The sequence below is a fragment of the Geodermatophilus sp. SYSU D01176 genome, from assembly GCF_054050015.1.
In genome coordinates this window covers 1-55,363 of the sequence record NZ_JBJGYN010000022.1, presented here as the reverse complement: position 1 = coordinate 55,363, position 55,363 = coordinate 1, and the positions used below count along the sequence as shown (strand labels likewise).

Here is a 55,363-nt window from a genome sequence, read left to right as displayed (position 1 = left end):
AAGTCGTAGCGGGACGCGCGGTAGACGTGCCGGCCCAGCTCCACGGGCACCCCCTGGTCGTCGAACGCCGTCCGCTGCATCGTCAGGAGCGCCGAGCGCGGCGGCTCCTCCAGCAGCCGGGCCTCGTCCGCGCGAGCCTGCCGCGCGCCGATCCGCTGGTGGGCGACCCGCAGGTGCACCCCCTGTGCGCGCAGGTACTGGTACAGGCCGCGCTCGGTGAGGTCCTCGACGGTCGGCTCGAACCGGCCCGGCAGGTGGTTGGTCAGCAACGCCAGCGGCTCCCCGTGGGAGCGCCGCAGCCGGCGCACGACGACGATGTCGTCCCCCTCGGCCAGGTCGAGCTCCTCGGCGATGTCGGCCGGCGCCGGCACCCGCTCCAGCGACAGGACCTCGGTGGTCGGCGCCTCGCCGGAGCGCACGAGGTCGTCGTACAGGCTGGTGAGCTCGACCGACCGGCGCACGTGGGGCTGGATCACCTGGGTGCCGACCCCGCGCTTGCGGACCAGCAGCCCCTTGTCCACGAGCTCCTGCACCGCGCGGCGCACGGTCGGCCGCGACAGCCCGTAGCGCTGGGCCAGCAGGACCTCGTTCTCCAGGCGGGAGCCGGCCGGCAGGTCCCCACCGGCGATCGCCCCCTCGATCGCCTGGGCCAGCTGGAAGTACAGCGGCGTGGGGCTCGAGCGGTCGATGTCGAACGTCAGCACAGGGACCTCCTCGGCTGCGGGCGCCGCACGGGCTCGGCCGGGAACTCGGCTCCGCCTGCACATGATCGCACCTCAGTACGTCCTGTCGTCCTCACCTGTGCGGGGGATCGGACGTCGGGGCTCTCTTTGCCTTTATGTCCTGACAAAGTCTTGACACGTCCGTGTGGCCGGGAGCACAGTCCCAGGGGCAGGCCGACGTCGACGGGCGAGGGGACGGAGCACCGTGACAGACACCTTTGAGATGGTGGTGATGGGCCGCAGCGGGGTGGACGTCTACCCCTTGCAGGTGGGCGTCGGTCTGGAGGACGTCGAGAGTTTCGGCAAGTTCCTCGGCGGCAGCGCGGCGAACGTGGCGGTCGCCGCGGCGCGGCTCGGCCACGCCACCGCGCTGGTGACCGGGGTCGGCGACGACCCGTTCGGCCGGTTCGTCCGGCGCGCGCTGCGCGACCTCGGCGTCGACGACCGGCTCGTGGTGGTCGACCCGGCCCACCCCACGCCGGTCACCTTCTGCGAGATCTTCCCGCCGGACGACTTCCCGCTGTACTTCTACCGCCGCCCGACGGCCCCGGACCTGCAGCTGCGGCCGGAGGACCTGGACCTGGCCGCGATCCGGGACGCGGAGCTGTTCTGGGCGACGGTCACGGGGCTGTCCGAGGAGCCCAGCCGGTCGGCGCACCACGCGGCCTGGGAGGCCCGGGGACGGCGCCGGCACACCGTGCTCGACCTGGACTACCGGCCGATGTTCTGGTCATCGCAGGAGGAGGCCACGGCGCAGGTGCGCGCGGCCCTCCCGCACGTGACCGTCGCCGTGGGCAACCGCGAGGAGTGCGAGGTCGCCGTCGGGGAGACCGAGCCGGACCGGGCAGCCGACGCGCTGCTCGAGGCTGGGGTGGAGCTGGCGATCGTGAAGCAGGGTCCCCGCGGTGTCCTCGGCAAGACGCGCACCGAGCGGGTCGTCGTCCCGCCCACGCCGGTGGAGGTCGTCAACGGCCTCGGCGCCGGCGACGCGTTCGGCGGCTCCCTGTGCCACGGCCTGCTGACCGGGCTCCCCCTGGAGCAGCTGCTGCGCAACGCCAACGCCGCCGGCGCGATCGTCGCCTCCCGGCTGGAGTGCTCCACCGCCATGCCCACCGCCGCCGAGATCGAGCAGCACGTCACCGCGTCCCTGGAGGGCTCCCGTGTCTGACACCGTCCTGTCCCCCACCGAGGCCCCCGCCTCCGACGCCCGCGGCTCCCGGCCGGTGTGCAGCACTTACGCCGAGGTGACCGAGCTGCGCAGCCGTGACCCGCAGGCCATCCGCCGGGCGCTGGCCGCACGCCGCCGGCGGCCGGCCCTCCTCCCCGAGGACGGCCGGCTGATGCTGGTCGCCGCCGACCACCCGGCCCGCGGCGCGCTCGCCGCCCAGGGCCGGCCGGCGGCGATGAACAGCCGCACCGACATGCTCGACCGGCTGCGCACCGCGCTGGCCCGCCCGGGCGTGGACGGCCTGCTGGCCACCGCCGACATCGCCGAGGACCTGCTGCTGCTCGGCGCGCTCGAGGACAAGGTCGTGGTCGCCTCGATGAACCGCGGCGGCCTGGCCGGCGCCAGCTTCGAGCTGGACGACCGGATGACCGGCTACGACGTCGCCGGGGTCGTCGAGGCGCGGTTCGACGCCGCCAAGATGCTCAACCGGATCGACCTCGACGACCCCGGCACGGTGCAGATGCTGGAGACCTCCGGGCGCGCGGTGACCGAGCTCGCGCGGGCCGGCGTCGTGGCGATGCTGGAGCCGTTCATGTCCCGGCGGGTCGACGGCCGGGTGACCAACGACCTCAGCCCCGACGCGGTCATCAAGTCCGTGCACATCACCCAGGGCCTGGGCGCCACCTCGGCCTACACCTGGCTGAAGCTCCCGGTGGTCGCCGAGATGGAGCGGGTCATGGACGCCACCACCCTGCCCACGCTGCTGCTCGGCGGGGACCCCTCCCGCCGGCCGGAGGAGACCTATGCGCAGTGGGGCGACGCCCTCGCGCTGCCGGCGGTGCGCGGCCTCGTCGTCGGCCGCACCCTGCTCTACCCGCCGGACGACGACGTCGCCGCCGCGGTGGACACCGCGGTCTCCCTCGTCCACTGAGGACCACCCTTCCCCCCACGTCTCGCAGGATCGGCGCCGGGCCCTCGAGGGTGGCCGTTCCAGATCCTCACCAGGGAGCAGCCGAATGACCGCGACCACCCAGTCGCAGCACCTGCCCGCCGGCAGCGCCGCCGCCGGGCCGTACGCCCTCGAGGTGACGCCCGAGTCCGCCGGCTGGGGACACACCAGCCTGCGGGTGCTCGAGCTCGCACCCGGGGCCGCGCACACGTTCGACACCGGTCCGGACGAGGTCGTCGTCGTCCCGCTGGAGGGGGGACTGACCGTCGAGTGCGACGACGCGGTGCTCACCCTCGCCGGGCGCAGCGGCGTCTTCGCCGGCCCCACCGACTTCGCCTACCTCCCCCTCGGGGCCACGGCGACGCTGACCAGCCGGGACGGCGGGCGCTTCGCCCTCTGCGGTGCCCGCGCACGGCGGCGGCTGCCGGTGCGCTACGGCCCCGCCGCGGACGTGCCCGTCGAGCTGCGCGGCGCGGGCCGGTGCAGCCGCCAGGTGAACAACTTCGCCACGGCCGGGGTCTTCGAGGCCGACGCGGTCATCGCCTGCGAGGTCCTCACCCCCGGCGGCAACTGGTCGTCCTACCCGCCGCACAAGCACGACGAGACCAGTGACGTGGAGAGCGAGCTCGAGGAGATCTACTACTTCGAGATTGCCCCCGGGCCGGAGGGCCAGCCGGGCCTGGCCTACCAGCGGGTCTACGGCACCCCCGACCGCCCCATCGACGTGCTGGCCGAGGTGCGCGACCGCGACGTGGTCCTCATCCCCCACGGCTGGCACGGCCCGTCGATCGCCGCACCGGGCCACGACCTCTACTACCTGAACGTCATGGCCGGCCCCGGCGACGAGCGCGCCTGGCGGATCGTCGACGACCCCGCGCACACCTGGATCCGCGGCACCTGGGCCGACGAGCCGGTCGACCCCCGCCTCCCCCTGCACTCCCCCGCCGGCACCGACGAGAACGGAGCCCCCCTGCCGTGAGCGAGTACCCCCCACCGGCACGGACCGAGACCGTGCGGCTCACCGTGTCCCAGGCCGTCGTCCGCTTCCTGGCCCAGCAGCACACCGAGCGCGACGGGCAGCGGCAGCGGCTGTTCGCCGGCTGCTTCGGCATCTTCGGGCACGGCAACGTCGCCGGGCTCGGCCAGGCGCTGCTGCAGGCCGAGATCGACACCCCCGGCGCGCTGCCCTACGTGCTGGGCCGCAACGAGCAGGCCGTCGTGCACACCGCCGTCGCCTACGCCCGGGCCAGGGACCGGCTGCAGACCTGGGCGGTCTCCACCAGCGTCGGCCCCGGCTCGACCAACCTCCTGACCGGCGCCGCGCTGGCCACCATCAACCGGCTGCCGGTGCTGCTGCTGCCCGCTGACACCTTCGCGACCCGCTCGGCCGGCCCGCTGCTGCAGGAGCTGGAGCGGCCCGACAGCGGCGACGTCACCGTCAACGACGCCTTCCGGCCGGTGTCGCGCTACTTCGACCGCATCTGGCGGCCCGAGCAGCTGCCCGGCGCGCTGCTCGGCGCGATGCGGGTGCTCACCGACCCGGCCGAGACCGGCGCGGTCACCCTCTGCTTCCCGCAGGACGTGCAGGCCGAGGCGTTCGACTGGCCGGTGGAGCTGTTCGCCGAGCGCACCTGGCACGTCGGCCGGCCACTGCCCGAGCCGGCCGCCCTGCAGCGCGCGGTCGAGGTGATCCGCTCGGCCCGGCGGCCGCTGCTCGTCGCCGGCGGCGGGGTCATCTACGCGCAGGCCACCGAGGCCCTCGACGCGTTCGTCCGTGCCACCGGCATCCCGGTCGGGCAGACCCAGGCCGGCAAGGGCGCGCTCCCCTACGACCACCCGCAGTCGGTGGGCGCGATCGGCTCCACCGGGACGACGGCGGCCAACGCCCTGGCCCGCGAGGCCGACGTCGTCATCGGGATCGGCACCCGGTACCAGGACTTCACCACCGCCTCGCACACCGCCTTCAACGACCCCGGCGTGCGGTTCGTCAACGTCAACATCGGCTCGATGGACGCCGTCAAGCACGCCGGGGTGGGCGTGCAGGCCGACGCCCGGGAGACGCTGACCGCGCTGAGCGACGCGCTGGCCGGCTGGTCGGTCGACGACGGCTACCGGGCCCGCACCGCCGAGCTCGCCGCGGCGTGGGAGGCCACCGTCGAGGCCGCCTACCACCCGGAGGTGCCCAGCGCCGGCGAGGGCGGCCGGCTCACCCAGAACGAGGTCATCGGCATCGTCAACGAGGTCTCCGCCCCGCGGGACGTCGTCGTCTGCGCGGCGGGCTCCATGCCCGGCGACCTGCACAAGATGTGGCGGGTCCGCGACCGCAAGGGCTACCACGTCGAGTACGGCTACTCGTGCATGGGCTACGAGATCCCCGGCGGCATCGGCATCCGGATGGCCAGCCCCGACCGCGACGTCTTCGTGATGATCGGCGACGGGTCCTACCTGATGATGCCGACCGAGCTGGTCACCGCCGTCCAGGAGGGCGTCAAGATCGTCGTCGTCCTGGTGCAGAACCACGGCTTCGCCTCCATCGGGGCACTGTCGGAGCAGCTGGGGTCCCAGCGGTTCGGCACCCGCTACCGCTACCGCTCGGCGTCCGGCCGGCTCGACGGCGACGTGCTGCCGGTGGACCTCGCCGCCAACGCCGCGAGCCTCGGCGTCGACGTCCTGGTCGCCCAGGACGGGCCGAGCTTTGAGGCGGCGCTGCGCAAGGCCAAGGCCAGCGACCGGACGACGGTCGTGCACGTCGAGACCGACCCGCTGATCGACGCCCCCTCCAGCGAGTCCTGGTGGGACGTGCCGGTCGGCGAGGTCTCCACGCTGTCCAGCACCCAGGAGGCCCGCGCGGTCTACGAGCGCTGGAAGGCCGTGCAGCGGCCCGCCTACCTCGCGCCGTCCGAGCGCCCCGTCCCCGAGCGCCCCGTCCCCGAGCGCCCCGTCCCCGAGCGCCCCGTCCCCGAGCGCGACGCCCCCCAGTCCTGACCCGCCCGCCCCACGGAGGAGAGAACAGATGACCGCGCAGCACCCCGCGGCCCCCGCCCAGGCCGCTCCCGAGCCGGGCCGGGCCCGGATCCGGGTCGGGTCCGCCCCCGACTCGTGGGGCGTCTGGTTCCCCGACGACCCGGAACAGGTGCCGTACCAGCGGTTCCTCGACGAGGTCAGCGCCTGCGGCTTCGAGTGGATCGAGCTGGGTCCCTACGGCTACCTGCCCACCGACCCGGCGCAGCTGTCCGACGAGCTCGCCGCCCGGGGCCTGCAGGTGTCGGCCGGCACCGTGTTCGAGCACCTGCACCGGCCGGACTCCTGGGACGCGGTGTGGGGCCAGGTCAAGGACGTCGCCGCGCTGACCCAGGCGATGGGCGGCACCCACGTGGTCGTCATCCCCGACACCTTCCGCGACCAGAAGACCGGCGCGGACATCGAGTCCCGCGAGCTCACCGCCGACCAGTGGCAGGCCAAGACCCGGGGCGTGGACCGGCTGGCCCGCGCGATCCGGGACGAGTACGGGCTCACCATCGCCTACCACCCGCACGCCGAGAGCCACGTCGGCTGGCAGCGCGACATCGAGCGGTTCCTCGCCGACACCGACCCGCAGTACGTGCCGCTGTGCCTGGACACCGGGCACGTCAGCTACTACCGCGGCGACAACCTGGAACTGATCAACAAGTACCCCGAGCGGATCGGCTACCTGCACCTCAAGCAGGTCGACCCGGTCCTCATCGACCGGATCCTCGCGGAGGACATCGTCTGGCCCGAGGCGGTGCGGATGGGCGCGATGGTGGAGCCGCCGACCGGGGTCCCGGCCTACCCGCCGCTGTTCGAGGCGATCGAGGCGCACGGGCTCGACGTCTTCGCCATCGTCGAGCAGGACATGTACCCCTGCCCGCCGGACCAGCCGTTCCCCATCGCCCAGCGCACCCACCGGCACATCGCCGGCTGCCGGCTCCCGTCGCTGCAGATCGGCACCCCGAAGGCCGCCAGTGCAGAGGAGGACCGGGCGTGACCACCGCCGAGACCCGTGCCGGGGCGCTCCCGGACCTCGCCGACGTCCCCGCGCGCGACCTGCGGGTCGCCGTCCTCGGCGTCGGGATGATGGGCGCCGACCACGTCGCCCGCCTCTACAGCCGCATCTCCGGCGCCCGGGTCGTGGTGGTCAGCGACGCCTTCGCCGAGAAGGCCGAGCAGGTGGCCGCCACCGTGCCCGGCTGCCGGGTGATCGGCGACCCGCTGGCCGCGATCGCCGACGACGACGTCGACGCCGTCCTGATCGCCACGCCCGGACAGTTCCACGAGGAGCAGGTGCTCGCCTGCATCGAGCGCGGCAAGCCGGTGCTGTGCGAGAAGCCGCTGACCATGGAGGCGGCCAGTTCGCTGGCCGTGGTGCGCGCCGAGGACGAGTACACCGCCCGCACCGGCCGCCAGCTGGTGCAGGTCGGCTTCATGCGCCGCTTCGACCCCGAGTACGCCGAGCTGAAGGCGCTGCTCGACGCGGGCGCTCTCGGCGAGCCGCTGCTGGTGCACTGCGCGCACCGCAACGCCGCCGTCCCGCCGCACTTCACCAGCGAGATGATGGTCAACGACTCGGTGGTGCACGAGGTCGACGTCGCCCGGTTCCTGCTCGACGAGGAGATCGCCGCGGTGACCGTGCTGCGGCCCAAGGCGACCCGGCACGCGGTGCAGGGGCAGTCCGACCCGCTGCTGGTGCTGTTCGAGACGACGAGCGGCCGGATGGTCGACGTCGAGTGCTTCGTCAGCACCGGCGTGGGCTACGAGGTGCGCACCGAGGTGGTCGGCGAGGACGGCAGCGCCATGATCGGCCTCGACGCCGGCCTGGTGCGCACGTCCGGCGGGCCGTCGGGGGCTGCCCGGTCGACCGGCATCGCGCCGGACTTCCGGCAGCGGTTCGGCCGCGCCTACGACATCGAGCTGCAGCGGTGGGTGGACGCCGCCCGCCGCGGCGAGGTCGACGGTCCCGGGGCATGGGACGGCTACGCCGCCCAGGCCGTGTGCGCGGCCGGCGTCGAGGCGCTGCGCAGCGGGCAGCGGACCGAGGTCCGGATGGAGTCTCGGGAGGGCACGCCGTCATGAGGATCGCCCTGGACCCGCAGATGCTGCGGACGACGCCGCTGCTGGAGCTGCCCGACGTCGTGGCCGGGATGGGCTACGAGTGGATCGAGCTCTCCCCCCGCGAGGACTTCATCCCGTTCTTCAAGCACCCGCGGGTGGACACCGCCACGGTGCGCGCCTTCAAGTCCAAGCTGGCCGACGCCGGCGTGGGCGTCACCTCGCTGCTGCCGGTGATGCGCTGGTCGGGGCCGGGCGAGGTGGAGCGGCAGGCCGCCGTCCGCTACTGGAAGCGGGCCATCGAGATCTGCGTCGAGCTCGGCGTGGACACGATGAACTCCGAGTTCAGCGGTCGGCCGGAGGCCCCGGAGCTCGCCGAGGCGATGTTCTGGCGGTCCATGGAGGAGCTGCTGCCCGTCTTCGAGCGGGAGGGCATCAAGCTGGCGATGGAGCCGCACCCGGACGACTTCATCGAGCTCGGCCTCCCGGCCCTCGACATGATCCGCGGCATCGACTCGCCGTGCCTCTCCTTCCTGTACTGCCTGCCGCACACCTTCCACCAGGGCGACGACGCGCCGGGGATCATCGCGAACGCCGGCGAGCTGCTCACCCACGTGCACGTGGCCGACTCGATGGACCACCGGGCCTCCGACGGGCTGCGCTACATCACCAACCCGCCGGGCAACACCACCCGCGTCCACCAGCACATGGAGATCGGCCGGGGGGACGTCGACTTCGACGAGGCCTTCGCCGCGCTGGCGGGGATCGGCTTCGACGGCGTCCTCACCACCTGCGTCTTCGGGTGGGACGAGCAGGCCCGCGAGTCCGGCATCCGCATGCTCGACGCGATCCGCCGGCTGGTCGGCAAGCACTTCCCCGCCGGGACCCTCCCCGACGCCGACGCCTCCGGACCCGCCTCCGGGCCTGAGGCCGACACGTCCCGGTCGAACTTCCCGCAGACCCCGCTCCCCGACGACACCGCTCCCTGACGGCGGACCTACTCCCGAGAGAGGCATCATGCCCACCTCCATCCCGCACTGGATCGGCGGCGAACGGCGCGAGGGCGCCAGCGGCCGCACCGGAGACGTGACCGACTCGGCGACCGGCGAGGTCATCGGCGAGGTCCCGCTCGCCTCGACCGAGGAGGTCGACGCAGCGGTCGCCGCCGCCTCGGCCGCCTTCCCGGGCTGGCGCGACACCTCCCTGGCCAAGCGCACCGCGGTGCTCTTCCGCTTCCGCGAGCTGCTCAACGCCCGCAAGCCCGAGCTGGCCGCGATCATCACCGCCGAGCACGGCAAGGTCCTCGACGACGCGCTCGGCGAGGTCTCCCGCGGCCAGGAGGTCGTGGAGTACGCCTGCGGCGTGCCCTCGCTGGTCCGCGGCGGCTTCACCGAGAACGCCTCGACCAACGTCGACGTGCACTCGGTGCGCCAGCCGCTCGGGCCGGTGGCGATCATCAGCCCGTTCAACTTCCCGGTGATGGTGCCGATGTGGTTCTTCCCCATCGCGATCGCCACCGGCAACACCGTCGTCCTCAAGCCCAGCGAGCAGGACCCCTCGGCGTCGCTGTGGATCGCCGAGCTGTGGAAGGAGGCCGGGCTGCCCGACGGCGTCTTCAACGTCGTCCAGGGCGACAAGGTCGCCGTCGACCGGCTGCTCGAGCACCCCGACATCCAGTCGGTGTCCTTCGTCGGGTCCACCGCGATCGCCCAGTACGTCTACGAGACCGGCACGAAGGCCGGCAAGCGGGTGCAGGCCCTGGGCGGGGCGAAGAACCACATGGTCGTGCTGCCCGACGCCGACCTGGACCTCGCCGCCGACGCCGCGGTGAACTCCGGGTTCGGCTCGGCCGGCGAGCGCTGCATGGCGATCAGCGCGGTGGTCGCCGTCGGCGGGGTGGGCGACGACCTGGTCGCCCGGATCGCCGAGCGGACGAACACGCTGCGCACCGGCGATGGTCGCAAGGGCTGCGACATGGGGCCGCTGATCAGCAAGCGGCACCGCGACCGGGTCGAGTCCTACGTCGAGGCCGGCGAGAAGGAGGGCGCCAAGCTCGTCGTCGACGGCCGCGAGGTGACCCCCGACGGGGGCGAGAACGGGTTCTGGCTCGGCCCGACCCTGGTCGACCACGTCGAGCCGACCATGAGCGTCTACCGGGACGAGATCTTCGGCCCGGTGCTGTCGGTGCTGCGGGTGGACACCTACGAGCACGCCCTCGAGCTGATCAACCGCAACGAGTACGGCAACGGCACCGCCATCTTCACCAACGACGGCGGCGCCGCCCGGCGGTTCCAGCACGAGGTCGAGGTCGGGATGATCGGCATCAACGTGCCGATCCCGGTGCCGATGGCCTACTACTCCTTCGGCGGGTGGAAGAACAGCCTCTTCGGCGACACGCACGCCCACGGCGCCGAGGGCGTGCACTTCTTCACCCGGGGCAAGGTCATCACCAGCCGCTGGCTCGACCCGAGCCACGGCGGCCTGAACCTGGGCTTCCCGCAGAACGCCTGAGGAAACAGACCCCCCTGGCCCCACCCCTCCCGGCGGGGCCAGGGGGCGCCCGCCGGTCGACGCGGTCCGGGCCTGATCGAACACCTCGGGTCGCCGGACACCCGGTCCCCCGTCGCAGCGACCCCTCGGACTGGCCGGCGCCGGCGAGACACGTCTCCGCCGGCGCCGGTCGCACGCCGTTCGGACCTCCTCGGTGACACGTACCCGACGTGCCGCGCAGCCCGGAGTCCCGACCCCGGCGCCTTCAGCGGCTCCGGGTGAGGACGGTCCCCGGCGCGCGGCCGGCCGCCGTCCTGCAGGGTGAGCCCTGCCCGCTGCCCCGCCTCGCCACGTTCGCGACGCCGGTACCGCCGGCCTCACCCGGCCCGGACGACAGGGTCCGGTGCAGCCCCCCGGGCCAGCGGCGCAGACGGACCACTGCGCCGGCACTCCGTCGCCGCGGCGGGCCGCCTGAGACACCGGCGCCCGGTCCCGCAGTCCCCGCCGGTGCGTCCGGTCTCCACTCGACGATCCGCCGCCGGCTGCGCCGTCAGGGGCTCGGGGAACGTGCCCGACCGCGCGGCGGACACCCCTCGCCGGGGGCCAGGGCCGTGCCGTGCTGCTGACCGGGCACCCCGGACGCCGCCGGCCTCGACCACCCCCCGGCTGCCCGGCGCCGGCGACACCGGGGCCGGGCCGGACGACGGGCTGCTGCCCCGGGCGCGGACCGGCTGCACCAGCCGGGCGCAGCGCGGGACGGCGACCGGCGGGCCCCCAGGTGCGCTCCTGACGGCCGGCTCCGGCCGGGTGCCGACCCGGCCCGCCCCGCCCGTGGCCGTCGATCCCGTGCACCTGACGTCGCCCGGAACCGCACCGCGACCGGCTGCAGCGGCCACCACGCGCACCCGGCGTGGCGGATGCGGGGGACCGGCTCCCGGCCGGACGTGCACGCCGACCACCACGACCGCTGACGACGCCTGCGCCGGGCTCCGCCGCACGCGACGGCGCCCGCCACCCCCGGGCAGTCCGGGGGTGGCGGGCGCCGGTGGACGAGGTGCTCAGCCTCCGCGGACGCCGGCTGGTGCCTCGTGCACCAGGTGGGCGGCGTCGTGCGTGCGGAAGTTGTCCTCCAGCTCCTCGAGCGTGCGACCCCGGGTCTCCGGCGCGTACTTCGTCACGAAGAAGATCGACCCGGTGTTGATGAGCGCGAACAGACCGAAGGTCAGGCTCGCCCCCAGCGCGGCCACCAGCGGCGGGAACGCGAAGGAGATCGCCGCGTTCACGGTCCACAGCACGAACACCGCGATGCCCATCGCGAAGCCGCGGATCGTCATCGGGAAGATCTCCGACAGCAGCAGCCACACCAGCGTGCCGATGAACGTCTGCACGAAGAAGACGACCAGCAGCATCGCCGCGAGGATCAGGTAGCTGCGGAGGCCCGACTCGGGTAGCAGGAAGCACAGCGCCAGGACGGCGTGCCCGGCGGCCACCCCGATGAAGCCGGTGATGATCAGCGGCCTGCGGTTGATGAAGCCGAGCAGGATGATGCCGATAACGGTCCCGATGATCGCGACCACGCCCACGGTGATGGTCAGCACCAGGGAGGCGCTGGCCCCCAGGCCGGTGGACTCCAGGATGGTCGGCGCGTAGTAGTTGACGGTGTTGATGCCCGTGGCCTGCTGCACCGTGGCCAGCCCGCACCCGATCCACAGGACCCGGCGCATCCACGGGTAGGCCCGCAGGTCCCGCAGCGCCGCACCCTTGTCCTCGTTGACGTCACGCCGGGCGTGCTCCGCGACGATGTTGTACTCCTCGGCCGCCTCCCCCGGCGGCCGGCTCCTGTTGAGGACCTGCCGGGTCTCGTCCAGCCGGCCCCGGACCGCCAGCCAGCGGGGGGAGTCGGGGAGGAAGAACAGGCCGACGAACAGGGCGATGGCGGGGATAGCGGCGACCGCGAGCATCCAGCGCCACACGTGCGGGTCCTGGATGATGGCGTCGAGGAGCGCGTTCATCGCGAAGGCGAGGAACTGCCCGGTGACGATCATCAGCTCGTTGATCGTCACCATGCGGCCCCGCTTGTGCACCGGAGCCATCTCGGCCAGGTACAGCGGCACCACTGCCGCCGCGGCACCGACGCCGAAGCCCAGCAGGATCCGGCCGGCCACCATGATCGGCACGTTCGGGGCGACGGCGGTGATCAGCGCACCCACGAGGAAGAGCCCGGCGCAGACGAAGAGTGCGCCCCGGCGGCCCAGGGCGTCGGCCATCTTGCCGCCGAGCAGCGCACCGAACGCCGCACCGGGGAAGAGCAGCGAACTGACGACGACGGCCTCGGACAGCGGGGTGAGGTTGAGGTCCTCCCCCATATAGAGGAGTGCACCGGAAATGACCCCGGTGTCGTAGCCGAACAGCAGACCTCCGAGGGTGGAGATCACCGTCAGCTTGACGAGGAAGCGGTTGTGCGCGGGCGAGGCCTTCTCTCCGGTGGACTTGCCGCCGGAGTGGCCGCCGTGTGAGGAATGGATCGCCGACATTGGCGCCTCTTCTCGGGGAACAGGCTGTTCACAGGCCTGGTGTGGAGTGGAGTGGACAGAGCAGTGGCTCCTAGCTGCCGCCCCTCTCAGGACGGGGACGCTAGGCGTGCGAAATGGCAGTTGCAAGTCGCGCTCGTGTTCGGGATCGCACATTCGTGGATCGATTCCGCACATCCCTGGTTCAGGGCGCACGACGACGGAAAAGGACCCGGCGACGGGTGCACGCCGGGCGCCCCGGCTCAGCAGCCGGCGACACCGTGCACCACCCCCGCCCGTGCCAGCGCGGCGTCGAGTCCTGCGGGTGGCCGGCGGTCGCAGACCATCGCCGTCACCCGGTCCAACGGCCCGACGAGGGCCGGCGCGGGAGCCTCGAACGTCTCGTGGGTGACGACGAGGACGACCTCGTCGGCGATCTCCATGAGGCTCCGCTGCACGCTCGCCTCCGCCGGCGACTGCGCGTAGAGGCCACGGGGGTCGACAGCGGCAGGTGACACGAAGAACGTCCGCACCCGAAGCTGGGCGACCGCGGCCTCCGTCGTCGGTCCCACGAAGGCCGAGCGGGCCGGCAGGAACTCGCCGCCCAGGGCGACCACCCGCCCGGCACGCTCCCTGGTGAGCAGCGTCAGCGCCGGCAGCGAGTGGGTGATGACGCACCCGGCGAAGGACGGCGACAGGGCGCGGGCGATCGCCAGGCCGGTCGGGCCCGCGTCGATCGCGACGGTGTCCCGGCAGCCGACCAGTCCGGCGGCGTGCTGCGCGACCCGCTCCTGCTCCTCGGTGCACTGCACCTCGAGGAAGGCGGCCCGCCGCAGCTCGCGCGGGGCGAGGCTGGCCCCGCCGTGCACCAGCCGGACCCGGCTGGTCGCCTGCAGGCTGTGCAGGTCGCGCCGGATGGTCATCTGCGAGACCCGCAGCTGACGTGCCAGGTCGGCGACGGACAGGAAGCCGACGGCACGCAGCGTGGACAGGATCCAGGCCTGCCGGCCCGCCGCGCCGCAGCCCGGCTCCGGGACGGTCACGGTCCAGCCCCCGGACGCGTGCCCGGTGCCGACCTCGCGCGGCGAGCCGGGCGGCCGGGACCCCGCAGACGGGTGAAGATGAGCAGGTGACCGCCTGGCGACAGTGGGTCAGGAGCCACGCCGCCGCGTTGGGCCTGCTGGTCCGCGGGCGAGGCCGCTCGGCCGCCTTCCGCGCGGCCCGCATGACGGGGGCGACCGTCGCGGCGTTCCTCGCAGCAGGGGCCGTGGGGCTCCACACCCCGCCACCCCTGATCGCCGCGCTCACCGCCCTGCTCGTGGTGCAGGCGACGCTCAGCAGCACTCTGCTCAACGGCCTCCAGCGGGTGCTGAGCGTGGTGTCCGGGGTGGCCCTGGCGGTGCTGTTCGCCGCCGTCGTCGGGCTCACGTGGTGGAGCCTCGCGGCGCTGGTCGCCGCCTCGATCCTGGCCGGTCAGCTGCTCCGCCTGGGTCCACACCTGGTGGAGGTCCCCATCAGCGCCATGCTCGTGCTGGGCGCGTCGGGCGCGGAGAGCGTCGGCGCCGGCCGCGTCGTCGAGACGCTCATCGGGGCGGCCGTCGGCGTGCTGGTCAACGTGGTCTTCCCGCCGGCGGTGCAGACCCGGTACGCGACCCAGGCGCTGGGCCGGTTCGCCGACGAGATCGCCTGCCTCCTGCACGACGCGGCGTCGGCCCTGCGCGCCGGTCCCGTGACCGCGGAGCAGTCGACCCGCTGGCTGGAGGACGCTCGTCGGCTCAACCGGCACGCCCCGCGGGTCGACCGCGCCTTGGCCCATGCCGAGGAGAGCCGCCGGCTCAACGTCCGGGCGCTGCGGGTCCCGCCGGTCGGCAGGGGGACGCGGACGGGCCTGGACGCCCTGGAGCACGCCTCGGTGTCGCTGCGCACCCTGTTCCGGGCCATGGACGACGCCACCCGGGAACGCACCGGGGTCGAAGAGGACGCCGGGTACGCCGACGTCGTCCGGCGCACCGTCGCGAGCCTCCTCGAACGCATGGGCACCGTGGTCCGCGAGTTCGGCCGGGTGCTCGTCGACGAGGCCCGGGATGCCGGAGAGGTCGAGCGGCACCGGCTGGCCGGAGCGCTCGAGGCGCTCCGCAGTGGCCGGGCGCTGATGCAGGACCTGCTGATCGGCGACCCGCGCAGCCACTCCGGCCTCTGGGAGCTCAACTCGACCCTGCTCGCGACCATCGACCGGATGCTGGACGAGTTCGGCGCGGTCGACAGCCCCGCGGTGGAGCCGGCCGTCGCCGGCTCCTCCCGGGCACGGCGCGCCGCCCTCACGGCGGGGGAGCGGCTGCGCATCGCCCGCCGGTCGCCGGCCGGACACGGCAGCGGGACCCTGCCCGGGCGCCCGTCCGGGGAGGGCGCCTGACGTCGGCCGTGCGGACATGTGCTCCCTCCGGGGGGCGGGACGGCAAGAGGGGGACGACACCCCCCGCGGCTAGAGGTCGCCCTCGAGGAACTGGGCGCGGCCCAGGCCGAAGGACCAGTCCTCGCGGGTGTTCGAGGCGACCGAGACGATGAGGTCGCTGGGCTGGAGGCCGGCGGCCTCCTCCAGTCGGCGCGCCAGACCGGCGTAGAGGGCCCGCTTCTGCTCCTCCGAGCGCCCTTGCTGGAAGACCTGGAGGACGACGAGGTCGTCGGTGCGCTCGATGCCCAGGCCGGTGTCCTCGCAGATGAGCTGCCCTGGACGGTGCTCGGTGATCACCTGGTACCGGTCCCCCGGCGGTGCGGCGAAGACGTCGAGCATCACCTCCTGGACGGTGTCGGCCAGGAGACGCAGCTCCTCGGGGGTGCGCCGTGCCTCGACGACGTCGATGCGGACGAGCGGCATTGGCGGACCTCCGGGGTCGGCGGCAGAACGACGTGGTTCCGGTCACGCCCACTATGTCAGGACATTAGGACTTAGTCGAGGGCCGTTTCCGGATCCCGCGCACGCCAGAGAGCCCCGCGGTCGTCGACCGCGGGGCTGCTCGGCGTGCTGCTCAGGTGTAGGCGGTGCGGAACCTCCCGAGGGCCTCCGCCGGGTCGCCGGAGGCCCAGCCCTCCAGCGCGACGACGCCGTCGTAGCCGAGCCGGTCCAGCGCGGCGGCGATCGCCGGGTGGGAGATCTCCCCCGTGCCCGGCTCGCAGCGGCCGGGGACGTCGGCCACCTGGATCTCCCCCACCAGCGGCAGGGCCCGCTCCACGAGCTGGACGAGGTTCCCCTCGCCGATCTGCGCGTGGTAGATGTCCAGGTTGAGCCGCAGGTGCGGGCTGCCGACGGCCTCCACCAGCGCGATCGTGTCGGCGGCGCGGGCGAACGGCGTGCCGGGGTGGTCGACGGCGGTGTTGAGGTTCTCGAGGGTGAAGACCCGCCCGGCCCGCTCCCCCAGCGCGGCCAGCCGCTCCAGCGTGCGCGCGGCGGTCAGCCACATCGCCGGGGTCACGACCTCGGCGGGTACCACCGGCAGCCCGCGCCCGTCCAGCCCGGTCCCGTGCACGTTCAGCCGCGGGCAGTCCAGCCGCTCGGCGACGGCGAGGGACCGCTCGGCGGTGCGCAGCAGCTCCGCCGCGCCGTCCGCGTCGGCCAGGGTGCCGGTGACGTACCCGGTCATCGAGGAGAAGGTCGCGCCGGTCGCCGCCAGCGCATCGACGTCCTTGGCCGTCCAGTCCCAGATCTCAACCTCGAAGCCCAGGCCGTGGATCCGGCGCACCCGCTCCTCGAACGGCAGGTCGAGGAAGAGCATCTCGGCCGAGGCGGCCAGCCGATAGAGGACCCCGTCCTCCCCACCCCTCGCAGGCTCGGGGCGGTGCCCTGGACGGGGCCTCACTTCTCGACCCGCACGCGACGGCCGGTGCGCACCGACTCCGCCGCCGCCAGCGCGATCGCCAGCGCCGCGCGGGCGTCCTCCCCGGTCACCGGGGCCCGGGTCCCGGCGCGGACGGCGTCGACGAAGGCCGCCAGCTCGGCGGTGTAGGCGCCGGGGAAGAGCTCCTGGTCGCCGCGGACGGTCTCGACCAGCCGGCCGGCCGGCCCGGAGAAGGCCAGCCCGCTGCGCCGGCCGTCGCCCATGGTGGCCATGCCGCCGGAGCCGAGCACCTCACCGCGGACGTCGTAGCCGTAGGAGGCCTCGAAGCACGCCTCGGCCACCGCCATGGCCCCGTTGTCGAACCGCACCGTGACCACCGCCGTGTCCAGCAGCCCACGGTCCCGCCAGGACGGCTCCACGAGCGCGTCGGCGCTCGCGTACACCTCCACGGCCTCGGCGCCGGGGTTGAGGAAGCGCAGCGTGTCGAAGTCGTGGATCAGCGTCTCGAGGAAGATCGTGTCGGGCAGGACGCGGGCGGGGTCGAAGCCGCCGGGGTCGCGGGTGATCGACCGCAGCAGCCGGGGGGTCCCCAGGGTGCCGGCGTCGAGCAGCGCCCGGGCCCCGCGCCAGTCGGCCGCGAACCGCCGGTTGAACCCCACCTGCAGGACGACGCCGGCGTCGCGGGCGGCGTCGATCGCACGGTCGGCGTCCGGCAGCGTGATCGCCATCGGCTTCTCGCAGAACACGTGCCGCCCGGCCGCCGCGGCGGCCACCACGAGGTCGGCGTGCGACCGGGCCGGTGCGGCGATCACCACGGCGTGGACGGCCGGGTCGCCCCAGGCCTGCGCCACGTCGGTGTACGCGCGGTCCGCGCCCAGCGCCCCGGCCAGCCGCTCGGCCGCACCCGGCGCGGGGTCGACGACGGCGGCCAGCCGCGCCTGCGGCAGGCGCAGGGCCACCGTCTCCGCGTGGAAGGCCCCCATCCGCCCCGACCCGATCACGGCCACGCCCACCGTCTCGTTCGCCATCCCGACTCCTGTGCTAGAACGTTCTAGGTCGGTGTCAGCGTGCCGCCCGTCGCCTCCCTCCGTCAAGGGCCGGGGACTAGAACGTTCTACCTCTTCGGACTACGCTCGCGCAGTGCCCTCGACGAGCCCCGACCGGCGACCCACCCTGGCCGACGTCGCGGCCCGCGCCGGGGTCTCCACGGCCCTGGTCTCGATCGTCATGCGCGACGCCCCGGGGGCGAGCACGGCGACCCGCGAGCGGGTCCGGCGCGCCGCCGACGAGATCGGTTACCGCCCCGACACGCGCGCCCGCCTGCTGCGCAGCTCCCGCAGCCGCCTGATCGGCGTGGTGTTCGGGGTCCAGCACGCCTTCCACGGCGACCTGGTGGCCGGGCTCTACGACGCCGCGGAGCAGGCCGGGTACGAGCTGGCGCTGAGCGCCGTCACACCGGGACGCGGCGAGCAGCGGGCGGTCGACAGCCTGCTGCGGGACCGCTGCGAGGCGCTGGTGCTCCTCGGCCCCTCGGCGCCCACCGCACAGCTCACCGACCTGGCGACCCGCCTCCCCGTGGTGGTCGTCGCCCGGCCCGTGCGGTCCGCCGCGGTGGACGTCGTCCGGACCGCCGACGACGAGGGCGTGCAGCTGGCGGTGGACCACCTGGTGGCGCTCGGCCACCGCGACGTGGTGCACGTCGACGGCGGGCGGGCCCCCGGGGCCGCCGAGCGGCGCCGGGGCTACCGGGACGCGGTGCGCCGGCACGGCCTCGCTCCGCGGGTCGTGCCCGGCGGGCTCACCGAGGACGACGGCGCCGCCGCGGCCCGCACCCTCCTGGCCGGCCCCCTGCCCGGTGCGGTCACGGTCTTCAACGACCGCTGCGCCCTCGGGGTGCTCGACGTCCTGCGCCGGGCCGGCCGGGCCGTGCCCGACGAGGTGAGCGTGGCGGGCTACGACGACAGCCGGATCGCCCGGCTCTCCTCGGTCGACCTCACCTCCGTCGCGCAGGACGTCGCGCAGCTGAGCACGCTGGCCGTGCGGCGGGCTCTCGACCGGCTGGACGGGGTCCCCGTCGAGCAGCGTGAGCTCGTGGTCCCGCCCCGCCTCGTCGTCCGGAGCACCACCGCCCCGCCCCGCTGAGGCGGCGGTTTCCGCGGAAACCGCCGCGGGTGACCGAGCGGCTCCCGCTGCGAGACCTGCGCGGCGCACGCCGTTCTCGCGGTTCCCGGAATCGACGCTGAGCACATGCTCTGGTCCCGCTCGCCGAGCTGCTCACCGTGCCCCTCGGCCTCACACGTCCGGTAGCGCCGTGCGGACCGCCGCGTGGTGGCCGCGCCCGCGCGTCGGCCCGCGGGACCGGAACGGGGGTCATGGGCGTGGTCAACCGCCGGCGGACGTGGGCAGAGTCTCCAGCGCGGATGCGCACTGCCCGGTCCCCCGAGGGGCCCCCAGGGGGACCTCGCCGAGCACCCGTCCCGACGAGATGGAGGAGGTGCCTCGTGTCGGACCGTGACCCCGGCGCGCCCAACGAGTTCGAACCTCGACCCGCAGATGGCGCTCGACGCCGACGAGGTGAGCGCCGAACCCCCTGCACCCGTGGAGGACCCGGAGGACCCGGACCACGTCGACCCGGCGCTCCATGCGGTGCCCGCCCCGGAAGACGCCGGTCAGTGACCATCCAGATCGGCGGCTACCAGGGCGCACGGAGTTGCACCGGGGGTCCCACGCCGGGCGCACGGAACCTGATGTCGTGGTGGCTCGGCGCCTACGGGGACCGGGGCGCGACGAATCTCGGCATCTACAACTGCCGTCCGGTGACCGGCGGATCCGTCTTCAGCCTCCACGCCGAGGGGCGTGCCGCCGACCTGGGGACCCCCGTCGGGAACACCTGGTCCTGGGGGGTGATGGACACCTTCCGGCTCAACTCCCAGGAGCTCGGCCTCCAGTGCGTCATCCACAACCGGAGGATCTGGTCGTCGATCGCGGTTGACTGGCGCCCGTACTCCGGGTCCTCACCACACACCGACCACGGGCACGTCGAGCTGATGTGGTGGGCCGCGAACGGCGGGCTGACCGTGGACCGGCTCAACCAGGTCATGCAGGGCGGCACGCCGCCGCCTCCGCCCCCGCCGGCCATGCCGACGATCCGGCTGGGGAGCACGGGCGACGCGGTGCAGGCTCCAGGAGACGCTGAACCGCTGGTACCCCAGCCTCCCGCCACTCGACGTCGACGGTGACTTCGGTCCGAAGACGGACGCCCGGGTGCGGTACTTCCAGGGGCGTTCCGGACTGGTGGCCGACGGCATCGTCGGGCCTGCCACCTGGCGGGCCCTGGGGTTCTAGACCAGTGAGTCCGAACGCCCGGCTCTGCAGCGAACGCCTGGCGGGCGGCGAGGACCTGGGCCCGGGTCGTCCGATCCGCCGACGCAAACCGTCCCGGCCGGCCGCCCGGTCGCCACCTCGGCCACCGGGCCACCGAGCCATCGGGCCACCGGGCCACCGGGCCACCGCAGCGTGTCCGGACACGCGGCCACCAGCCGTCATCCCGTCCCGGCATCGACCCGCACGAGTGCCGCTGCAGGGTCAGAGGTCGAGGACCAGCCGGTCGCCCCGGGCCCGCGAGACGCAGATCATCATGCAGTCGCCTGCCTGCCGCTCGTCATCGGTGAGGACGGAGTCGCGGTGGTCGGGCACGCCGTCGAGGACGGCGGTCTCGCAGGTGCCGCAGGTCCCCTCGGCGCACGAGGACAGGACGCCGACCCCCGCCTCCTCGACGACCGACAGGATCGACCGGTCCGGCGGGACGGTCAGGGTGAGCTCGCTCTGCCGCAGCACGACCTCGAACGCCTCGGCGCGCGCCGGCTCGCCCTGGGGCCGGGGCGCGAACCGCTCGACGTGCAGCGCGCCGCGCGGCCAGCCGGCGCAGCGCAGCTCGACGGCCGCCAGGAGCGGCTCGGGGCCGCAGCAGTAGACGAGCGTGTCCGGCTCGGGCCTCCCGAGGAGGCCGTCGAGGTCGAGCAGCCCGGTCTCGTCCTGCGGGCGCACCGACACCCGGTCGCCGTACCACGCGAGCTCGTCGAGGAAGGCCATCGACGCCCGCTGCCGGCCGCCGTACACCAGTCGCCAGTCGGCGCCCGCGGCCTCCGCCGCCCGGATCATCGGCAGGAGCGGCGTGATGCCGATGCCGCCGGCGATGAACAGGTACCGGAGGGAGCCGACCAGCGGGAAGTTGTTGCGCGGGCCGCGCACCCGCACCCGATCGCCGACGGCCAGCCGGTCGTGCACGAACCGCGAACTGCCGCGGCCGTCCGGGTCGCGCAGGATGCCCAGGCGGTACTCCGAGTGGCCGGCGGGGTCCCCGCACAGCGAGTACTGCCGGGTGGGCGCCGCGTCGAGCACGAGGTCGACGTGCGCGCCGGGCTCCCAGGCGGGCAGCGGGCGGCCGCCGGTCTCGCGCAGGGTCAGGGCGACGACGCCGTCGGCCACCTCCTCCTTGGCGGCGACCGTCGCCTCGGCCTCGAACTCCGCGGTGGCGAGGGTGACGGTCGTCGTCCGGTGGTGGACGGCCTCGACGTGCGGCCGGCGCGCCGGCGCGCCGAACGTGATCGGGAGGTTCCTCCAGACGTACATGTTCGGCGAGCTCGGGTAGAACGTCGGCGGGCCGGCCGGCTCGTAGTCGCCCAGCACCGGCAGGGCCTCCTCCAGGGCGATCCGCGCCTCCAGGCGGGCCAGCGGCGCGCCCAGGCACCCGTGCACCCCCTCGCCGAAGCCCAGGTGCCGGCCCCGGGGCCGGGTGACGTCGAACCGGTCGGGGTCGGGGAACTGGCGCTCGTCGCGGTTGGCCGCGCCGGGGATCAGGACGACGCGCCCGCCGGCGGGGATGGTGACCCCGTGCAGGGTGACCTCGCGCGAGGTCGTGCGGGCGGTGAGCTGCAGCGGCGTGATGAGGCGCAGGGCCTCCTCGACGGCGGCGGGGATCAGCGACGGGTCGGCCTGCAGCACCGCCCGCTGGTCGGGGTTCTCGGCGAGCAGCGTGAACAGCGTGCCGGTCAGCCCGGCGGTGGACTCCACCCCGCCGAGGAAGAGGATCATCATCAGGCCGCTGACCTCGGACTCCGTCGTGACCCGCTCCCCCACGAACGGCACGCCGTCGATGTCGGCGTTCACGAACTCGGTGACGAGGTCGTCGCGCCCGTGCCTGCGGCGCTCCTCGAGCAGGTCGATGAAGAACTGCTGGACGCCGGCCGTCGCCGCCCGCGCCACCGGGGTCAGGTGCGGGGTGCCGGGCACCCGGTCCTTGAGCTCGTGGGTCCAGTGCTCCAGCTGCTCGCGCCGCGCCCGCTCCAGGGGGTCCCGGTCGTGCCGGCTCGGCAGGCCCATGAGGTGGAAGAAGACGTCGAACGGCATCGGCCAGGCCAGCTCCTGGGCGATGTCCACCGTGCCCCGGCCGCCCGCGCCGCGGTCCCGCCAGGAGGCGACGAGGTCGCGGACCACCGCGCGGATGCCGTCCTCGAGCGCGGCGATCCGGCGCGGCAGGAAGTACGGCTGCACCACCGAGCGGACCTGGTCGTGCCGCGGGTTGTCCATGCTGCCGATGGACCCCGGCGGGACCTGCTCCAGGCGGCTGTCGTCGATGTCCATGCCCTCGAAGCTGCGGAAGGTGTCCGCGTCGAGCGCGGCCGCCCGGACGTCCTCGAACCGGGTCAGGGCGTACCAGCCCCACTGCTCGCTGTAGTAGACCGGCGCCTCGTCGCGCATCCGGCGGTAGGTCCCGAACGGGTCGGACGTGTAGAAGTCCGGGGCGAACGGGTTGTAGTCGATGGCGGCGTCGGCCATGAGGGGTCTCCGCGGGCGTGGGCGACTCGGCTTGAAGCGCTTGAAAGACTCGCCGGTGACCCACACCACTGTCAACCGGTTGTCAGGACAAAGTCCGGCGGCCCGCTCCGGCGAGATCACGCGATCTCGCACGCACACGGCCCGCGGAGCGTGCGAGACCGCGCGACCTCGCCGCGGAGGGGGGTCACTGCTCCCCGGGCGGCGGGCCGGTCGTCCCCCGCACCACGAGGCGCGGGGGGACGACGACCTCGCGCGGCTCGCTGCGGCCGCCGTCGAGCCGCTCGACCACCGCGGCGACCGCGTGCCGCATCTGCTGCCCGGACTCCTGGCTGACGGTGGTCAAGTCGACGTGCGCCAGCCGCGCGAGCGGGCTGTCGTCGTAGCCCACCACCGACACCCGACCCGGGACGTCCACGCCGCTGCGCAGCAGCGCGTCGAGCAGGCCCACCGCCGAGGCGTCGTTGTAGGCGATGACGGCGGTCGGGGGCGCGTCGGACGCGAACAGCGTGCGCGCCGCCCGGGCCCCGGACGCCTCGCCGTGGTCGCCCGCGACGACCTGCACGTGCGACCCGAGCCGGTGCCGGCGCATGGCCCGCTGGTAGCCGCGCCTCCGGCCGGCGGCGATGACCCCGGGCCCGCCGTCGACGTGGGCGATGCGGCGGTGCCCGAGGCCGACGAGGTGGTCGACGGCCTGGGCGACGCCGTCGTCGTCGGCGACCCGGACGACGTCGACCCCGGCCGAGGGCACGGCGCGGCCGACGGCCACCACGGGCAGCTGCCGGTCCAGCGCGCGCAGCCGGGCGGCGGGGGCCTCCGTGCCGAGCAGCACCAGCGCCTCGCAGCGGGAGTCGAGCAGCGTCTCGACCGCCCGCCCCTCGTCCCGGGTGCGGGTCACCGTGCTGAGCACCAGGTCGTACCCGTGCTCCTCGGCCGCCTCGTGGACGTCCTCGACGAGCTGGGCGTGGAAGGTGCTCCGGACGTCCATCAGGACCCCGATCAGCCGGCTGCGCCGGCGGGCCAGCAGGCTCGCCGCGCGGTCGGGCCGGTAGCCCAGCCGGGCCGCGGCGTCGAGGACCCGCTCGCGGGTGGCGCTGCTGGGGCCCGCGACGCCGCGCAGCACGAGCGACGCCGACGCCGGCGAGACCCCGGCCTCGGCCGCGACGTCCTGCAGCCGCGGACGACGCGGGACCTCCTCTGCGCCCACGACGACCCACCGCCTCCCTTGACACGACCGCGGCGCCCTGTTGTGATCGGCGCCATCATTAAAGCGCTTTAACAGTGCCCGGGTCCAGCCGCTCCCCCGCCGGAGCGTGCCACGTCCGCGAGACCGCCGTCCGCACCGCCAGGGCGGGCGTCCACCCCCATGACGAGGAGAGCAGCCATGTCGCAGCGACCACTGTCGGTGGCGGTGATCGGGGCCGGGATGGCCGGCCGCAGCCACGCCGCGGGCTACCGCCAGGTGAACACCGTCTTCGGCGCGGGGCTCCCGCCGGTCCGGCTGGCCGCGATCGCCGACGCCAACGAGCAGCTGGCCCGCGACGCCGCCCGCCGCTACGGCTTCGAGCAGGCCCTGCCCAGCTGGGAGGAGGTCGTCGAGGACCCCTCGATCGACGCGATCAGCATCGTCGTCGGCAACGCCCTGCACCGGCCGATCGCCGAGGCGGCCATCGCCGCCGGCAAGCACGTGCTCTGCGAGAAGCCGCTGGCCGGCTCCCTGGACGACGCCCGGGCGATGGTCGCCGCCGAGCAGTCCGCGGACGTCGTCACCGCGGTCGGCTACACGTACCGCCGGTCACCGGCGATCGCGGCCATCCGCGACCACGTGCAGAACCACGAGCTGGGTGAGCTGACCCTGTTCGACGGCCGCTACTGGTGCGACTACGCCTGCGACCCCCGCGGCCCGCTCAGCTGGCGGTTCCGGGGTGGGCCCGGCTCCGGCGCGCTGGCCGACATCGGCGCGCACGTCATCGACGCCGGCCAGTTCGTCTGCGGGCCGATCGTGTCGGTGGCCGGGGCGGCGCTGTCGACCCAGATCGCCAAGCGCCCGCTGCCGCTCGGCGCCGTGGTCGGCCACAACGCCGCTCCCGTGAGCGAGGAGATGGGCGAGGTCGAGAACGAGGACACCGCCGTGTTCTCGGCCCGGTTCGAGTCCGGGCTCACCGCGTCCTTCTCGGTCTCCCGCACCGCCTTCGGCATGCCGAACGGGCTGGCCTTCGACGTGTACGGGCTGGGCGGGCGCGCCTCCTTCGACTGGCACCGTCCCTCCGAGTACCTGTTCGACGACCCGCAGCCCGAGGCCCGCACCCGCGGCGCCCGGCAGGTCATCGTCGGCCCGCAGATGCCCTACTTCGCCGGCGGGTACCCGATGGAGGCCCCGGGCGTGGGCGGCGGCAACGCCGAGATGTTCGTCTACCAGTGCCGCGCGTTCCTCGACCAGATCGTCGGCACCCCCGACCCGCTGCCGCCGAACGCCACCTTCGCCGACGGGCTGCACACGATGCAGGTCATCCAGGCCGTCGTGCAGTCCGCGCAGTCCGACGGCGCCGCCGTTCCCGTCCCCACCCACTGACCGGAGGCCGATCCCCCATGCCGCTCAAGCTCGGCGCCTACACCGCCTGCCTGCACGACCGCCCCCTGGCCGAGGCCCTCGACGTGCTGCAGGCCAGCGGCCTGACCTCGGTCGAGGTCAACACCGGCGGGTTCATCCCCTCCCCGCACTGCCACGTCGACCTGCTGCTGGCCTCCGAGCAGGCCCGTCGCGACTACCTGGAGACGTTCTCCTCGCGCGGGATGGAGCTGACCGGGCTCAACTGCAACGGCAACCCGCTCAACCCGCTGCCCGGCGTCGGCCCCAAGCACGCCGACGACCTGCGGCGCACCATCGAGCTGGCCGGCCTGCTGGGCGTCAGGAACGTCGTCACGATGTCGGGCACGCCCGGCTCCGACCCCGACGCCCGGTACCCGTCCTGGGTGGTCAACCCGTGGGACGGCGTCTACCTGGACGTCCTGGACTACCAGTGGGGCGTCGCGGCCGCGTTCTGGACGGAGATCGACGCCCTCGCCCGCGCCTCCGACGTCCGGGTGGCCATCGAGATGCACCCGCACAACCTGGTCTTCTCGCCGGTCACGCTGCGCCGGCTGGTCGACACCATCGGCGCCGCCAACATCGGCGCCGAGATGGACCCCTCGCACCTGATGTGGCAGGGCATGGACGTCGTCGCCTGCATCCGCGACCTCGGCCCGCTGGTGTTCCACGCCGCGGCCAAGGACGCGATGATCACCCCCGGGGTCGACATCCGCGGGGTGCTCGACACCTCGTTCGAGCGCGTCCCGGCCGACGCCCCGGGCAAGGTGCCCACCGGCTACGGCTTCTGGTGCACCGCCTGGCCGGAGAACCCCGGCTGGCGGTTCGTGGCCGTGGGCGTCGGGCACGACGTGGACTACTGGACGGAGTTCCTGCGGGCGCTGGCCGAGGTCGACCCGGACATGGCGGTCAACATCGAGCACGAGGACGCCGCCTACGACCGGCTGGAGGGCCTGGCCCTCGCCGCCGAGAACCTGCGCGCCGCGGCCGAGAAGCTGTAGCGCCGGGTCAGGCCCCGGCCCGGTGCAGCTCGATCCCCGCCCGCGGCCGGGGCGGGAGCCCGGCGAGCCGGTAGCACCGGTCGACCAGCGTCATGGTGGCCACCGCGTCGTCGGCGTCGGTGGGGACCGGGGTCCCGGACCGCAGCGCCCGGATCAGCGCCTCCAGCTGGTAGGTGTACGACGTCCGGGTGCCGAGGTGCTCGGTCCGCTCACCGGCCGGGGTGCGGACGAGCACGCGGTCGTCCCGGTTGGGCTCGACGAACGCCGGCGCGGTCGCCCGCCCGCGGGTGCCGACGATGCGCAGCGAGAAGTCCCGGTCGGGGTGCACCATGCTGCAGCGCACGGTGCCGGTGGCGCCGGAGGGGAAGTGCAGGTCGACGTCGAGCCACTCGTCGACGCCCGGGGCGCCCGCCCGCTCCCCCGCCCGCGCGGCGTCCGGAACCGGGTCGCCGCCGGTCCACGGCGCCAGGCTGCGCAGGGCGTGCAGGCCGTAGCAGCCGAGGTCCATGAGCGCCCCGCCGGCCAGCTCGAGCGACCACCGCGGGTCGCCGTCGTCCGGCGGCGGCATGGCGATCGTCGCCTCGACGTGGACGACGTCCCCCAGCTCACCCGCGTCCACCAGACCGAGGAGCCGCCGCACCACCGGGTGGTAGAGGTGGTGGAGGCCCTCCATGACCGTCCCGCCCGCAGCCCGCGCGGCGTCCCGGACCTCGGCGGCCTCCTCCGCGTTCGACGCGAACGGTTTCTCGGACAGCACGTGCTTGCCGGCCGCGACCGCGGCCAGGTTCCACGGACCATGCAGCGCGTTGGGCAGCGGGTTGTAGACCACCTCGACGTCCGGGTCGGCGAGGACGTCGGCGTAGGTGGGCAGCACGCGCTCGACGCCGTGCGCCCGGGCGAACGCCCCGGCCCGCGCCGGGTCCCGGGCGGCGATCGCCACCAGCCGGCTGCCGGTGTCCCGCGCGGGGACGGCGATGCCGCGCTCGGCGATGCGGGCGGCGCCCAGCACCCCGATCCGCAGGGGCTCGGCGCGGTCCCTCACCGGTACAGCTCCGGCCGCGCGGGGAGCTCGACCGCCACCCGGCCGCCGGAGTGCAGCGACTGCAGCGCGGCGTCCGAGACGACCTGCGCGGCGTATCCGTCCCAGGCGCTCGGGCCCTGCGGCGGCCCACCGGCGACGACGGTGTCGACCCACTCGCGCAGCTCGACGTCGTAGGACAGGGCGAACCGCTCCCGCCAGTCGGCCGGGACCAGACCGGCGACGGCGCCCTCGCGGCGCAGGCGCACCGGAGCGGGATCGGCCAGCTCGACGGTGCCGGTCTCCCCCGACACCTCGCAGCGGATCTCGTAGCCGTAGTGGACGTTGACCGACACCTCGACGTCGACGAGGACGCCGTCGGCCATCTCGAAGAGCACCAGCAGCGGGTCCTGCAGCGCTCCCCCGCGGCTGCTCTTCCGCGGGGTGAACACCTGCACGGCGACGATCTCGGTGCCCAGCAGCCAGCGCAGCTCGTCGATCTCGTGGATGGCGGTGTCGGCGATGGACATGTCGCGCGTGTAGTGCGGCGGCACGGAGGCGTTGCGGTGGGCGCAGTGCGCCATCAGCGGGGCGCCGATCGCGCCGCCGTCCACGGCCTGCTTGAGGGCCCGGTGGGCGGGGTCGTAGCGCCGGTTGAAGCCGACCTGGACCAGCCGGCGGCCGGCGGTGACCTCGGCGTCGACGATGCGCCGGCAGGCCTCCTGCGTGGTGGCCAGCGGCTTCTCGCAGAAGACCGGCTTGCCGGCGGCGATGCACGCCAGCACGTACGGCTCGTGCGTCGGCCCCCACGAGGTGACGACGACCGCGTCGACCGCGTCGGAGGCGACCAGCTCCTCGCCGCTGGGCAGGGCCTTGGCGGCCGGCAGCCGCGCGGCGACGGCTGCGGCGCGCTCGGCGTCCGCGTCGGCCACCGCGACCACCCGGCAGCCCCCGGGTCCGCCGTCGAGGCGGCCGATGTGCTCCTGGCCGATCATCCCGACCCCGATGACCCCGACGTCCAGCCCCACGGGCCCCTCCTCGACTCCGTCGCGACCCCGTCGGTGCCGCGCCGGCTCCAGGTTGTGGGTCCGAGCACAGCAGGTCAACGCCGGCGATCCCTCAACAGACCGTCAACGGGCCGCCTCGGGCGGGATGTTGTACGGCGTGACGACCTGGACCCCCGAGTGCCAGGACCGCGGGGCGCCGGAGAGGGCGCCGTGGGCCTGCATCACCACGTGGCAGGCGCGGCGCAGGTCGAGGGCGAGGTCGTGGTGCAGCACCACGGACAGCCGCCCCTCCCGCAGCAGCGCGAGGTTCTCGGCGTCCAGGTCGTGGGCGATGAAGGCACGGCACGTCCGCCCGGCGTCGGCGAAGGCCGCCACGGTCGCGGCGTTGCCGCCGGCGGCGTACATCGAGTAGACCGCGGCGAGGTCCGGGTCCGCCTCGAGCGCCTCTCGGACGAGCCCGCGGAGCACGTCGTCGTCCCCGGTCGCGTCCACCAGGTCGACCTGCCGCCGTCCGGGTCGCGTGCGCCGCAGGGTCGCGCGGAAGCCCATCTCCCGGTCGTCCTCGCCCCGGAAGCTGCCGGTCCCCCGGGTGACGAGGACGGCGGCGTCGTCCGGCAGCCACTGGTCGAGCAGGTGGGCCGCGGTGGCCCCGGCCGCCCGGTTGTCCAGGCCGACGTAGGCGACGCGGCGGCTGGTCGGCAGGTCGGTGACCAGCGTGACGACGGGGATCCCGGCCTCGGCGAGGCGCTCGACCGCCGCGACGACCGACGGGTGGTCGGGGGCCTTGAGGACGACGCCCTGCGACCCGCGGCGGGCGATGCCGTCCAGCGTGGCCACCAGCTCGGGGACCGGCGGCGCCTCGGCGAGGTGGAACCGCGCCCGGAACGTCGCCGGCCGGACCAGCGGCAGCTGCGACTCCAGGGCCGCCCGGACCGCGGAGGAGAACCGGGCGGGCGCGTCGACCACCAGGTCCAGGAAGAACGTGCGCCCGGTCAGCCGCAGCTGCGACCGCTGCCGGTCCAGGTCGGCGACGGCCCGGTGGACCTCGTCCACCGTGCTCTGCCGCACGCCGCCGCGCTGGTTGAGGACGCGGTCGACGGTCGCCTCCGACAGCCCTGCCTGGCGGGCGATCACGCGGATCGGATAGGGGTGCGGCACGGACCCAGTCTGAGGGGTCTGTGAGGGATCCCCGCGGTTGACCGGGCGGGGGACCGCTCAGGAGGCTGACGGGATGACCGCTGTCCCCACCGTCCCGCTGAACAACGGCGTCGCGATCCCGCAGCTCGGCCTCGGCACCGCCCGGCTCCCCGACGAGGGGACCCGGCGGATCGTGCGGGAGGCCCTCGAGGTCGGCTACCGGTTCGTCGACACCGCCGCCAGCTACGAGAACGAGCGCGGCGTCGGGCAGGGCATCGCCGACGCCGGCCTGCCCCGCGAGGAGGTGTTCGTCTCCACCAAGCTCCGCGGCCGGGACCAGGGGTACGACTCGGCGAAGCAGGCGCTGCGGTCGAGCCTGGACCGGCTCGGGCTGGACTTCGTCGACCTCTACCTCATCCACTGGCCGCTCCCCCGGCTCGACCGCTACGTCGAGTCCTGGCGGGCGATGGAGGAGCTGCTGGCCGACGGCCTGACCCGGGCGATCGGCGTGTCCAACTTCCTGCCCGGGCACCTGGACCGGCTGGCCGCCGCCTCCTCGACGGTGCCGGCGGTCAACCAGATCGAGTGCCACCCGCGGGACCCCCAGCTGGAGCAGCGCGCCGACGACGCGCGCCGCGGCATCGTCACCGAGTCCTGGTCACCCCTGGCCAACGGCGGCGAGCTGCTGGGGCAGCCGGTGCTCGCCGAGATCGGCGAGCGGCACGGCCGGACCCCCGCGCAGGTGGTCCTGCGCTGGCACGTGCAGCAGGGCCTGGTCACCTTCCCCAAGGCGTCGTCCCGCGGCCGGCTGGTGGAGAACCTCGACGTCTTCGGCTTCGAGCTCACCGACGAGGACCTGGCGGGCATCGCCACGCTCGCCGACGGAACCCGCGTGAACGGCCAGCACCCCGACGTCTGGGAGGAGTTCTGAGGCCCCTGGGTGATGGGTTCTTGAGGTATCGGCGGCCTTGTGGACCCTGCACCGGCCGGTCAGGCTCGACGGCACGCTCCCCGCACCGGAAGGACGACGCCATGACCGCATCCGTCACCACCCGACGCACCCCCGGCTGGTTCACCGCCGACGACTGCCGCCTGGAGGACTTCCGCGCCGTCGTCGAGACCACCACCGACCTGGCCGAGTACCCCCACGCCGACGAGGTCCGGGAGAACGTCCTCGTCTACGGCTCCCGGCTGCGCGACCACGTCGCCACCCCCGAGGGACGCCGGGACGTGCAGGCCGAGCTGGCCCGCGCGCTGGCCGACGGCCCGGGGATCGTCGTCTTCGCCGGCGCCTTCCCCGACACCGCGGTGGTCGACCGGGCGACGGCGGTGTTCCAGGCGATGATCGACGAGCAGAAGGCGGCCGGCGTCGTCGGCGGGGACCACTTCGCCACGCCCGGCGCCAACGACCGCGTCTGGGGCGCGCTGGACAAGTTCGCCGTCCGCGACCCCGAGGCCTTCGCCGCCTACTACGGCAACGAGGTGATCGCCCTGGTCTCCGAGGCGTGGCTGGGCCGCGGCTACCAGGTCACCAGCCAGGTCAACGTGGTCAACCCGGGCGGGAAGGCGCAGGTCGCCCACCGCGACTACCACCTGGGCTTCATGTCCGAGGCGCAGGCCCTGGCCTACCCGGCCCACGTGCACCGGCTCTCCCCGGTCATGACCCTGCAGGGCGCGGTGGCGCACTGCGACATGCCGGTGGAGACCGGGCCGACGATGTACCTGCCGCACTCGCAGAAGTACGCCCCCGGCTACGTCGCCTTCCACCAGCCGGAGTTCACCGCCTACTTCGACGAGCACTTCGTCCAGCTGCCCCTGCGGACGGGCGACGCCGCGTTCTTCAACCCCGCGCTGTTCCACGGCGCCGGCACCAACCGGTCGGCCGACGTCCGCCGCATGGCCAATCTGCTGCAGGTCTCCTCGGCCTTCGGCCGGGCGATGGAGACCGTCGACCGCACGGCGATGTGCCGCGCGCTCCAGCCGGCGCTGCTGGAGCTGAAGCGCCGCGGCGCCGACGAGCGCACCCTGCGCAACGTCGTCGCCACCTCCGCCGAGGGCTACGCCTTCCCGACCAACCTCGACCGGGACCAGCCGATCGGCGGCCTCGCCCCCGAGACCCAGGCCGAGCTGGTGTGGCGGGCGCTGCAGGAGGAGTGGTCACCCGGGGCGCTGGACGCCGAGCTCACCGCCCAGGCCGAGCGGCACACCAGCGGCCACTGACCCCGCCCGGACGCGACACCGCCGTCCCGGGCCGTGTGGTCGGGGACGGCGGTGTCGGGGCCGGGGCCACCCTTCAGGTCCCGCGCCGAGCGTGGGGAAAGGGCGGTCCGCTCAGCGCTTCAGCTCGTGGGAGAGCTCCGCGAGCTCCTGCCCGCCGGCCATCTCGGCGGTCAGCTCCTCGAGGGTGACCTCCGAGCGCTTCTTGTCCAGCACCCGGCGGCCGAGCTTGAGGATGACGAAGTGGTCACCGACCAGGTAGGCGTGGTGCGGGTTGTGGGTGATGAACACGACCCCGAGACCCGCGTCGCGGGCGGCGGCGGTGTACTTCAGGACCACGCCGGACTGCTTGACCCCGAGCGCCGCGGTCGGCTCGTCCAGGATCAGCACCCGGGCGCCGAAGTAGACCGCGCGGGCGATCGCGACGCACTGCCGCTGCCCACCCGACAGGGTGCCGATCGGCTGGTTGATGTCCTTGACCGTGATGCCCATCTTCTGCAGCTCGGTGTCGGCGATCTCCCGCATGGCCTTGATGTCCAGGGGTGCCAGCGGGTACTTCCCCTTGCGGAGCTCCGAGCCGAGGAAGAAGTTCCGCCACACCTCCATCAGGCCCACGACCGCGAGGTCCTGGTAGACGGTGGCGATGCCGGCGTCCAGGGACTCGCGCGGGGAGCCGAAGTGCCGCTCCTGCCCGTCGACCCGCAGCGTCCCCTCCGAGTGCGGGTGCAGCCCAGAAATGATCTTGATGAGGGTGGACTTGCCGGCCCCGTTGTCCCCGAGGACGCAGGTCACCTCGCCAGCGTTCACCGTCAGGTTGATGTCCTCCAGCGCCCGGATGGCGCCGTAGGCCTTGCCGACCCCCTGCATCTCGACCAGGGGCTCTCCGGCGCGCAGGTCCGCGGCGGCGTGCTCAGCGATGGTGTCGGTCATGTCACTTCCTCCGGGCCGCGTAGTTCTTGACGTACAGGTTCACCAGGACCGCCAGCAGCAACATGACGCCCAGGAAGGTGCGGAACCAGTTGGGGTCCCAGCCGGCGAAGACGATGCCCTGGGTGGTCATGCCGAAGATGAACGCCCCCAGCGCCGACCCGACCGCCGAGCCGTAGCCGCCGGTCAGCAGGGCGCCGCCGACGACGGCGGCGATGATGTAGATGAACTCGTTGCCGACCCCGAGCCCGGACTGCACCGAGCTGAAGTTGAACAGCAGGTGCATGCCCAGGAACCACGCCAGGAACGACACCCCCATGAACAGGCCGATCTTGGTCGCGCGGACGGGCACACCGACCGCGCGGGCGCTGGCCTGGTTGCCGCCGACCGCGGTGATCCAGTTGCCGGTGCGGGTGCGCAGCAGCAGCCAGCTGGCGACCGCGACGAACAGGAACCACCAGAGCACGGTGATCTTCAGCGTGATGAACCCCAGGTCCACGTCCGCGGCGAAGATCGCCCGGGCGGACTCGAACCCGTCCAGGCCGCTGGCGTTGGGCGTGGCGACCGCGCCGGTCACCAGCTTGGTGACGCCGAGGTTGAGGCCTTGGAGGATGAAGAACGTCGAGAGGGTGATGAGGAAGCTCGGGATGCCGGTGCGCATCACCAGCCAGCCGTTGACGAAGCCGATCACCAGCGCGATGAGCAGGCTGACCACGACACCGACCCACATGTTCAAGCTGAACTGGTAGGACAGCATCGCCGCCGCCAGCGCCGAGGTCGCCACCGCGACACCGGAGGAAAGGTCGAACTCGCCGCCGATCATCAGCAGCGCGACACCGACCGCCACGATGCCGATGGTCGAGCTGGCGTAGAGCACGGTCGCGAACGCCGGCAGCGTCCGGAACGGCTCGGCGACCGCGTAGAAGAAGGCGAAGATCGCGATCGCCGCAGCGAGGGCGCCGATCTCGGGCCGGGCCAGCAGGCGCGACAGGAGCGAGCGCTGCGTGCGCACCGGCGGGGCGGCTGCCCTCGGGGCGGACGGCTGGGTCGCCACGGATGAACTCATGACTGCTCCAGGTGGGGGCGGGGTGGTCCGTGGGGAGCCGGGCCACCCCGGCTCCCCACGGCGCGGGTCAGCGGGTGTTGTTCTCGGCGTACGGGAGGATCACGTCGATGTTGGACTCATCGACGATGGACGGCCCGGTGAGCACTGGCTGGCCACCGCCGATGTCGTTGCCGTTGGTCAGGTTCAGGTACAACGCCTGCACGGCCATGTAGCCCTGGACGTAGGGCTGCTGGTCGACCGAGAAGGCGATGTCCCCGGCCTGGATCGCCTGTGCCACCTCGGGGTTGAGGTCGAAGGTGACGATCTCGGCCTGGCTCTGGGTGTCGGTCTTGGCCGCCTGGGCAGCCTGGGCCACCTGGGCGCCCAGCGTGACGATGTGGGTGACCGAAGGGTCGGTCTGCAGGCTGGAGCCGATCGTCTGCTGGACCGACGGGAGGTCGGTGCCCTGCACGTAGAGGATCTCCGTGTTGGGGAAGCCCTCGGTCACGCCCGCACACCGGGTCTCCAGGGCGACGTGCCCCTGCTCCTGGATGACGCAGAGGGCCTTCTGCCCGCCGTCGGCCCCGATCCGCTCACCGACGGTGCGGCCGGCGAGTTGCTCGTTGGAGCCGAAGTACATGGGGATGTCGTAGTTCATGTAGTCGTTGATCCCCGAGTTGAAGGCGACGACCGGGATCCCCTCCTGAACCGCACTCTGGGCGGCCGGGCCCACGGCGTCGACGTAGGCGAGGGTGACCGCGATGCCGTCCACGCCGCTGTCCACCTGGTTCTGCACCAGGGTGGCCTGCTCGCCGGCGGACGGGGCGTTGGAGTAGTTGAGCGTGATGCCGAGGTTGTCGGCGGCCGCGTTGGCACCGGCGCGGATCTTGTCCCAGAACGCGTCTCCCGGCGCCTCGTGGGTGATCATCCCGATGGTGTAGTCGCCGCCGCCGCCCCCGCCGCCGCCTGGCGCGTTCTGCGCACCCCCCTCGCTGCTGCAGGCGGCCACGGCGACGGTCGCGGCAGTGACCGCCACGACCGCTCGTAGCGTCTTCCGGGTGCGGCTCATGCTCGGTCTCCTCGTTGCGACGAGCCACCGTCCTGGTGGCTGGGGGGGCGCCGTCCAGGACATCGCGGTGCGGCGGGACGACCATCCATGCATCGCCATCGCCCGCGACCTCAAATGTCTGGACATAGTGACATGAGGAATGTGGCAGAGCTCACCAGAAGCGTCAAGAGGGCTCAGCCGGTGGGGACCTCGATCCGGCCGCCGCCGGCCCCGGCGGCGGCGAGCGCGTCCAGGACGACCGCGGAGCGCACGGCGTCGGCCAGGCCGGCACCGACGGGCCGGCCGGCCGCGACGGAGGCGAGCAGGTCCCGCAGCTCGACGACCTTGAGGTCGTCGTAGCCCATCGCGATCCCGGCACCGGGCTGGAAGGCGGCGTAGTCCCCGGCGTCCGGCCCCACCAGGAGGGTGGTGACCGCCTGGTCCTGGGCGGCCGGTCCCCGGCTGACCTGGAGCTCGCCCATCCGGCGGAAGTCCCACGCGAGGCGGCCCGCCGTCCCGTGCACCTCGAAGCCGTAGGCGTTCTGCTCCCCCACGGCCACCCGGCTGGCCTCGAGCACCACCCGGGCGCCGGTGGACAGCCGCAGCAGGGCGGACACGTAGTCGTCGTTCTCCACCGGGCCGGGGACCCCGTCGGTCACCTGGGCGTGGCCGGACGTCGCGCCGGTCGGCCGCAGCCGTTCGGCCACGAAGACGGCGGTGTCGGCGAGGACGGAGACGATGTCCCCCTGCAGGACGAACCGGACGAGGTCGACGGCGTGCGAGGCGAGGTCCCCCAGGACGCCGCTGCCGCCCCGCGCCCGCTCGTAGCGCCAGGTGAAGGCGCCTTCGGGGGCGGCGGCGTAGTCGCTGAGGAACGCGAACCGGGCATGGGTGACCCGGCCGATCGCGCCCTCGCCGACCAGCCGGCGGGCGAGGGTCACCGCGGGCGCGTGCCGGTAGTTGAAGCCCACGGCGGCCTGCACGCCGGCCGCGGCGACGGCGTCGGCCACCGCGCGGGCGTCGTCCGCGGTGAGACCGACGGGTTTCTCGATCCACAGGTGCCGGCCGGCCTCCGCGACGGCCACGCCGATCTCCCGGTGCAGCCAGTTGGGGGCGGTGACCGACACGAGCTCGACCCGGGGGTCGGCGAGCAGCGCACGCCAGTCGGTGGTGGCGGAGGCGAACCCGAACTGCCCGGCGGCCTGCTCGGCCCGCCCGGGGACGTCGTCGGCGACCGCGACGAGCTCCGGCACGAGCCCCAGGTCCGGGAAGTGGTGGCGGAGCCGGGCGTGGGCCTGGGCGTGCACGCGGCCCATCCACCCGAACCCGATGACCCCGACCCCGATCGGTCGCGTCGTCCCTGCTGTCGTGTCCGCGGCCACGCCGCCCTCCTCGGCTCGGTGAGGGCGCGAGCGTAGGGCCGCGGGTCCGTGCCGGGCGAGGACGACGACCCATGCCCCGCGCCCGACGGGGTCCCGCCACGGGACGGGCGCGAGGACGCCGCCCGGCCGCCCGCGGCGTGCGGGGCGGAGGTCAGCTCACGGGGCGCACGGTGAGGAGCTGTTCGGCCCGTCCGACCGGGCCGGAGACGTCGTGCAGCACGGTCGTGGTGAGGCCGAGGCCGTCCGGCCCGAACACCACGGTGGTGTCCAGGCCCACCCACGGGCCGGCCGGCTGGCGGTGCAGGTGGACCGTCAGGTCGAGGTTGGGGAACATCCAGGCCTTCGGGGACTGCCGCACGGCGATGCCGTTCGCGGTGTCGACCAGACCGGCGAACCGGGCCAGCGCGCCCACCGGCTCGTCGGCGACCAGGGCGACGGGGGTGGTCAGCCACACGGTGGCCCGCCCCGGCTCGGGCGTGCGCAGCGGCCGCACCTCGAGCGAGGCGATGTAGCCGCCGGGCCACACCGCCGAGAGGGGTGACGACGCGAACCCGTCCGGCGGGGGCAGGGGGTCGGGCTGGCCGCCGGCCACCACGGCGGTGTCGTGCCGCGCCAGGCGCCAGGCGCGGGCGCGCAGGACCGCGCGCCCGCCGGAGACGGCGACGGCCTCCAGCAGCTCGATGGTGCGTCCCGGGCGCACCACGTCGACGTGGACGTCGACCTCGGCGATCGGGACGACGCCGAGGACGTCGAAGGCGATGCGGCCGGTGACCAGCCCGTCGCCGGTCCCCCGCCCGCCCACGAACCGCTCCAGAGCGTGCACGAGCAGACCGTTCAGCGGGCTGATGTGCTGCTCGGTGACCGACCAGGCGCCGCCGGTGTGCTCGGTGGCCCGGAACCGGCCGGGGCCCAGCCGCTCGAAGTAGGCCGGCGGCGCTCCGGTCGGGACGGGGACGGGCACGGTCGGCTCCCGGGGAGCAGGGTGGCAGCGCCACGCGGACGGCGGTGCCCCGAGGATGCCAACGCCGGTCGCCCGGTCCTACCGCGCCCCCGCCCCGGTGCCGGCCGGGGCCGGCGCACCGACCAGGGCGTCGAGCAGGGCGGCGCCCCGGAGCAGGGCGCGCGAGCGCGCGGTGATGCCGGCGTCTCGCGCGGCCAGCGCAGCCGCGACCTCCTCCCCCCGCCGCGCCCGGCGCAGCTCGGGCAGGAGCGCGCGCAGCGGCTCGATGCGGTACCCGGCGCGGCGCAGCTGGGAGACGATCCGCGCGTCGCGGACGTCGCCCGGCGCGTAGCTGCGCGCCCGCCCGCCGGGCGACCGGGAGGGCACCACGAGCCCCTCGGCGTCCCAGTGGCGCAGCGTCGAGGTCCGGACGCCGAGGGCGCCGGCGAGCTCGGAGATGCCCATCGCGTCCGACGGGAGCGGGTCCTCGATCGGCTCGGCGGCGATCGCCGCGGCCGCCTCCTGCGCCAGGGCGACGTCCCGCCGCTCGGTGTGCAGCCGGGCGTGCGCGGCATCGAGGCGGGCCAGCAGCTCCGACGGCGGGCCCGCGTGGGCCGCGCGCACCAGCCGACGGGCCTCGACCGGTCCGGCGCCGGCCGCGAGGGCCCGGTAGGCCAGCGCCGCCTGCACGTGCACCTCCGTCCAGCTGCGGTAGCCGGACGGGGTGCGGGCCACGGGCGGCAGGACGCCCTCCCGCTCGAGGTCCCGGACCAGCTGGACTGAGCAGCCGGCCCGCCGGGCGACGTCGACCGTCCTCAGGCCCGACTGGAGACTTCTCACGCGATCCTCTCGGTCGAGACCGCCGAAGTCTCCACCAGCAGGTCAACGGGACACTCGAGGGCATGAGGATGGACGAGGTCATCGAGTTCATCGAGGGCCTGGGCGGCGTGCTGACGCTCCGGCCGCGGCCCGGCGACGGCTCGCCGGAGATCAGCTGGGGCGACGCCTTCTGCTACTACGCCCCGGACGGCATCGTCCCGAGGACGCAGCCCTTCGCCACCATCGTGACCAAGGACTACCCCGGCGACGCGGGATCGCGACTGGACCGCCCCGGCGCCTTCCGGGTCAACGTCGCCGCCGGGACGGCCGGGTTCCGGCGCTGGACCGGCCGGAATCCGCGGGAGCCGGCCCCCGGAGAGGTCGACGCGAGCACCCCCGACCTGGTGTGCGCGCACCCCGTCTACGGCGGCCTCGGGTGGCTCGCCGTCGTCGACCCCGGACCCCGCACGACGGAGGCGCTCCTCGATCTGCTCCGGACCGCCCATGCGCTGGCCCGCACGAGGTACGAGCGCCGCGCCGGGGCGGTGCCCTGCTGACGGTTCTCCCATGGTGGTCATGCTGGGGATAACGGCGCACCACCGGCGGCGTCGTGGCACGCTGTCCTCCCCCGTCACGACGCCGCCGGGAAGGCCGCGACCATGACGACGCCGGACCGCGACGAGCAGCTGCGCGCGCTCCACCGGGCGTTCAACGCGCGGGACGTCGACTCGGTGCTGTCCGCCATGACCGCCGACGTCGACTGGCCCAACGGCTGGCAGGGCGGCCGGGTCGTGGGGCACGGCGCCGTCCTCGCGGTCGGCGACGTCTGCCACGTGTACGCCTCCACGGGTGACCTCGTGCGCCGCATGGACGTCGAGCAGCACTGACCGGCCGCAGGGACGGCGGCGGCGCCCCCTCATCGGGGACGCCGCCTCCCGTGGTGCGGGTCACCTCCTCCGGTGGCCCCCTGCCGTCGTCAACCGGCCGCCATGGCCTGCGGCGCGGCGGAGGCGACGAGCTGCCGCAGCTCCTCCAGGTCGAACGCGGAGCCCATGGCCAGGAACCCGGCCCGGTTGGGGTGCAGGTGGTCGCCGGGGCCACCCACCGACGTGTTCGTGTCGTAGGCGGGCAGCAGCCGGCTGGGGTCGGCCGGGTCCTCGGTGGCCGCCGCGAAGTCGACCACGGCGTCGAACACCCCGCTGGTGCGGATGAACTCGTTCACCGCCCGCCGCTGCGCGTCCGTCTCGGCCGTGCCGTAGTTCGCCAGGCCGTCCTCGGCGCCGCCCGAGGGCGTCAGCGTCGCCCCGATGATCGGGATCCCGGCGGCGTGCACCCGGTCGGCGATCTCCGCCATGCCGGCGGTGACCTCCGCCGCGGTCGCACCGCCGCCCCCGATGTCGTTGATGCCCTCCAGCAGGACGACGGCGCGCAGACCCGGTTGGCTGAGCACGTCCTCATCGAGCCGGTCGACGGCCGGCGGCCCGTCGCACGGGGTGCAGCCTCCCGGCAGGCGCCCAACCCGGGTCACCATGTTGCCGGCGATGCCCTGGTTGACGACCGAGACGACCTGCTCGTCGTCCTCGGCCAGCAGGCGGCGCTGCAGCACGTCCGGCCAGCGGTCGTTGCCGTTGATGGTGGAGAAGAAGCCGTCGGTGATGGAGTCCCCGAGGGCGACCACCGTTCCGGCGTCCTCCCGCTGGACCTCCAGCCCGGTCAGGAAGAACCAGCTCGTCGTGGAGTGCGGGAAGGCCTCGTCGGTGAGGTCGCCGGTGTGGTCGCCCGCGCCCGGGTCGGTGACGTAGGAGGTGGTGAAGGACGCCGCGTGCCAGGTCATCGGCCCGCTGGCCCCCTGGACGTGCAGGCTGACCGCCACGTTGGACCGCTGAGCCTCGGCGTCGGTGAGCTCCATGCGGATGGCGTCGCTGCGCAGCTCCTCGCCCGGCTGCAGGGTCACCGACTGCCGGCCGTCGAAGGTGAGCTGCTGCTCGGTGCCCGCGACGACGGTGGCGCCGCTCTGCTGCAGGGCGGCGGTCGCGCGACCGAAGGTCACCGGCTGCGTGCCGAACCGGTTGCTGAGCTTGACCCGCCAGTCGTCACCGCCGATGCCCGGGTGCACGACCATGCGCATGGTCTGGTCCTGGGCTTGCTCGTCGGGGAAGGCGTATTCGAGGAGCGGCTGCTCGACGCCGGGCACCAACTCACCCTGCGGCCCCGGCTGCCCCACCGCGTAGCCGAGCGGGTAGACGCCCTGCGGCGCGGTGGTCCACGCCGCCACCCACGGCTCCGCGCCGGGGTCCTGGTACGTCGCCAGCGGCGGCGCCTGGTGCGGGGCGACCGCCAGCGCCGGTGCGGCCAGGACCACGCAGCTGGCCGCCGTGAGGACGGCTGTCGTCAGGGATCGCACTCTCATGCTGTTCCTCCTCGAACCAGCGACCCCGTCTGGGGTCTGGAGCGTGGCGGGAGGCTACGGAGGCCGTCGGAGGTGGTGACAAGGGCGCTCGTCCGACGATGCCGAACCCCCCTGCTCGCACTGCGCGTCGCAGACGGGCCGCCCCCGGACTCAGCCGGCGTCGGCCCAGGAGCGGACGACGGCGACGTCGAGCGGGAAGTCGACGGGGAACCCGCCGAACAGCAGCCGGCCGGCCGTGGCGGCGGCCCGCCGGACCTCCTCCACGACCTCGGCGGCGAGGTGCTCCGGCGTGTGCACGACGACCTCGTCGTGCAGGAAGAAGACCAGGTGCGGCCGCTGCTCCAGCGGCTCCGCGCCGCCGAGGCGCCACAGCCGGTTGCGGAGGTCGGCCAGCCAGCACAGCGCCCACTCGGCCCCGGTGCCCTGGACGACGAAGTTGCGGGTGAACCGCCCCCAGGCGCGGCGGTGCCGGTCGCGGTCCTCCCGGGAGCCCGCTGCCTCGGCCGGCTCGCCGAGTGCGACCGCGCGCTCCGCCCACGCGCCGGTGGGCCGCGGCGAGCCGCGGCCGAGCAGGGTGTGCACGACCTCGCCGCGCTCCCCCGCCCGCGCGGCCTCCTCCACCAGTCCGATGGCGCGGGGGTACCGGCGGGCCAGCCGGGGCAGGATCCGGCCGCTCTCGCCCCGGGTGGCGCCGTACATCGCGCCGAGCAGCGCCAGCTTCGCCTGCGCCCGCGTCTCGACGGTGCCGGCGGCCACCATGCCCTCGTAGAGGTCGGCGGCGCGGGCCGCCTCGGCCATGGCGCCGTCCCCGCTCATGCCGGCGAGCACCCGCGGCTCCAGCTGGGCGACGTCGGCGACGACGAGCCGCCAGCCGTCGTCGGCCACCGCCGCGGGGCGCACCTGCGTCGGCACCGACAGCGCTCCCCCGCCGTTGGACGCCCACCGCCCGGTGACCACGCCACCGGGCACGAACCACGACCGGAACCGGCCGTCGCGCACCCAGGCGTCCAGCCACGCCCAGCCGTTCGCGGTCAGCAGCCGGGAGAGCTTCCTGTGCTCCAGCAGGGGCGGGACGACGGGGTGGTCCAGCTGCTCCAGCGTCCAGGACCGGGTGTCCTCCACGGCCAGGCCCGCGGCCTGCAGCGCCGTCAGCAGCGCGCCGGGCGAGTCGGGGTTCAGCTCCGGCGCCCGCAGCGCGGCGCGGACCTCGCCGGCCAGCGCCTCCAGCACCGCCGGGCGGGAGCCGGGCAGCGGGCGCGGCCCCAGCAGCTCGGTGAGCAGACGCGCGTGCACGTCGGCCCGCCACGGCAGCCCGGCGTGCGTCATCTCGGCGGCCACCAGCGCGCCGGAGGACTCGGCCGCCAGCAGCAGGCCCAGCCGGTGCGGCTGCGCGGAGGCGGCGACGGCGGCCTGCTGGCGCCCGTGCTCGGCCACCGGGTCGAGGGCGTCGGCGGGGTCGTCGAGCGGGAAGAGGCCGGGGTCGGTCGCGGTGACCGGCTGCAGTGCGTCCCAGCCGGCGGTCTCGTCGACCCCCAGCAGGGCCTGCTGGACGAAGGGCGAGCGCCGCAGCAGCGCGTGGGTGAGCCGCAGGTCGGTGCAGCGCTCGACCCGGACCCCGGCGTCCAGCAGCGACGGGTACCAGCGGGTGGTGTCGTCCCACACCCAGCGGACCGGCGTGCGCTCCCGGTCCCGGACGAAGGCCGCGAGCCCACCGGCGGGGAGCCGGGTGACACCGGCCGGCGTCCCGTCGCCGGTGAGCTCGCGCGCCTCCACGGCGCCCTCTGCCCGGCGGACGAGGACGACCCGGTTCACGCCGGCAGTCTCGCCGTCCGGTCCGACAGGTCGCGCGCACCCCCGAGGGGGCGTCGGTCACCCGTCGTCGGAGAACCGGTAGACCACGTCGTCGATCGAGTCCGCCGCGAACGCGTACACGAACCGGAGCACCCCCTCGCCGGTGTTGCGGACACCGTGCTCCGCGTCGCCGGGGATGAACACCGCCGCCCCCGCCGCCACCGGGTGTTCGACCCCGTCCAGGACGACGACCCCGCTGCCCTCGACGAGGTGGTAGACCTCGGCCTGGGTGTGCCGGTGGAGCCCCAGCCAGCCGCCGGGCCCCAGCTCGGCCACCCCGGTGTAGAGGGAGGACGTCGGCGTCCGGTCGGCGCTGAACAGCACCCGGAAGGAGACGTCCCCGCGCACCGGGTCGTCCCACACCTCGGACTCGACCCGGCTGCTGTCGCGGACCTGTGGCTGCACCGCCCCATCCTCGCCGCGCGCCCCCTGCGCCGCAGACGGGACGGGAGCGCCGTCGTCAGGGCACCGAGCCGGCCGGGACGACCCACTCGGTGCCCTGGCCGGTCACGGCGGCCACGGTGTCGAAGTCCCCGTCGTAGTGCAGCACGGTCACCCGGTGCCGCTCGGCGACGGCACCGGTGACCAGGTCGGCCAGCCCGACCGCCCGCCACCGGCCGGCGTCGGCCAGCGCCGCCTGCACCTGGAGCGCGCGCTGCCAGTCCTCGTCCTCGGTGGGCAGGTACTCGTAGGCCAGCCGGCGGTCGGCCCGGACCTCCCGGTATTCCCGCGGCGACCGCGCGCTGTACAGGGCCTCCAGGTCCAGGGCGGCGCAGGTGGCGAGCAGTCCCGCGGACAGCAGGGGGACGACGCGGTCGGCGACCCGCGGGTGCGGCATCCTCGCGGCCGCGCTGGTGTCGAGGAGGTAGCGGGCGACTACCGCCACGCCCGGTCCCGGTCCTCCCCGGCGGCGAGGAGGGCCGAGGACCCGTCGATCAGCCGTTCCACCTCGCGCCGGCGGGCCGCGGCGGCGGCCGCCTCGCGCAGCGCCCGGCCGACCGTCTCCCGGATCGTCGCGGTCGACAGCGCCGCCCGCGCCGCCTCGAGGTCGGCGTCGTCGATCTCCACCAGGCGCTTCGTCACCCGACCAGGATATACCCGACACGGGACGGCGTATATCCGGACCGGGTCGTCCGCCGCGCGCCCTGACCGGCTCCGCCGGGCCGGGGCCGGCCCGCGTCCCACGCCCTAGGGTCCCCCTCGTGCGCCCGACGTCGGGCACCGCCGCTGCCGCCGACCCCGGGAGGTACCCCCGTGTCCGATGCCACCGGAACCGCTGAGCCGATCCGGGTCCGCGTCCTCGGCGGGCCGACCGCGCTCGTCGAGTACGGCGGCCTGCGGTTCCTCACCGACCCGACGTTCGACGCCCCCGGCGACTACCCGCTCGGCGGCGGCCGCTCCCTCACCAAGACCGCACCGTGCGCCGCCGACCCGGCCGACCTGGGTCCCCTCGACGCGGTCCTGCTCTCCCACGACCAGCACCCCGACAACCTCGACACCTCCGGCCGCGCCGTGCTCGCCGAGGTCCCGCTGGTCCTCACCACCCGCAGCGCCGCGGCCCGCCTCGGCGGGACGACGCGGGCGCTGGCCCCCTGGGACGCCGTGGACCTCCCCCGCCCCGACGGCGGCACCGTCACGGTGACCGCGACGCCCGCCCGGCACGGCCCGGAGGGGTGCGAGCCGGTCACCGGCGAGGTCGTCGGCTTCCTGCTGACCGCCGCGGACCTGCCCACGGTGCACGTCAGCGGCGACAACGCGTCGCTGGACGTCGTCCGCCAGATCGCCGGACGGGCCGGGCCGGTGGACACCGCGGTGCTGTTCGCCGGCGCGGCCCGCACCGCGCTGTTCGACGGCGCCCTGCTCACCCTCGACGGGGCCCGGGCCGCCGAGGCCGCGACGATCCTCGGCGCGCGCCGGGTGGTCCCCGCCCACTGCGACAGCTGGGCGCACTTCTCCGAGGGCCGGGACGACGTCGTGGCCGCCTTCACCGCGGCCGGGATCGCCGACCGCCTGGAGCTGGGCTGAACCACGGGGAGGGAGCCCCCGTGCCCGGCGCTCCCTCCGACGTGGACGCGCTGCGCGCCCGCACCCGCGCGGTGTGCGCCGGGTTCCCAAACGCGTACTGGCGCGAGGCCGACCGCGAGCGCCGCTACCCCCAGGAGTTCGTCGACACCCTCACCGCGGCCGGCCTGCTGTCGGTCCTCGTCCCGGCCGGGTACGGCGGCGCCGGGCTGGGCGTGACCGCGGCGTCGGTGGTCCTGGAGGAGATCAACCGCTCCGGCGGGCACTCGGCCGCCTGCCACGCGCAGCTGTACACGATGGGCGCCCTGCTCCGGCACGGCAGCGAGGCCCTCAAGGACGCCTACCTGCCGCTCATCGCCCGCGGCGAGCTGCGGCTGCAGGCCTTCTCGGTCACCGAGGCCGCCGCCGGGTCGGACACCACGGCCATCGCCACCACCGCCACCCGCGACGGCGACGACTTCGTCATCACCGGGCACAAGAACTGGACCAGCCGCATCCTCGAGTCCGACCTGGCGCTCGTCCTCGCCCGGACCAGCGAGCGGACGGCCGACCGGACGCGCGGGCTGACCCTCTTCCTGGTCGACCTGCGGCAGGTGCGCGCCGAGCAGCCGGACACCCTCGAGGTCGTGCCGGTGCGGACGATGGTCAACTACGCCACCAACGAGGTGCACTACCGCGGCATGAGGGTGCCGGCCGACCACGTCGTCGGCGAGGTCGACGCCGGCTTCCGGTACGTCATCGACGGGTGGAACGCCGAGCGCGTCCTGCTCGCCGCCGAGGCCATCGGCGACGGCTACTGGTTCGTCGAACGCGCCGTCGCCTACGCGAACGGGCGGGAGGTGTTCGGCCGCCCCATCGGCGCCCACCAGGGCGTCCAGTTCCCCCTGGCCGACGCCTACATGCAGGTGCGGGCGGCGGACCTCATGCGCTACGAGGCCGCCCGGCTGTTCGACGCCGGGCAGCCCTGCGGTGCCGAGGCCAACATGGCCAAGCACCTGGCCTCCGAGGCGAGCTGGGCCGCGGCGAACACCGCGCTGGACACCCACGGCGGGAACGGCTTCGTCGACCGGTACGACGTCGAGCGCAAGTTCCGCGAGACGCGGCTGTACCGGGTGGCCCCGGTCAGCAACAACATGGTCAAGGCCTTCGTCGCCACCAAGGTGCTGGGCCTGCCGCGGTCCTACTGAGCGGCCGGCCGCTCTCCACCAGCGGGGCGCACGCGATGACGTCGTCCTCCCGGCTACCGGCCGCGGGGTCGACGGCGCCGCCGCAGCTGGGCGTCGTCGGTGGTGCCGCAGCCCTCGCTGGCCGGGACGTCGCCCTGCACCGGCCGGCACGCGGCGCCGTTCGGCGCTGTCCCCCGTCGTCGGGTGAACGCCGCCCGGACCGGGCGCGTACCCCCGGCGGGTGAGGACCGCGGACGTCCTCGTCGTCCGCCCACCCGCACCGGGCGCCGCCGCCGGGGCGCATCCCCCGGCGGTCCCGGTCGCCGACCTGGAGGAGTCGGTCGTCGGTGCCGGCACCGGCCGACGGCGCACGGAGCCGTGCATGGACGACGAGCGCATCACCTGGACCAACTGCCCCCGCTGCGACGAGCAGGCCGCCGTCGGCTGGCGGATCGGCACCGCGCGCGACGGCACGGTCCGGGAGGACCCGGTGTCGTTCGACTGCAGCGCCGGCTGCCGGCTGACCGAGCTGCAGCTCCTCTACTGGTTCGCCGGCCGACGCGGGTGACCCGCCGGACACGCGGTCCGGCCCGTTCCGTCGGACACCCCGGGGTTCGGGCACCGGCCCGGTGGGCACCGGACCGGCGTTCGGGTCCAACAGCCGGCTCGACCCTCGTCCCTGGAGCCTCGTGTCGTGGGCCCGGACACCGGAGGCAGCCGTGGACATCGCCATCCGCTTCGCCGAGGCGCTGGAGGACCGCTCCGACGGTCGGCCCGACCCGGACCTGCTCGCGGTGCGCCTGGCCCGCGCCGCCGCCACCGTGCTGCCCGTCGACGGGGTCGGGCTGAGCGTCCACGGGGAGCGGGACGTGCGCACCCCGCTGGCCGCCAGCAGCGAGGTCGCCGCGACGGCCGAGCGGCTGCAGTTCACCGCAGGCAGCGGGCCGTGCCTGCTGGCCGCCCAGTCCGGCCTGCCGGTCTTCGGCACCGAGCGACAGCTGGCGCTCCGGTGGCCGGTCTTCCACGACCTGCTGGTCACCGCCACGCCGCTGCGCAGCGTCCTCGCCCTGTCCCTCCGCGGACGCCTGCGGGGCCTGGGCGGCATGGACCTCTACTGCGCCGACCCGGACGGGGCCACCGCCATCGACGCCCTCCAGGCCCGGTGCGTCGCCGAGCTCGTCTCCGGCCACCTCGCCGACGCCGCCGACTGGTCGGTCTGGGCACCCACCGAGCAGCCGGCGTGGACCGACACCCCGGACGCGCGCCGGCGCGGCCGGCTGTGGATCGCCGTCGGCATGCTCATGCTCGCCCTGGAGGTCCCCACGGCGGACGCCCTCGCCCTGCTGCGCGGCTACGCCTACGCCGCGGGCCGGACCGCCGACGACGTCGCCGCCGAGCTGGTCGAGCGCCGGCTGCGTCCCGAGCGGCTGCTCGAGGGCGCCGACAGCGACCGCTGACCGCGACCCCCTGCGGGCAGCCGGGACCCCGCTGTGGACCGGCGGCCCGCCGAGCGGTGCCCGTCCTGCCGATGCAGACCCCCGGGGACGGCCGGGAGGACGGGCGGGATGCACGTGCAGCAGCAGGGGACGGCGGACGGCGCCGTCCTCCCGCCGGGCTGACGCAGCGGGAGGCCGAGGCCCGGCGCCGGCGCCGGCGCGGGGAGCGCAACATTGCCGTCTCCGGCTCCTCCCCCAGCTACGCCCGGATCCTGCGCACCGACGTCTTCTCCAACTTCACGGTGCGCGGCGACGTGCTGCACACCCGGCCTGGCGACCAGGTCGTCGTCGACGGCCCGGTGCAGCGCGGCGGCCTGGTGGAGGTCGACGAGTCGCTGCCGACCGGCGAGTCCGAGGCGCTGCGGAGGAAGCCCGGCGAGGACCTGCTGTCGGGCAGCTCCTGCGTCGGCGGGGAGGGCCACCAGCTCGCCCGCGACGTCCGTGCCGCCGGCCACGCCAGCCGGCTCACCGCCGACATACGCCGGGTGTCCACCGACGCGACGCCGCGGCAGCGGCGGATCGACCGGGGACCGGCGCCCCGCGCTGCTCGTCGCCGGCCTCGTCGTGGTCTTCACCGGGATGCTCTTCGTCCCCGCGGTGACGGACCACTTCGGCCTCACCGAGGCCGCCGGCCCGGTGTTCCGGACGGTGATCCCCGCGCTGGTCGTCTGGTTCGCCGTCCTGACGGCGGTCTACCGGTTCCGGCTGCTGGAGCGCGCACTCGGGCTGCCGCCCGCTCCCGCCGCCCGGTCGCGGCCGGACACCGACGGGCACTTACTGCCGCCGGGAGGCCCCGCACCGGCTGCGCGTGCCAGGCTCCCGGCATGGCCTTCGACCTGCACCGCGCCGACGGCGAAGTGATCCGCTACGACGACGACGCCCGCTTCAGCTTCACGGCCACCGGCCACCTCGTCGTGTACGACGCCGCTGGCAACAAGACGCTGTTCAGCCACCACAGCTGGGACCGGTTGGAGGAGCCGGTGCCCCCGCCCGGGGAGTGACGCCGGCGCGGCTCACTCGAAGCGCACGGGCTGCCCGGTCGCCTCGAGCACCGACATCCACAGGTCGCCCAGCGGGTCGACGTGGTTGCGGCGGCTGACCGCCAGCGGCATGGGCATGTGCACGAACCGCCGCCGTCTGCGGGCGACGATGACCTCCGTGCGCCCGGCCATCGCGGCGTGCACGGCGGCGTGGGCGAGGCGGAGGCAGTAGGCGCTGTCGTAGGGGTTGGCCGGGACGCTGCGGATGGCGTAGCTGGGGTCGAAGTAGCGGACGTTGTTCTCCACACCGGCGGCGTCCAGGTGCTCGACGATCCGCTTGCGCAGCAGCCGGCCGATGTCGCCGAAGCGGACGTTGCCCGAGGCGTCCCGGCCCGGCTCCTCCTCCTCGACGTGCTCCTGGCCGGCGCCCTCGGCGACGACCACCACGGCGTGCCCCCGCTCCTGCACCCGGTGCCGCAGGTGCTCCAGGAACCCCCGCTCCCCGTCGAGGGCAAAGGGCACCTCGGGGATGAGGACGTAGTCGGCGTCGTCCTTGGCCAGGGTCGAGTAGCAGGCGATGAAGCCGGAGTGCCGGCCCATGAGCTTGACCAGACCGATCCCCCCGGGCGCGGAGCGGGCCTCGACGTTGGCCGCGTGGATGGACTTCGTCGCCTCCGCCATCGCGGTCTGGAAGCCGAAGCTCTGGTCGATGTAGGGGATGTCGTTGTCGATCGTCTTCGGGATCCCGACCACCGCGACCTTCAGGCCCCGCTCGCCGACCACGCGGACGATCTCCATCGCCCCGCGGATGGTCCCGTCGCCGCCGATGACGAAGAGGATGTTGATGTTGAGCCGTTCGAGGGCGTCGACGACCTCCTCGGGGTCCTGCTCGCCCCGGGAGGTGCCGAGGATCGTGCCGCCCTCGTCGTCGATGTGCATCACGACCTCCGGGGTGAGGTCGACGACGTCCTCCCCGTACCGCGGGACGAACCCGCGGTAGCCGTTGCGGAAACCGACGATGCGCCGGACCCCGTAGTGCCGGGAGAGCTGGAGCACCAGCCCGCGGATGACGTCGTTCAGGCCGGGACACAGGCCGCCGCAGGTGACGATCCCGACCCGGGTCTTGGCCGGGTCGAAGTAGATCCGCTTCCGGGGGCCGCCGGGCTCCAGGCTGGGCAGCTGCTCGACGGGCAGGCCGCGGGCACCGGCCATGGAGATGGTGTCGTCGAAGAGGATCCGGTCCTCCTCCTCGACCGAGTGCTGGGTCGTCTCCCGGCCGCTGAGCCGGGAGGCGAGCGGGGAGTCGATCCGGCAGGGTCCGAGCGTGCGCACGGCGAGGTCCTCGTGTCCGACCATGCCGGGAACGCTGCCACACCCCCGGGCGCCGGCCGCGACCCCCTGCCGGGACGGCGACGGGCGCCCGGGAGCGGGCCGGGGTCAGGGGCGCAGCAGGACCTTGATCGCCCGTCGCTCGTCCATCGCGCGGTAGCCCTCGGCGGCCTGCTCGAGCGGCAGCTCGAGGTCGAACACCCGGCCGGGGTCGATCGCGCGGGCGCAGATCAGGTCGATCAGCTCCGGCAGGAACCGGCGCACCGGAGCCGGGCCGCCGTGCAGGTGGACGTGCGAGCCGAACAGCTCCTCCCCCGGCAGCTCGACGCCGTGGGCGACGCCCACGTAGCCGACGTGCCCGCCGGGGCGGGTGGCGCGGATGGCCTGCATCATCGACTCCTGGGTGCCCACGGCCTCGATGACCGAGTGCGCACCCAGCCCGCCGGTGAGGTCCTTGATCCGGGCGACGCCCTCGTCGCCGCGCTCCTCCACGATGTCGGTCGCGCCGAACTCGCGCGCCAGCTGCTGGCGGGACCCGTGGCGGCTCATCGCGACGACCCGCTCGGCGCCCAGCTGCCGCGCCGCCAGGATCCCGAGCAGGCCCACGGCGCCGTCGCCGACGACCGCGACGGTCCTGCCGGGGCCGGCCTCGGCGGCCACCGCGGCGAACCAGCCGGTGCCCAGCACGTCCGACGCCGCCAGCAGGCCGGGGACCAGGTCGTCGGAGGGCAGGCCGGGGGTGGCGACGAGCGTGCCGTCGGCCAGCGGGACCCGCAGCCGGTCGGCCTGCGCGCCGAGGGCGCCGACCGGCTCCCGGTCGACGCAGGCGGACTGGTAGCCGGCCCGGCAGAGCTCGCAGGTGTTGTCGGAGGCGAAGAACGAGCCGACGACGAACTGCCCGGGCCGGACGGTGGTGACCGCGCTGCCGACGTCCTCGACCACCCCGACGTACTCGTGGCCCATCGGGGACGGCCCGTCCACGGCCGCGATGCCGCGGTAGGGCCACAGGTCCGACCCGCACACGCAGGTGGCGGTCAGCCGGATGACCGCGTCGGTGGGCCGCTCGATCGCCGGGTCGGGGCGGTCCTCGACGCGGACGTCGCCGGGGGCGTGCAGGACTGCTCCTCGCATGACTGCTCCGTCTCTCTGGTCGGGTGGCGCGGGCGACCCGCCGCGCCGGGCCGCGGGGCGTGGACGAGCAGCTCGGTGCTGTCGCCGGCGGCCGGTACCGCCGCCGGGGTGCAGCTGCGCTCCCCGGCGACCGCTGCGGCCCTACCCAGACCTGCCCGGAGCGCACCCCACCGGGGACCCTGCACGTACCGCCCGGCCGGCGACCGGTCGGCCGGGGCGCTCAGGGCGCCGGGAAGGACCGGTCGCCGAAGAGGACGCGGCGGGCCGCGGCCCGCCCGAGCGGCGTGCGCAGCAGCGGGAACGCCGCCGCCGCGACGGCGGGCGTGCGCACCTGGGCCAGCCCGCGGCGCAGCAGCAGCCGGCCTCGGAAGCGGGCGCGCAGCGCGGCTCCGTCGTAGGCGCGCACCGCCTCCGGGTGGCCGGTCCGCAGGGCGTCGTCGAGGACGGCGGCGGCGTGCTCCGACAGCCGCAGGCACGGGTCGAGGCCCCCGGCGGTGAGCGGGGAGACCGCGCCCGCCGCGTCCCCGACGAGCAGCCCGTCGGCGCAGCTGATCCGCCGCAGCAGCCCACCGACGGGGATCGGGCCGCCGCGCCGCTCCACCTCCGCCGGGCGGCCGGCGCGGGGCAGGCCGGGCGCCGAGGCGGCGAACCGGGCCAGGGCCCGGCGCATCCCCTCGGGGAAGCGGTCGGCGTAGCCGGCGACGCCGACGTGGGCGTGCCGCCCGTCGTCGACCACCCAGGCGAGGTAGCCCGGGGCGAGCAACGGGTCGAGGACGCAGTGGAAGGTCGGCGGCTGCCCGCTGCCCGACACCGCGAAGACCTCCTCGGCGCCGACCAGCAGGTGGTCGTTGCGGTCCAGGCCGAGGTCGCGGGCGACCCGCGAGCGGGCTCCGTCGGCGCCGACGACGAACCGCGCCCGCACGCGGAGCGGCCCCTCCGGGCCGGCCAGCAGGCAGGCGCCGTCCCGCCGGCCGGCGTACCGGGTGCCGAGCGTGATCCGCACCCCGGCGTCGGCGGCGGTGCGGGCCGCCGCGGTGTACAGCGCCGCCATGTCTGCCACCCGGTACTCGTCGCGCTCGCTGACCAGCTCGACCGGACGGCCGCGTCCCGGGGGGTGGAGCACCACCCGCCGGACCGGCGGCCCGAGGCACCCGGCCGGCAGCGGGAAGTCGTCGAGCGTCCTGCGGACGAAGATGCCCGTGGTGCGGATCGCGCCGGCGAGCGTGGCCCGCCGCTCGGCGAGCAGCACGTCGTGGCCCTGCCGGGCGAGCAGCGTGGCCGTGTGCAGCCCGGCCAGCCCGGCTCCGACCACCAGGACGTCGACGCTCACCGGCGGGCCTGGCGGGCGACGTCCGGTGCCTCGTGCTCGTCCGGGACCCACTCCAGGAGGTCACCGGGCTGGCAGTCCAGCACCCGGCACATGGCCTCCAGCGTGCTGAACCGGACGGCCTTGGCGCGGCCGTTCTTCAGCACCGCGACGTTCGCCGGCGTGAGCCCGACGCGCTCGGCGAACTCGCCGACGCTCATCTTGCGCCGGGCCAGCTCGACGTCGATGCGGACGACGATCGGCATCAGATGACCGCTTCCATGTCGGTCCGCAGCGTCGTGGCCTGCTGCAGCAGCGCGCGCATCACCACCACGAGCAGACCGACCACGGCCCCGGCCACGAGCAGCAGCAGGAGCACGAGCGGCGGGCCGGGGAGCCCGACGCGGACGACGGACCAGACGAACGTGCCGAGCAGGAGGAGCTCCGCCGCGGCGATCGCGCCCACGATGCCGTCCACCCAGGCCATGGACGCCTCGCTGAAGATGCGGTCGTCCTCGACCAGGGTGAGCAGCTGCCAGGTGCACACGATGACGACCTGGACGCAGCCCAGCCCCAGGACGGCGACTCCGAGCGTCGGCCACCGCAGGTACGCCAGGTCCGGCGAGTCCGCCGCCATCGCCCCCGAGAGCGCCGGCAGGAACACCACCTGGGCCAGCACCAGGGCGGCGAACGCCACCGCGAGCAGGAACCGGAGCGGGCCGACCACCCGACGCGTCGTGACCACGCATCGATCCTCGACAACTGCCTATCGAAAGTCAATCGACAACGCGCGGGGCGCGGTCCGGTGTCCGGAGGTCAGCGCCCTCCCTCGTCGACCACGGCGGCGAGGGCGTCCACGGCCCGGTCGAGGTCCTCGGGCTCGATCACCAGCGGCGGTGACAGCCGGATGGTCTGCCCGTGCGCGTCCTTGACCAGGACCCCGCGCTCGGCCAGCCGCTCGCAGGCGGCGCGCCCGGTCATCAGGGCGGGGTCGACGTCGATCCCGGCCCACAGCCCCCGGGTGCGCACCGCCGTCACCCCGTGCCCGACCAGGCCCTCGAGCCGGTTCCGCAGCTGCACGCCCAACGCGGCCGCCCGCTCCTGGTACTCGCCGGTCTCCAGCAGGCCCACCACGGCGTGCCCGACCGCCGCCGCCAGGGGGTTGCCGCCGAACGTCGACCCGTGGCTGCCCGGCGTGAGGACGCCGAGGACCTCGCGGGTGGACACCACCGCCGACACCGGCACGATGCCGCCGCCGAGGGCCTTGCCCAGCAGGTACACGTCCGGGACGACGCCCTCCAGCTCGCAGGCGAAGGTGGCCCCCGTCCGACCCAGCCCGGACTGCACCTCGTCGGCGATGAACAGCACGCCGGCGTCGGTGCACGCCTGCCGCACCGCGGCGAGGTAGCCCGGCGGCGGCACGACGACGCCGGCCTCGCCCTGCACCGGCTCGAGCAGCACCGCGACCGTCTCGGGCGTGAGCGCCGCCCGCAGCGCGTCGGCGTCGCCGTACGGGACGACGGTGAAGCCCGGGGTGAACGGGCCGAAGCCGTCGCGCGCGGAGTCGTCGGTGGAGAAGCTGACGATCGTGGTGGTGCGGCCGTGGAAGTTGCCCGCCGCGACGACGACCTGCGCCCGGTCGGTGGGTACGCCCTTGACCCGGTAGCCCCAGCGGCGGGCGACCTTGATGCCGGTCTCCACCGCCTCGGCCCCGGTGTTCATCGGGAGCACCAGGTCCATCCCGGCGAGGGCGGCCAGGTCCCGGGCGAAGGGCCCGAGGCGGTCGTTGTGGAAGGCGCGGCTGGTGAGCGTCACCCGCTCCAGCTGCTCGTGGGCCGCCCGGAGCAGGACCGGGTGCCCGTGGCCGAAGTTGAGCGCCGAGTACCCGGCGAGGCAGTCGAGGTAGCGACGGCCGTCGACGTCGGTGACCCACGCGCCGCGCGCCTCGGCCACGACCACCGGCAGGGGCGCGTAGTTCGGCGCCGTCACCGACCCGGTGAGTGCGGCGTGCTCGCTCGAGGACAACCGGTTGTCGGTGTGCTGCAGCGCGACCATGGGGACCCTCCCTGGGCTCGGACGGCGGACCGCGCGCGGGCCGGCCGGGTCCGCGGCGGGACCGGCCGGCGCCCGTGCACCGTCGAGGCTAGGAACGTCGCATGTCGCGATCAATGCGCCTCCGTTGCGTCCTGGACGCCGATCCGTTGCGTCTTCACCGCTACGGTGACCGATGTGTTGCAGAGGACCGCGGACCGCCTGGACCCGCTCGACCGGCAGATCATCGGCTGCCTGACCCGCGACGCCCGCGCCACCTACGCCGTCATCGGCGACGAGGTGGGCCTGTCCGCGCCGGCGGTCAAGCGCCGCGTGGACCGACTGCTCGCCGAGGGGGTGATCCGCGGGTTCACCGCGCTGGTCGACCCGGAGGTCCTCGGCTGGACGACCGAGGCCTACGTGGAGGTCTACTGGGAGGGGACGCCGTCCCCGCTGGAGCTGCGCCGCAGCCTGGAGAAGGTCCCCGAGATCGTCGGCGCGTGGAGCGTCACCGGCTCCGCGGACGCGCTGGTGCACATCCTGGCCGCCGACATCCCGCACCTGGAGGAGGCCATCGAGCGGCTCCGGCAGCAGCCCAACGTCCACCAGACCCGCAGCGAGGTGGTGCTCTCCCGGCTGATCGACCGCGCGGGGCCCTGAGCCCGCCCGGCAGCGGCCGCGCGGTTCCCGGGTTGGTCGGGGGAGCCAACTGGCGAGATCGGCGATCTCGCGCGCTTCGAGGCCGGAACCGTGCGAGACCGCCGATCTCGCCGCTGTGACGGCACGAACCGTCAACCGAATCAGCACACCGCTGTCAGAGGCAGAACGGGCAGCCCGCGCCGCCGGCGGCGACCGTGCGCAGGCACCGCAGCAGCGGACCGAGACGGGCGCCCTTCGGCACCAGGGCTCGCGCTCCGACGGCCTCGGCCTCGGTCCGGAGCTCCGGGCCCTCGCCGGTCAGCAGGATCACCCGGGCCTCGGAGTGCGCGGCACGCAGCGCCGCGGTGGCCGCCAGCCCGTCCATCCCGGCCATGGAGACGTCCATGAAGACGACGTCGGGTGCCAGCCGCGCCGCGGCCTCCACTGCCTGCGATCCGTCGTCGCACTCGCCGACGACGGTGAGGTCGTCCTCGTCGGACAGCGCGTCGGCCAGGGCCCTGCGCACCAGCGGGTGGTCGTCGACGAGGAGCACGCGGATCCCGCCCTGGGAGGCGCCGGCGCAGTTCTCACAGCTCACCCTCCACCTCCCGATCGTGCGACCGGTGGATGGTACGGACCCCGTCGCCGTGGGCGGCGCCACCCGGTCGTGCCGCGTCCGCCGGAGGCGTGCCCGTCAGCGCGCTTTCCCCGCACGGATCTCCGTGGTCACCCGCTCGATCTCCCGGCGCAGCTCCCGGCGGCGGCCGGCCGCGTCGTGGCGCCGGTGCTCCTCGGGGGTCCGGGGCTGCCACGGGGGCACCTCCACGGGACGCCCGTCGGGCCCGATCGCGACCATCGTGAAGTAGCAGCTGTTGGTGTGCCGGACGACCTGGCTGACCAGGTCCTCGGTCGTCACCCGGACGCCGATCTCCATGGAGGTGCGTCCGGTGCGGTTCACGCTGGCCTGGAAGGTCACCAGCTCGCCCACGTGGACCGGTTCCCGGAAGACTACCTGGTCCACCGAGAGCGTGACGGCGTAGGTCCGCGACCAGCGGGTCGCGCAGGTGTAGGCGACCTGGTCCAGGTACTTCAGGAGCAGGCCGCCGTGGACGTTGCCCGCGAAGTTCGACATGTCGGGCGTCATCAGGATCGTCATCGACAGGCGGTGGAGGTCGTCGTCCCTGCCGCCGCGGTCCGCCGGTGGCTCGGTGTTCGTGGACATCTCCGGATCCTCCTGTGCGCGACGTGTCGACGGGTCCGTCGGGGACGTGGAGCGGGCGGGGACCCGAGGTCCCCGCCC

General features: G+C 74.6%; 56 protein-coding genes and 1 pseudogene (1 of these 57 cut by a window edge). 27 read left to right on the top strand and 30 right to left on the bottom strand.

Annotated features, from left to right (window positions below; translation table 11 throughout):
• Positions 1 to 704, bottom strand: the 5' portion of a protein-coding gene (locus ACI78Z_RS13565) for a GntR family transcriptional regulator (RefSeq protein ID WP_457037062.1). The gene continues 25 nt to the left of window position 1, outside the view; 704 of the gene's 729 nt are visible here — the first part of the coding sequence; it begins with the start codon at positions 702 to 704; its stop codon lies beyond the left edge, outside the window.
• Between the two features lie 223 nt (positions 705 to 927).
• On the opposite strand from ACI78Z_RS13565, the gene iolC reads away from it, so the two are divergent.
• From iolC to ACI78Z_RS13525, 8 genes are all read left to right on the top strand, one after another.
• On the top strand, positions 928 to 1,890 hold the full coding sequence (gene iolC, locus ACI78Z_RS13560; protein WP_457037061.1) for a 5-dehydro-2-deoxygluconokinase: 963 nt from the start codon (positions 928 to 930) through the stop codon (positions 1,888 to 1,890).
• Positions 1,883 to 2,821, top strand: coding sequence for a Cgl0159 family (beta/alpha)8-fold protein (locus ACI78Z_RS13555; protein ID WP_457037060.1), 939 nt, complete (start codon positions 1,883 to 1,885; stop codon positions 2,819 to 2,821). Before iolC ends, ACI78Z_RS13555 begins: the two co-directional genes overlap by 8 nt.
• 85 nt (positions 2,822 to 2,906) lie before the next feature.
• Positions 2,907 to 3,818, top strand: coding sequence for a 5-deoxy-glucuronate isomerase (gene iolB / locus ACI78Z_RS13550; protein ID WP_457037059.1), 912 nt, complete (start codon positions 2,907 to 2,909; stop codon positions 3,816 to 3,818).
• Entirely contained in the window at positions 3,815 to 5,824 is a 2,010-nt protein-coding gene (iolD, locus tag ACI78Z_RS13545) for a 3D-(3,5/4)-trihydroxycyclohexane-1,2-dione acylhydrolase (decyclizing) (RefSeq protein ID WP_457037058.1), read from the top strand. Before iolB ends, iolD begins: the two co-directional genes overlap by 4 nt.
• A 28-nt stretch (positions 5,825 to 5,852) precedes the next feature.
• Positions 5,853 to 6,845, top strand: a complete 993-nt coding sequence (locus tag ACI78Z_RS13540; RefSeq protein WP_457037057.1) for a TIM barrel protein — start codon at positions 5,853 to 5,855, stop codon at positions 6,843 to 6,845.
• Complete coding sequence (locus ACI78Z_RS13535; protein ID WP_457037056.1) at positions 6,842 to 7,930, top strand: Gfo/Idh/MocA family protein; 1,089 nt, start codon at positions 6,842 to 6,844, stop codon at positions 7,928 to 7,930. Before ACI78Z_RS13540 ends, ACI78Z_RS13535 begins: the two co-directional genes overlap by 4 nt.
• On the top strand, positions 7,927 to 8,895 hold the full coding sequence (locus ACI78Z_RS13530; RefSeq protein WP_457037055.1) for a sugar phosphate isomerase/epimerase family protein: 969 nt from the start codon (positions 7,927 to 7,929) through the stop codon (positions 8,893 to 8,895). Before ACI78Z_RS13535 ends, ACI78Z_RS13530 begins: the two co-directional genes overlap by 4 nt.
• A gap of 28 nt (positions 8,896 to 8,923) precedes the next feature.
• Positions 8,924 to 10,417, top strand: a complete 1,494-nt coding sequence (locus tag ACI78Z_RS13525; protein ID WP_457037054.1) for a CoA-acylating methylmalonate-semialdehyde dehydrogenase — start codon at positions 8,924 to 8,926, stop codon at positions 10,415 to 10,417.
• Positions 10,418 to 11,454: 1,037 nt separating this feature from the next.
• Here ACI78Z_RS13525 and ACI78Z_RS13520 read toward each other — a convergent pair.
• Together ACI78Z_RS13520 and ACI78Z_RS13515 are read right to left on the bottom strand one after the other, a co-directional pair.
• Positions 11,455 to 12,930: a sugar porter family MFS transporter gene (locus tag ACI78Z_RS13520; RefSeq protein ID WP_457037053.1), complete on the bottom strand. Its 1,476-nt coding sequence runs from the start codon at positions 12,928 to 12,930 to the stop codon at positions 11,455 to 11,457.
• Between the two features lie 239 nt (positions 12,931 to 13,169).
• Positions 13,170 to 13,949, bottom strand: coding sequence for a DeoR/GlpR family DNA-binding transcription regulator (locus ACI78Z_RS13515; protein ID WP_457037052.1), 780 nt, complete (start codon positions 13,947 to 13,949; stop codon positions 13,170 to 13,172).
• Positions 13,950 to 14,035: 86 nt separating this feature from the next.
• On the opposite strand from ACI78Z_RS13515, the gene ACI78Z_RS13510 reads away from it, so the two are divergent.
• The gene (locus tag ACI78Z_RS13510; protein ID WP_457037051.1) at positions 14,036 to 15,319 is read left to right on the top strand and encodes an FUSC family protein; all 1,284 of its coding nucleotides are present in this window, start codon (positions 14,036 to 14,038) and stop codon (positions 15,317 to 15,319) included.
• 69 nt (positions 15,320 to 15,388) lie between these two features.
• Here ACI78Z_RS13510 and ACI78Z_RS13505 read toward each other — a convergent pair whose 3' ends face one another.
• The 3 genes from ACI78Z_RS13505 to ACI78Z_RS13495 all read right to left on the bottom strand — a co-directional run bounded on the left by ACI78Z_RS13505 (position 15,389) and on the right by ACI78Z_RS13495 (position 17,767).
• Positions 15,389 to 15,781, bottom strand: a complete 393-nt coding sequence (locus ACI78Z_RS13505; RefSeq protein WP_457037050.1) for a tautomerase family protein — start codon at positions 15,779 to 15,781, stop codon at positions 15,389 to 15,391.
• Positions 15,782 to 15,932: 151 nt separating this feature from the next.
• The gene (locus ACI78Z_RS13500) at positions 15,933 to 16,676 is read right to left on the bottom strand and encodes a TIM barrel protein (protein ID WP_457037049.1); all 744 of its coding nucleotides are present in this window, start codon (positions 16,674 to 16,676) and stop codon (positions 15,933 to 15,935) included.
• A gap of 80 nt (positions 16,677 to 16,756) precedes the next feature.
• Complete coding sequence (locus ACI78Z_RS13495; RefSeq protein WP_457037048.1) at positions 16,757 to 17,767, bottom strand: Gfo/Idh/MocA family oxidoreductase; 1,011 nt, start codon at positions 17,765 to 17,767, stop codon at positions 16,757 to 16,759.
• A 112-nt stretch (positions 17,768 to 17,879) separates the two neighbouring features.
• Between ACI78Z_RS13495 and ACI78Z_RS13490 the strand changes: the two genes are divergently transcribed.
• From ACI78Z_RS13490 to ACI78Z_RS13475, 4 genes are all read left to right on the top strand, one after another.
• Positions 17,880 to 18,881, top strand: a complete 1,002-nt coding sequence (locus ACI78Z_RS13490; protein WP_457037047.1) for a LacI family DNA-binding transcriptional regulator — start codon at positions 17,880 to 17,882, stop codon at positions 18,879 to 18,881.
• A gap of 369 nt (positions 18,882 to 19,250) precedes the next feature.
• Positions 19,251 to 19,415, top strand: a complete 165-nt coding sequence (locus ACI78Z_RS13485) for a hypothetical protein (RefSeq protein ID WP_457037046.1) — start codon at positions 19,251 to 19,253, stop codon at positions 19,413 to 19,415.
• Entirely contained in the window at positions 19,412 to 19,978 is a 567-nt protein-coding gene (locus ACI78Z_RS13480; RefSeq protein ID WP_457037045.1) for a hypothetical protein, read from the top strand. The genes ACI78Z_RS13485 and ACI78Z_RS13480 overlap by 4 nt, the downstream gene beginning before the upstream one ends.
• Positions 19,932 to 20,084 (top strand): peptidoglycan-binding domain-containing protein, encoded by a 153-nt coding sequence (locus ACI78Z_RS13475; RefSeq protein ID WP_457037090.1) that lies wholly within the window; start codon positions 19,932 to 19,934, stop codon positions 20,082 to 20,084. Before ACI78Z_RS13480 ends, ACI78Z_RS13475 begins: the two co-directional genes overlap by 47 nt.
• Positions 20,085 to 20,324: 240 nt before the next feature.
• On the opposite strand, the gene ACI78Z_RS13470 is transcribed toward ACI78Z_RS13475, so the two are convergent.
• Together ACI78Z_RS13470 and ACI78Z_RS13465 are read right to left on the bottom strand one after the other, a co-directional pair.
• On the bottom strand, positions 20,325 to 22,577 hold the full coding sequence (locus ACI78Z_RS13470; RefSeq protein ID WP_457037044.1) for a cytochrome P450/oxidoreductase: 2,253 nt from the start codon (positions 22,575 to 22,577) through the stop codon (positions 20,325 to 20,327).
• Positions 22,578 to 22,761: 184 nt separating this feature from the next.
• Complete coding sequence (locus ACI78Z_RS13465; RefSeq protein WP_457037043.1) at positions 22,762 to 23,781, bottom strand: LacI family DNA-binding transcriptional regulator; 1,020 nt, start codon at positions 23,779 to 23,781, stop codon at positions 22,762 to 22,764.
• A 177-nt stretch (positions 23,782 to 23,958) separates the two neighbouring features.
• Here ACI78Z_RS13465 and ACI78Z_RS13460 point away from each other — a divergent pair, with 177 nt between their 5' ends.
• Both ACI78Z_RS13460 and ACI78Z_RS13455 read left to right on the top strand, forming a co-directional pair.
• Positions 23,959 to 25,146, top strand: a complete 1,188-nt coding sequence (locus tag ACI78Z_RS13460) for a Gfo/Idh/MocA family protein (protein ID WP_457037042.1) — start codon at positions 23,959 to 23,961, stop codon at positions 25,144 to 25,146.
• Positions 25,147 to 25,163: 17 nt separating this feature from the next.
• Positions 25,164 to 26,162 (top strand): sugar phosphate isomerase/epimerase family protein, encoded by a 999-nt coding sequence (locus ACI78Z_RS13455; protein ID WP_457037041.1) that lies wholly within the window; start codon positions 25,164 to 25,166, stop codon positions 26,160 to 26,162.
• Positions 26,163 to 26,169: 7 nt separating this feature from the next.
• Here the strand turns inward: ACI78Z_RS13455 and ACI78Z_RS13450 are convergent, their stop codons facing one another.
• The 3 genes from ACI78Z_RS13450 to ACI78Z_RS13440 all read right to left on the bottom strand — a co-directional run bounded on the left by ACI78Z_RS13450 (position 26,170) and on the right by ACI78Z_RS13440 (position 29,345).
• Entirely contained in the window at positions 26,170 to 27,204 is a 1,035-nt protein-coding gene (locus ACI78Z_RS13450; protein ID WP_457037040.1) for a Gfo/Idh/MocA family protein, read from the bottom strand.
• Positions 27,201 to 28,208: a Gfo/Idh/MocA family protein gene (locus ACI78Z_RS13445; protein ID WP_457037039.1), complete on the bottom strand. Its 1,008-nt coding sequence runs from the start codon at positions 28,206 to 28,208 to the stop codon at positions 27,201 to 27,203. The genes ACI78Z_RS13450 and ACI78Z_RS13445 overlap by 4 nt, the downstream gene beginning before the upstream one ends.
• 102 nt (positions 28,209 to 28,310) lie before the next feature.
• Positions 28,311 to 29,345 carry a LacI family DNA-binding transcriptional regulator gene (locus ACI78Z_RS13440; RefSeq protein WP_457037038.1) on the bottom strand — a complete coding sequence of 345 codons (1,035 nt, stop codon included), beginning with the start codon at positions 29,343 to 29,345 and terminating at the stop codon, positions 28,311 to 28,313.
• Between the two features lie 73 nt (positions 29,346 to 29,418).
• Between ACI78Z_RS13440 and ACI78Z_RS13435 the strand changes: the two genes are divergently transcribed.
• On the top strand, positions 29,419 to 30,255 hold the full coding sequence (locus ACI78Z_RS13435; RefSeq protein ID WP_457037037.1) for an aldo/keto reductase: 837 nt from the start codon (positions 29,419 to 29,421) through the stop codon (positions 30,253 to 30,255).
• A 101-nt stretch (positions 30,256 to 30,356) separates the two neighbouring features.
• Complete coding sequence (locus ACI78Z_RS13430) at positions 30,357 to 31,544, top strand: phytanoyl-CoA dioxygenase family protein (protein ID WP_457037036.1); 1,188 nt, start codon at positions 30,357 to 30,359, stop codon at positions 31,542 to 31,544.
• 111 nt (positions 31,545 to 31,655) lie between these two features.
• Here the strand turns inward: ACI78Z_RS13430 and ACI78Z_RS13425 are convergent, their stop codons facing one another.
• The 6 genes from ACI78Z_RS13425 to ACI78Z_RS13400 form a co-directional block, all read right to left on the bottom strand.
• Positions 31,656 to 32,471, bottom strand: coding sequence for an ATP-binding cassette domain-containing protein (locus ACI78Z_RS13425; RefSeq protein ID WP_457037035.1), 816 nt, complete (start codon positions 32,469 to 32,471; stop codon positions 31,656 to 31,658).
• A gap of 1 nt (position 32,472) precedes the next feature.
• Positions 32,473 to 33,534 (bottom strand): ABC transporter permease, encoded by a 1,062-nt coding sequence (locus ACI78Z_RS13420; RefSeq protein WP_457037034.1) that lies wholly within the window; start codon positions 33,532 to 33,534, stop codon positions 32,473 to 32,475.
• Positions 33,535 to 33,601: 67 nt separating this feature from the next.
• Positions 33,602 to 34,582 (bottom strand): substrate-binding domain-containing protein, encoded by a 981-nt coding sequence (locus ACI78Z_RS13415; protein ID WP_457037033.1) that lies wholly within the window; start codon positions 34,580 to 34,582, stop codon positions 33,602 to 33,604.
• A gap of 173 nt (positions 34,583 to 34,755) precedes the next feature.
• Positions 34,756 to 35,943: a Gfo/Idh/MocA family protein gene (locus ACI78Z_RS13410; RefSeq protein ID WP_457037032.1), complete on the bottom strand. Its 1,188-nt coding sequence runs from the start codon at positions 35,941 to 35,943 to the stop codon at positions 34,756 to 34,758.
• 151 nt (positions 35,944 to 36,094) lie between these two features.
• Complete coding sequence (locus ACI78Z_RS13405; protein ID WP_457037031.1) at positions 36,095 to 36,904, bottom strand: thioesterase family protein; 810 nt, start codon at positions 36,902 to 36,904, stop codon at positions 36,095 to 36,097.
• Positions 36,905 to 36,982: 78 nt separating this feature from the next.
• Positions 36,983 to 37,723 (bottom strand): MerR family transcriptional regulator, encoded by a 741-nt coding sequence (locus ACI78Z_RS13400; RefSeq protein WP_457037030.1) that lies wholly within the window; start codon positions 37,721 to 37,723, stop codon positions 36,983 to 36,985.
• A 62-nt stretch (positions 37,724 to 37,785) separates the two neighbouring features.
• Here ACI78Z_RS13400 and ACI78Z_RS13395 point away from each other — a divergent pair, with 62 nt between their 5' ends.
• Positions 37,786 to 38,259, top strand: coding sequence for a DUF6194 family protein (locus ACI78Z_RS13395; RefSeq protein ID WP_457037029.1), 474 nt, complete (start codon positions 37,786 to 37,788; stop codon positions 38,257 to 38,259).
• 102 nt (positions 38,260 to 38,361) lie between these two features.
• Complete coding sequence (locus ACI78Z_RS13390; protein WP_457037028.1) at positions 38,362 to 38,589, top strand: hypothetical protein; 228 nt, start codon at positions 38,362 to 38,364, stop codon at positions 38,587 to 38,589.
• Positions 38,590 to 38,678: 89 nt separating this feature from the next.
• Here ACI78Z_RS13390 and ACI78Z_RS13385 read toward each other — a convergent pair whose 3' ends face one another.
• The 5 genes from ACI78Z_RS13385 to ACI78Z_RS13365 all read right to left on the bottom strand — a co-directional run bounded on the left by ACI78Z_RS13385 (position 38,679) and on the right by ACI78Z_RS13365 (position 43,046).
• Complete coding sequence (locus tag ACI78Z_RS13385; RefSeq protein ID WP_457037027.1) at positions 38,679 to 40,112, bottom strand: SGNH/GDSL hydrolase family protein; 1,434 nt, start codon at positions 40,110 to 40,112, stop codon at positions 38,679 to 38,681.
• Between the two features lie 150 nt (positions 40,113 to 40,262).
• Entirely contained in the window at positions 40,263 to 41,924 is a 1,662-nt protein-coding gene (locus ACI78Z_RS13380) for a bifunctional 3'-5' exonuclease/DNA polymerase (RefSeq protein ID WP_457037026.1), read from the bottom strand.
• A 57-nt stretch (positions 41,925 to 41,981) separates the two neighbouring features.
• Complete coding sequence (locus ACI78Z_RS13375; protein WP_457037025.1) at positions 41,982 to 42,368, bottom strand: cupin domain-containing protein; 387 nt, start codon at positions 42,366 to 42,368, stop codon at positions 41,982 to 41,984.
• A 55-nt stretch (positions 42,369 to 42,423) separates the two neighbouring features.
• Positions 42,424 to 42,849: a PIN domain-containing protein gene (locus ACI78Z_RS13370; RefSeq protein WP_457037024.1), complete on the bottom strand. Its 426-nt coding sequence runs from the start codon at positions 42,847 to 42,849 to the stop codon at positions 42,424 to 42,426.
• Positions 42,840 to 43,046 (bottom strand): DUF2191 domain-containing protein, encoded by a 207-nt coding sequence (locus tag ACI78Z_RS13365; RefSeq protein ID WP_457037023.1) that lies wholly within the window; start codon positions 43,044 to 43,046, stop codon positions 42,840 to 42,842. The genes ACI78Z_RS13370 and ACI78Z_RS13365 overlap by 10 nt, the downstream gene beginning before the upstream one ends.
• A gap of 171 nt (positions 43,047 to 43,217) precedes the next feature.
• Between ACI78Z_RS13365 and ACI78Z_RS13360 the strand changes: the two genes are divergently transcribed.
• The 7 genes and pseudogenes from ACI78Z_RS13360 (at position 43,218) to ACI78Z_RS13330 (ending at position 47,648) form a co-directional block, all read left to right on the top strand.
• A complete protein-coding gene (locus tag ACI78Z_RS13360) occupies positions 43,218 to 43,988 on the top strand; it encodes an MBL fold metallo-hydrolase (RefSeq protein WP_457037022.1) in 771 nt (256 codons plus the stop codon).
• A 20-nt stretch (positions 43,989 to 44,008) separates the two neighbouring features.
• Entirely contained in the window at positions 44,009 to 45,172 is a 1,164-nt protein-coding gene (locus ACI78Z_RS13355) for an acyl-CoA dehydrogenase family protein (protein WP_457037021.1), read from the top strand.
• Positions 45,173 to 45,392: 220 nt separating this feature from the next.
• Positions 45,393 to 45,719 (top strand): hypothetical protein, encoded by a 327-nt coding sequence (locus tag ACI78Z_RS13350; RefSeq protein ID WP_457037020.1) that lies wholly within the window; start codon positions 45,393 to 45,395, stop codon positions 45,717 to 45,719.
• A gap of 151 nt (positions 45,720 to 45,870) precedes the next feature.
• The gene (locus ACI78Z_RS13345; RefSeq protein WP_457037019.1) at positions 45,871 to 46,608 is read left to right on the top strand and encodes an ANTAR domain-containing protein; all 738 of its coding nucleotides are present in this window, start codon (positions 45,871 to 45,873) and stop codon (positions 46,606 to 46,608) included.
• Between the two features lie 71 nt (positions 46,609 to 46,679).
• Positions 46,680 to 47,114 (top strand): annotated as a pseudogene (locus ACI78Z_RS13340) (P-type ATPase); the annotation flags it as partial.
• Between the two features lie 97 nt (positions 47,115 to 47,211).
• Positions 47,212 to 47,508, top strand: a complete 297-nt coding sequence (locus tag ACI78Z_RS13335) for a hypothetical protein (RefSeq protein WP_457037091.1) — start codon at positions 47,212 to 47,214, stop codon at positions 47,506 to 47,508.
• Positions 47,472 to 47,648 (top strand): hypothetical protein, encoded by a 177-nt coding sequence (locus tag ACI78Z_RS13330; protein ID WP_457037089.1) that lies wholly within the window; start codon positions 47,472 to 47,474, stop codon positions 47,646 to 47,648. Before ACI78Z_RS13335 ends, ACI78Z_RS13330 begins: the two co-directional genes overlap by 37 nt.
• 12 nt (positions 47,649 to 47,660) lie before the next feature.
• Here the strand turns inward: ACI78Z_RS13330 and ACI78Z_RS13325 are convergent, their stop codons facing one another.
• The 6 genes from ACI78Z_RS13325 to rocD form a co-directional block, all read right to left on the bottom strand.
• Positions 47,661 to 48,983, bottom strand: coding sequence for an ATP-dependent 6-phosphofructokinase (locus ACI78Z_RS13325; RefSeq protein ID WP_457037018.1), 1,323 nt, complete (start codon positions 48,981 to 48,983; stop codon positions 47,661 to 47,663).
• Positions 48,984 to 49,064: 81 nt separating this feature from the next.
• Entirely contained in the window at positions 49,065 to 50,087 is a 1,023-nt protein-coding gene (locus ACI78Z_RS13320; RefSeq protein ID WP_457037017.1) for a zinc-dependent alcohol dehydrogenase family protein, read from the bottom strand.
• 220 nt (positions 50,088 to 50,307) lie between these two features.
• Positions 50,308 to 51,417, bottom strand: a complete 1,110-nt coding sequence (locus tag ACI78Z_RS13315) for an FAD-dependent oxidoreductase (protein ID WP_457037016.1) — start codon at positions 51,415 to 51,417, stop codon at positions 50,308 to 50,310.
• On the bottom strand, positions 51,414 to 51,659 hold the full coding sequence (locus ACI78Z_RS13310; protein WP_457037015.1) for a helix-turn-helix domain-containing protein: 246 nt from the start codon (positions 51,657 to 51,659) through the stop codon (positions 51,414 to 51,416). The genes ACI78Z_RS13315 and ACI78Z_RS13310 overlap by 4 nt, the downstream gene beginning before the upstream one ends.
• Complete coding sequence (locus ACI78Z_RS13305; RefSeq protein ID WP_457037014.1) at positions 51,659 to 52,138, bottom strand: DUF2975 domain-containing protein; 480 nt, start codon at positions 52,136 to 52,138, stop codon at positions 51,659 to 51,661. The genes ACI78Z_RS13310 and ACI78Z_RS13305 overlap by 1 nt, the downstream gene beginning before the upstream one ends.
• Before the next feature lie 71 nt (positions 52,139 to 52,209).
• A complete protein-coding gene (gene rocD, locus ACI78Z_RS13300; RefSeq protein ID WP_457037013.1) occupies positions 52,210 to 53,448 on the bottom strand; it encodes an ornithine--oxo-acid transaminase in 1,239 nt (412 codons plus the stop codon).
• 174 nt (positions 53,449 to 53,622) lie between these two features.
• On the opposite strand from rocD, the gene ACI78Z_RS13295 reads away from it, so the two are divergent.
• Positions 53,623 to 54,084 (top strand): Lrp/AsnC family transcriptional regulator, encoded by a 462-nt coding sequence (locus ACI78Z_RS13295; protein ID WP_457037012.1) that lies wholly within the window; start codon positions 53,623 to 53,625, stop codon positions 54,082 to 54,084.
• 154 nt (positions 54,085 to 54,238) lie between these two features.
• On the opposite strand, the gene ACI78Z_RS13290 is transcribed toward ACI78Z_RS13295, so the two are convergent.
• Positions 54,239 to 54,661 (bottom strand): response regulator, encoded by a 423-nt coding sequence (locus tag ACI78Z_RS13290; protein ID WP_457037011.1) that lies wholly within the window; start codon positions 54,659 to 54,661, stop codon positions 54,239 to 54,241.
• Positions 54,662 to 54,757: 96 nt separating this feature from the next.
• Positions 54,758 to 55,285 carry an acyl-CoA thioesterase gene (locus ACI78Z_RS13285; protein ID WP_457037010.1) on the bottom strand — a complete coding sequence of 176 codons (528 nt, stop codon included), beginning with the start codon at positions 55,283 to 55,285 and terminating at the stop codon, positions 54,758 to 54,760.
• Between the last annotated feature and the right edge of the window lie 78 nt (positions 55,286 to 55,363).

Bases quoted from the DNA above. Each gene is read 5' to 3' on its own strand.
- ACI78Z_RS13520 (WP_457037053.1), bottom strand. From the start codon at position 12,930: ATGTCGGCGATCCATTCCTCACACGGCGGCCACTCCGGCGGCAAGTCC.
- ACI78Z_RS13530 (WP_457037055.1), top strand. From the start codon at position 7,927: ATGAGGATCGCCCTGGACCCGCAGATGCTGCGGACGACGCCGCTGCTG.
- ACI78Z_RS13415 (WP_457037033.1), bottom strand. From the start codon at position 34,582: ATGAGCCGCACCCGGAAGACGCTACGAGCGGTCGTGGCGGTCACTGCC.
- ACI78Z_RS13310 (WP_457037015.1), bottom strand. From the start codon at position 51,659: ATGCCGATCGTCGTCCGCATCGACGTCGAGCTGGCCCGGCGCAAGATG.
- ACI78Z_RS13460 (WP_457037042.1), top strand. From the start codon at position 23,959: ATGTCGCAGCGACCACTGTCGGTGGCGGTGATCGGGGCCGGGATGGCC.
- ACI78Z_RS13425 (WP_457037035.1), bottom strand. From the start codon at position 32,471: ATGACCGACACCATCGCTGAGCACGCCGCCGCGGACCTGCGCGCCGGA.
- ACI78Z_RS13505 (WP_457037050.1), bottom strand. From the start codon at position 15,781: ATGCCGCTCGTCCGCATCGACGTCGTCGAGGCACGGCGCACCCCCGAG.
- ACI78Z_RS13455 (WP_457037041.1), top strand. From the start codon at position 25,164: ATGCCGCTCAAGCTCGGCGCCTACACCGCCTGCCTGCACGACCGCCCC.
- ACI78Z_RS13395 (WP_457037029.1), top strand. From the start codon at position 37,786: ATGAGGATGGACGAGGTCATCGAGTTCATCGAGGGCCTGGGCGGCGTG.
- rocD (WP_457037013.1), bottom strand. From the start codon at position 53,448: ATGGTCGCGCTGCAGCACACCGACAACCGGTTGTCCTCGAGCGAGCAC.
- ACI78Z_RS13540 (WP_457037057.1), top strand. From the start codon at position 5,853: ATGACCGCGCAGCACCCCGCGGCCCCCGCCCAGGCCGCTCCCGAGCCG.
- ACI78Z_RS13435 (WP_457037037.1), top strand. From the start codon at position 29,419: ATGACCGCTGTCCCCACCGTCCCGCTGAACAACGGCGTCGCGATCCCG.
- ACI78Z_RS13330 (WP_457037089.1), top strand. From the start codon at position 47,472: ATGGCCTTCGACCTGCACCGCGCCGACGGCGAAGTGATCCGCTACGAC.
- ACI78Z_RS13385 (WP_457037027.1), bottom strand. From the start codon at position 40,112: ATGAGAGTGCGATCCCTGACGACAGCCGTCCTCACGGCGGCCAGCTGC.
- ACI78Z_RS13420 (WP_457037034.1), bottom strand. From the start codon at position 33,534: ATGAGTTCATCCGTGGCGACCCAGCCGTCCGCCCCGAGGGCAGCCGCC.
- ACI78Z_RS13390 (WP_457037028.1), top strand. From the start codon at position 38,362: ATGACGACGCCGGACCGCGACGAGCAGCTGCGCGCGCTCCACCGGGCG.
- ACI78Z_RS13325 (WP_457037018.1), bottom strand. From the start codon at position 48,983: ATGGTCGGACACGAGGACCTCGCCGTGCGCACGCTCGGACCCTGCCGG.
- ACI78Z_RS13430 (WP_457037036.1), top strand. From the start codon at position 30,357: ATGACCGCATCCGTCACCACCCGACGCACCCCCGGCTGGTTCACCGCC.
- ACI78Z_RS13320 (WP_457037017.1), bottom strand. From the start codon at position 50,087: ATGCGAGGAGCAGTCCTGCACGCCCCCGGCGACGTCCGCGTCGAGGAC.
- ACI78Z_RS13495 (WP_457037048.1), bottom strand. From the start codon at position 17,767: ATGGCGAACGAGACGGTGGGCGTGGCCGTGATCGGGTCGGGGCGGATG.
- iolB (WP_457037059.1), top strand. From the start codon at position 2,907: ATGACCGCGACCACCCAGTCGCAGCACCTGCCCGCCGGCAGCGCCGCC.
- ACI78Z_RS13285 (WP_457037010.1), bottom strand. From the start codon at position 55,285: ATGTCCACGAACACCGAGCCACCGGCGGACCGCGGCGGCAGGGACGAC.
- ACI78Z_RS13525 (WP_457037054.1), top strand. From the start codon at position 8,924: ATGCCCACCTCCATCCCGCACTGGATCGGCGGCGAACGGCGCGAGGGC.
- ACI78Z_RS13470 (WP_457037044.1), bottom strand. From the start codon at position 22,577: ATGGCCGACGCCGCCATCGACTACAACCCGTTCGCCCCGGACTTCTAC.
- ACI78Z_RS13500 (WP_457037049.1), bottom strand. From the start codon at position 16,676: ATGCTCTTCCTCGACCTGCCGTTCGAGGAGCGGGTGCGCCGGATCCAC.